The 49,712-nt window shown below is 66.9% G+C and carries 49 protein-coding genes and 2 pseudogenes (1 of these 51 running past the window's edge); 22 read left to right on the forward strand and 29 right to left on the reverse strand.

What is annotated here, in order from left to right:
- Positions 1 to 688, forward strand: the 3' portion of a protein-coding gene (locus tag ABIB25_RS02985) for an FAD-binding oxidoreductase (RefSeq protein ID WP_354526905.1). 20 nt of this gene lie to the left of the window's left edge; 688 of the gene's 708 nt are visible here — the last part of the coding sequence; its start codon lies off the left edge, out of view; it ends in the stop codon at positions 686 to 688.
- Positions 689 to 769: 81 nt separating this feature from the next.
- Here ABIB25_RS02985 and ABIB25_RS02990 read toward each other — a convergent pair whose 3' ends face one another.
- Entirely contained in the window at positions 770 to 1,603 is an 834-nt protein-coding gene (locus ABIB25_RS02990; RefSeq protein WP_354526907.1) for an SDR family NAD(P)-dependent oxidoreductase, read from the reverse strand.
- 94 nt (positions 1,604 to 1,697) lie between these two features.
- Between ABIB25_RS02990 and ABIB25_RS02995 the strand changes: the two genes are divergently transcribed.
- Both ABIB25_RS02995 and ABIB25_RS03000 read left to right on the forward strand, forming a co-directional pair.
- Positions 1,698 to 2,369 carry a TetR/AcrR family transcriptional regulator gene (locus ABIB25_RS02995; RefSeq protein ID WP_354526908.1) on the forward strand — a complete coding sequence of 224 codons (672 nt, stop codon included), beginning with the start codon at positions 1,698 to 1,700 and terminating at the stop codon, positions 2,367 to 2,369.
- Positions 2,370 to 2,419: 50 nt separating this feature from the next.
- Positions 2,420 to 3,175 (forward strand): SDR family NAD(P)-dependent oxidoreductase, encoded by a 756-nt coding sequence (locus ABIB25_RS03000; protein ID WP_354526909.1) that lies wholly within the window; start codon positions 2,420 to 2,422, stop codon positions 3,173 to 3,175.
- Positions 3,176 to 3,232: 57 nt separating this feature from the next.
- Here ABIB25_RS03000 and ABIB25_RS03005 read toward each other — a convergent pair whose 3' ends face one another.
- Both ABIB25_RS03005 and pgi read right to left on the reverse strand, forming a co-directional pair.
- Complete coding sequence (locus ABIB25_RS03005) at positions 3,233 to 4,660, reverse strand: DUF2252 domain-containing protein (RefSeq protein WP_354526910.1); 1,428 nt, start codon at positions 4,658 to 4,660, stop codon at positions 3,233 to 3,235.
- A gap of 14 nt (positions 4,661 to 4,674) precedes the next feature.
- On the reverse strand, positions 4,675 to 6,366 hold the full coding sequence (gene pgi, locus ABIB25_RS03010; RefSeq protein WP_502919726.1) for a glucose-6-phosphate isomerase: 1,692 nt from the start codon (positions 6,364 to 6,366) through the stop codon (positions 4,675 to 4,677).
- Positions 6,367 to 6,534: 168 nt separating this feature from the next.
- Here pgi and ABIB25_RS03015 point away from each other — a divergent pair, with 168 nt between their 5' ends.
- Entirely contained in the window at positions 6,535 to 7,467 is a 933-nt protein-coding gene (locus ABIB25_RS03015) for an alpha/beta fold hydrolase (RefSeq protein ID WP_354526911.1), read from the forward strand.
- Positions 7,468 to 7,479: 12 nt separating this feature from the next.
- Here ABIB25_RS03015 and ABIB25_RS03020 read toward each other — a convergent pair whose 3' ends face one another.
- Positions 7,480 to 8,091 (reverse strand): HutD family protein, encoded by a 612-nt coding sequence (locus ABIB25_RS03020; RefSeq protein WP_354526912.1) that lies wholly within the window; start codon positions 8,089 to 8,091, stop codon positions 7,480 to 7,482.
- A gap of 149 nt (positions 8,092 to 8,240) precedes the next feature.
- Between ABIB25_RS03020 and ABIB25_RS03025 the strand changes: the two genes are divergently transcribed.
- Positions 8,241 to 9,680 carry a purine-cytosine permease family protein gene (locus tag ABIB25_RS03025; protein WP_354526913.1) on the forward strand — a complete coding sequence of 480 codons (1,440 nt, stop codon included), beginning with the start codon at positions 8,241 to 8,243 and terminating at the stop codon, positions 9,678 to 9,680.
- Positions 9,681 to 9,771: 91 nt separating this feature from the next.
- On the opposite strand, the gene ABIB25_RS03030 is transcribed toward ABIB25_RS03025, so the two are convergent.
- The gene (locus ABIB25_RS03030; protein WP_354526914.1) at positions 9,772 to 10,272 is read right to left on the reverse strand and encodes a TIGR04338 family metallohydrolase; all 501 of its coding nucleotides are present in this window, start codon (positions 10,270 to 10,272) and stop codon (positions 9,772 to 9,774) included.
- Positions 10,269 to 11,108 carry a DUF2786 domain-containing protein gene (locus tag ABIB25_RS03035; protein ID WP_354526915.1) on the reverse strand — a complete coding sequence of 280 codons (840 nt, stop codon included), beginning with the start codon at positions 11,106 to 11,108 and terminating at the stop codon, positions 10,269 to 10,271. The genes ABIB25_RS03030 and ABIB25_RS03035 overlap by 4 nt, the downstream gene beginning before the upstream one ends.
- 116 nt (positions 11,109 to 11,224) lie before the next feature.
- On the opposite strand from ABIB25_RS03035, the gene ABIB25_RS03040 reads away from it, so the two are divergent.
- Positions 11,225 to 11,548 carry a hypothetical protein gene (locus ABIB25_RS03040; RefSeq protein WP_354526916.1) on the forward strand — a complete coding sequence of 108 codons (324 nt, stop codon included), beginning with the start codon at positions 11,225 to 11,227 and terminating at the stop codon, positions 11,546 to 11,548.
- Positions 11,549 to 11,611: 63 nt separating this feature from the next.
- On the opposite strand, the gene ABIB25_RS03045 is transcribed toward ABIB25_RS03040, so the two are convergent.
- Complete coding sequence (locus ABIB25_RS03045) at positions 11,612 to 13,303, reverse strand: APC family permease (protein ID WP_354526917.1); 1,692 nt, start codon at positions 13,301 to 13,303, stop codon at positions 11,612 to 11,614.
- Positions 13,304 to 13,825: 522 nt separating this feature from the next.
- On the opposite strand from ABIB25_RS03045, the gene ABIB25_RS03050 reads away from it, so the two are divergent.
- The 4 genes from ABIB25_RS03050 (at position 13,826) to ABIB25_RS03065 (ending at position 17,537) form a co-directional block, all read left to right on the forward strand.
- A complete protein-coding gene (locus ABIB25_RS03050; protein ID WP_354526918.1) occupies positions 13,826 to 15,295 on the forward strand; it encodes a carboxylesterase/lipase family protein in 1,470 nt (489 codons plus the stop codon).
- Positions 15,296 to 15,499: 204 nt separating this feature from the next.
- Entirely contained in the window at positions 15,500 to 16,108 is a 609-nt protein-coding gene (locus ABIB25_RS03055) for an SRPBCC family protein (RefSeq protein ID WP_354526919.1), read from the forward strand.
- Positions 16,105 to 16,773: a DUF4166 domain-containing protein gene (locus ABIB25_RS03060; RefSeq protein WP_354526920.1), complete on the forward strand. Its 669-nt coding sequence runs from the start codon at positions 16,105 to 16,107 to the stop codon at positions 16,771 to 16,773. The genes ABIB25_RS03055 and ABIB25_RS03060 overlap by 4 nt, the downstream gene beginning before the upstream one ends.
- 11 nt (positions 16,774 to 16,784) lie before the next feature.
- On the forward strand, positions 16,785 to 17,537 hold the full coding sequence (locus ABIB25_RS03065; RefSeq protein ID WP_354526921.1) for an SDR family oxidoreductase: 753 nt from the start codon (positions 16,785 to 16,787) through the stop codon (positions 17,535 to 17,537).
- Between the two features lie 9 nt (positions 17,538 to 17,546).
- Here ABIB25_RS03065 and ABIB25_RS03070 read toward each other — a convergent pair whose 3' ends face one another.
- On the reverse strand, positions 17,547 to 18,812 hold the full coding sequence (locus tag ABIB25_RS03070; protein WP_354526922.1) for a multidrug effflux MFS transporter: 1,266 nt from the start codon (positions 18,810 to 18,812) through the stop codon (positions 17,547 to 17,549).
- Positions 18,813 to 19,191: 379 nt separating this feature from the next.
- On the opposite strand from ABIB25_RS03070, the gene ABIB25_RS03075 reads away from it, so the two are divergent.
- The 3 genes from ABIB25_RS03075 to guaD are packed head-to-tail and all read left to right on the forward strand — an operon-like array spanning position 19,192 to position 24,112.
- On the forward strand, positions 19,192 to 19,995 hold the full coding sequence (locus ABIB25_RS03075; RefSeq protein ID WP_354526923.1) for an FAD binding domain-containing protein: 804 nt from the start codon (positions 19,192 to 19,194) through the stop codon (positions 19,993 to 19,995).
- Complete coding sequence (locus ABIB25_RS03080; protein ID WP_354526924.1) at positions 19,992 to 22,823, forward strand: molybdopterin-dependent oxidoreductase; 2,832 nt, start codon at positions 19,992 to 19,994, stop codon at positions 22,821 to 22,823. The genes ABIB25_RS03075 and ABIB25_RS03080 overlap by 4 nt, the downstream gene beginning before the upstream one ends.
- The gene (gene guaD / locus ABIB25_RS03085) at positions 22,820 to 24,112 is read left to right on the forward strand and encodes a guanine deaminase (protein WP_354526925.1); all 1,293 of its coding nucleotides are present in this window, start codon (positions 22,820 to 22,822) and stop codon (positions 24,110 to 24,112) included. The genes ABIB25_RS03080 and guaD overlap by 4 nt, the downstream gene beginning before the upstream one ends.
- 49 nt (positions 24,113 to 24,161) lie before the next feature.
- Here guaD and ABIB25_RS03090 read toward each other — a convergent pair whose 3' ends face one another.
- The 10 genes and pseudogenes from ABIB25_RS03090 to ABIB25_RS03135 all read right to left on the reverse strand — a co-directional run bounded on the left by ABIB25_RS03090 (position 24,162) and on the right by ABIB25_RS03135 (position 34,280).
- Positions 24,162 to 25,313, reverse strand: a complete 1,152-nt coding sequence (locus ABIB25_RS03090) for an SPFH domain-containing protein (protein ID WP_354526926.1) — start codon at positions 25,311 to 25,313, stop codon at positions 24,162 to 24,164.
- Positions 25,314 to 25,422: 109 nt separating this feature from the next.
- Complete coding sequence (locus tag ABIB25_RS03095) at positions 25,423 to 25,647, reverse strand: NfeD C-terminal domain-containing protein (protein WP_354526927.1); 225 nt, start codon at positions 25,645 to 25,647, stop codon at positions 25,423 to 25,425.
- 141 nt (positions 25,648 to 25,788) lie between these two features.
- Entirely contained in the window at positions 25,789 to 26,790 is a 1,002-nt protein-coding gene (locus ABIB25_RS03100) for a G1 family glutamic endopeptidase (RefSeq protein WP_354526928.1), read from the reverse strand.
- A 114-nt stretch (positions 26,791 to 26,904) separates the two neighbouring features.
- Complete coding sequence (locus ABIB25_RS03105) at positions 26,905 to 28,116, reverse strand: MFS transporter (protein WP_354526929.1); 1,212 nt, start codon at positions 28,114 to 28,116, stop codon at positions 26,905 to 26,907.
- 86 nt (positions 28,117 to 28,202) lie between these two features.
- Positions 28,203 to 28,958, reverse strand: a complete 756-nt coding sequence (locus ABIB25_RS03110) for a sulfite exporter TauE/SafE family protein (protein ID WP_354526930.1) — start codon at positions 28,956 to 28,958, stop codon at positions 28,203 to 28,205.
- A 444-nt stretch (positions 28,959 to 29,402) separates the two neighbouring features.
- Complete coding sequence (locus ABIB25_RS03115; protein WP_354526931.1) at positions 29,403 to 29,768, reverse strand: DUF6262 family protein; 366 nt, start codon at positions 29,766 to 29,768, stop codon at positions 29,403 to 29,405.
- Positions 29,755 to 30,987: a tyrosine-type recombinase/integrase gene (locus tag ABIB25_RS03120; protein ID WP_354526932.1), complete on the reverse strand. Its 1,233-nt coding sequence runs from the start codon at positions 30,985 to 30,987 to the stop codon at positions 29,755 to 29,757. The genes ABIB25_RS03115 and ABIB25_RS03120 overlap by 14 nt, the downstream gene beginning before the upstream one ends.
- 228 nt (positions 30,988 to 31,215) lie before the next feature.
- Positions 31,216 to 31,698 carry a hypothetical protein gene (locus ABIB25_RS03125; RefSeq protein ID WP_354526933.1) on the reverse strand — a complete coding sequence of 161 codons (483 nt, stop codon included), beginning with the start codon at positions 31,696 to 31,698 and terminating at the stop codon, positions 31,216 to 31,218.
- Positions 31,695 to 32,753, reverse strand: a pseudogene (locus ABIB25_RS03130) (tyrosine-type recombinase/integrase). Before ABIB25_RS03130 ends, ABIB25_RS03125 begins: the two are co-directional and overlap by 4 nt.
- Before the next feature lie 129 nt (positions 32,754 to 32,882).
- Positions 32,883 to 34,280: an IS1380 family transposase gene (locus ABIB25_RS03135; RefSeq protein WP_354526934.1), complete on the reverse strand. Its 1,398-nt coding sequence runs from the start codon at positions 34,278 to 34,280 to the stop codon at positions 32,883 to 32,885.
- Positions 34,281 to 35,095: 815 nt separating this feature from the next.
- On the opposite strand from ABIB25_RS03135, the gene ABIB25_RS03140 reads away from it, so the two are divergent.
- Together ABIB25_RS03140 and ABIB25_RS03145 are read left to right on the forward strand one after the other, a co-directional pair.
- On the forward strand, positions 35,096 to 36,034 hold the full coding sequence (locus ABIB25_RS03140; protein ID WP_354526935.1) for an RNA polymerase subunit sigma-70: 939 nt from the start codon (positions 35,096 to 35,098) through the stop codon (positions 36,032 to 36,034).
- Positions 36,035 to 36,133: 99 nt separating this feature from the next.
- Positions 36,134 to 36,688 (forward strand): dihydrofolate reductase family protein, encoded by a 555-nt coding sequence (locus tag ABIB25_RS03145; RefSeq protein ID WP_354526936.1) that lies wholly within the window; start codon positions 36,134 to 36,136, stop codon positions 36,686 to 36,688.
- Positions 36,689 to 36,985: 297 nt separating this feature from the next.
- Here ABIB25_RS03145 and ABIB25_RS03150 read toward each other — a convergent pair whose 3' ends face one another.
- From ABIB25_RS03150 to ABIB25_RS03165, 4 genes and pseudogenes are all read right to left on the reverse strand, one after another.
- Positions 36,986 to 37,456: a hypothetical protein gene (locus tag ABIB25_RS03150; RefSeq protein WP_354526937.1), complete on the reverse strand. Its 471-nt coding sequence runs from the start codon at positions 37,454 to 37,456 to the stop codon at positions 36,986 to 36,988.
- Between the two features lie 261 nt (positions 37,457 to 37,717).
- A pseudogene (locus ABIB25_RS03155) lies at positions 37,718 to 37,969 on the reverse strand (integrase core domain-containing protein); the annotation flags it as partial.
- A gap of 66 nt (positions 37,970 to 38,035) precedes the next feature.
- Entirely contained in the window at positions 38,036 to 38,848 is an 813-nt protein-coding gene (locus tag ABIB25_RS03160; protein ID WP_354526938.1) for an SDR family NAD(P)-dependent oxidoreductase, read from the reverse strand.
- Between the two features lie 86 nt (positions 38,849 to 38,934).
- Entirely contained in the window at positions 38,935 to 39,780 is an 846-nt protein-coding gene (locus ABIB25_RS03165) for a helix-turn-helix transcriptional regulator (protein ID WP_354526939.1), read from the reverse strand.
- 369 nt (positions 39,781 to 40,149) lie between these two features.
- On the opposite strand from ABIB25_RS03165, the gene ABIB25_RS03170 reads away from it, so the two are divergent.
- Positions 40,150 to 40,548 carry a DUF6228 family protein gene (locus tag ABIB25_RS03170; protein WP_354526940.1) on the forward strand — a complete coding sequence of 133 codons (399 nt, stop codon included), beginning with the start codon at positions 40,150 to 40,152 and terminating at the stop codon, positions 40,546 to 40,548.
- Positions 40,549 to 40,871: 323 nt separating this feature from the next.
- Positions 40,872 to 41,498 carry a hypothetical protein gene (locus ABIB25_RS03175; protein ID WP_354526941.1) on the forward strand — a complete coding sequence of 209 codons (627 nt, stop codon included), beginning with the start codon at positions 40,872 to 40,874 and terminating at the stop codon, positions 41,496 to 41,498.
- Positions 41,499 to 41,645: 147 nt separating this feature from the next.
- Here the strand turns inward: ABIB25_RS03175 and ABIB25_RS03180 are convergent, their stop codons facing one another.
- Positions 41,646 to 42,215 (reverse strand): GNAT family N-acetyltransferase, encoded by a 570-nt coding sequence (locus ABIB25_RS03180; protein ID WP_354526942.1) that lies wholly within the window; start codon positions 42,213 to 42,215, stop codon positions 41,646 to 41,648.
- Between the two features lie 718 nt (positions 42,216 to 42,933).
- Positions 42,934 to 43,161, reverse strand: coding sequence for a DUF6199 family natural product biosynthesis protein (locus ABIB25_RS03185; protein ID WP_354526943.1), 228 nt, complete (start codon positions 43,159 to 43,161; stop codon positions 42,934 to 42,936).
- A gap of 285 nt (positions 43,162 to 43,446) precedes the next feature.
- Between ABIB25_RS03185 and ABIB25_RS03190 the strand changes: the two genes are divergently transcribed.
- The gene (locus ABIB25_RS03190; protein WP_354526944.1) at positions 43,447 to 43,842 is read left to right on the forward strand and encodes a VOC family protein; all 396 of its coding nucleotides are present in this window, start codon (positions 43,447 to 43,449) and stop codon (positions 43,840 to 43,842) included.
- A gap of 76 nt (positions 43,843 to 43,918) precedes the next feature.
- Here ABIB25_RS03190 and ABIB25_RS03195 read toward each other — a convergent pair whose 3' ends face one another.
- Positions 43,919 to 44,398, reverse strand: a complete 480-nt coding sequence (locus tag ABIB25_RS03195) for a hypothetical protein (protein ID WP_354526945.1) — start codon at positions 44,396 to 44,398, stop codon at positions 43,919 to 43,921.
- Between the two features lie 357 nt (positions 44,399 to 44,755).
- Between ABIB25_RS03195 and ABIB25_RS03200 the strand changes: the two genes are divergently transcribed.
- Entirely contained in the window at positions 44,756 to 45,463 is a 708-nt protein-coding gene (locus tag ABIB25_RS03200; RefSeq protein WP_354526946.1) for a hypothetical protein, read from the forward strand.
- Between the two features lie 183 nt (positions 45,464 to 45,646).
- Here ABIB25_RS03200 and ABIB25_RS03205 read toward each other — a convergent pair whose 3' ends face one another.
- The gene (locus ABIB25_RS03205; protein WP_354526947.1) at positions 45,647 to 45,787 is read right to left on the reverse strand and encodes a hypothetical protein; all 141 of its coding nucleotides are present in this window, start codon (positions 45,785 to 45,787) and stop codon (positions 45,647 to 45,649) included.
- A 530-nt stretch (positions 45,788 to 46,317) separates the two neighbouring features.
- The gene (locus ABIB25_RS03210; RefSeq protein WP_354526949.1) at positions 46,318 to 46,527 is read right to left on the reverse strand and encodes a hypothetical protein; all 210 of its coding nucleotides are present in this window, start codon (positions 46,525 to 46,527) and stop codon (positions 46,318 to 46,320) included.
- A gap of 54 nt (positions 46,528 to 46,581) precedes the next feature.
- On the opposite strand from ABIB25_RS03210, the gene ABIB25_RS03215 reads away from it, so the two are divergent.
- On the forward strand, positions 46,582 to 47,508 hold the full coding sequence (locus tag ABIB25_RS03215) for a septum formation family protein (protein ID WP_354526950.1): 927 nt from the start codon (positions 46,582 to 46,584) through the stop codon (positions 47,506 to 47,508).
- A 599-nt stretch (positions 47,509 to 48,107) separates the two neighbouring features.
- Here ABIB25_RS03215 and ABIB25_RS03220 read toward each other — a convergent pair.
- Together ABIB25_RS03220 and ABIB25_RS03225 are read right to left on the reverse strand one after the other, a co-directional pair.
- The gene (locus tag ABIB25_RS03220) at positions 48,108 to 48,368 is read right to left on the reverse strand and encodes an acyl-CoA thioester hydrolase/BAAT C-terminal domain-containing protein (protein WP_354526951.1); all 261 of its coding nucleotides are present in this window, start codon (positions 48,366 to 48,368) and stop codon (positions 48,108 to 48,110) included.
- Positions 48,369 to 48,388: 20 nt separating this feature from the next.
- Positions 48,389 to 49,207: an acyl-CoA thioesterase/bile acid-CoA:amino acid N-acyltransferase family protein gene (locus tag ABIB25_RS03225; RefSeq protein ID WP_354526952.1), complete on the reverse strand. Its 819-nt coding sequence runs from the start codon at positions 49,205 to 49,207 to the stop codon at positions 48,389 to 48,391.
- On the opposite strand from ABIB25_RS03225, the gene ABIB25_RS03230 reads away from it, so the two are divergent.
- Both ABIB25_RS03230 and ABIB25_RS03235 read left to right on the forward strand, forming a co-directional pair.
- Positions 49,182 to 49,460 carry a hypothetical protein gene (locus ABIB25_RS03230; protein ID WP_354526953.1) on the forward strand — a complete coding sequence of 93 codons (279 nt, stop codon included), beginning with the start codon at positions 49,182 to 49,184 and terminating at the stop codon, positions 49,458 to 49,460. The genes ABIB25_RS03225 and ABIB25_RS03230 overlap by 26 nt on opposite strands.
- Before the next feature lie 99 nt (positions 49,461 to 49,559).
- A complete protein-coding gene (locus tag ABIB25_RS03235; protein WP_354526954.1) occupies positions 49,560 to 49,694 on the forward strand; it encodes a hypothetical protein in 135 nt (44 codons plus the stop codon).
- Positions 49,695 to 49,712 lie beyond the last annotated feature (18 nt).

The raw sequence follows: 49,712 nt of genomic DNA on the forward strand, positions 1-49,712 counted from the left end.
CGCCTGGCGGACGGCCACCGTCCGCCAGGTCGACCATCCCCATCCGGATGCGGTCCGGCTGCGGCTCGACGTGCCCGATCGCATCGATCACCTGCCGGGACAGCACTACGTCGTCCGACTGCGGGCCGAGGACGGGTACACCGCGCAGCGCTCGTACTCGGTGGCCTCCGCCCCGCACGAAAGTGCGATCGAACTCTTCGTCGAACGGCTCGAGGACGGCGAGGTCTCCGGTTTCCTCGCGGACGTGGTGGTCGTCGGGGACCAGCTGGAGGTGCGCGGCCCGATCGGCGGATGGTTCGTCTGGCGGGGTGACTCGCCGGCTGTCGCAGTCGCAGGCGGATCTGGTGTGGTGCCCCTGATCTCGATGCTCCGGCACGCCCGGCACGTCGGCCGGACCGAGCTCCTTCGGCTGGCGGTCTCTTCACGGACCCTCGAGTCGCTGCCCTATGCATCAGAACTGTTGGCGGCCGGGGCGACCGTCGCGCTCACCAGATCGGCGGACCCGCAGGTCCTCCGTCCGGTCGGACGGCTGGGGAGTGCGGACATCGCGGCTCTCCTGACCGAAGCGCAGACTGCGTTCGTCTGCGGTTCGTCCGGGTTCGCCGATGCGGTGAGCACGCTGCTGGTGGACGCGGGGGTCGCCTCGGATGACGTACGCGTCGAGCGCTTCGGCCCGACCGGCAGCTGACCGGTCCGTTCACCACCCGTTGGTCCGGCCGAGAAGGGGTGCGGTACCCACTGCGTGCTCTGACCACCGTGGGACGGGCAGTCAACGCCGGATCGCGAGCAGGTTCTCGTTTCTGTCCCACAGCTGCCGGGCGAGTTGCGCGTCCGTGGACTGCGGGTTGACCCGGGTCGCGATCTTTCGCTTCTCGTAGTAGTTACCTGGCTGCCACGTCCGGCCGGGACTGTTCTCGGACAGCCAGACAAGTTGGTCGGCTCCCTGGTGGGTGGAGCCGAGGAACGGTCTGGCCAGCGGATTGCCGTAGGTCAATCGCATGGCGAGGCTGGTGGTCTCGGAGGCAAAACTCGAGCCGATGATGCCGGGATGGAACGCAACGGCGTTGATGCCCTGCGAGCGGTATCGGGCATCGAGCTCCTTGGTGAACAGGATGTTTTCAAGTTTCGAGTCGCCGTAGGCCTTGTTGGCCGAGTAGCGGCGATCGTTGTCGAGGTCGTCGATGTCGAGCTTGCCGTAGAGGCGCGCGGCGATGCTGGCGGTCTGGATGACAGTCGCATTGCCCCTGAGAAGGGCGGGCAGCAGCAGGTTGGTCAGCAGGAACGGGGCGAGGTGATTGACCTGAAAGGTCTTCTCGAACCCGTCGACGGTCTTGGCGCGCGCACCGAAGACACCACCGGCGTTGTTGGCCAGCACGTCGATCCTCGGGTGACGCTGCTCGAGAACGGCTGCGAGTTCACGCACGGTCCCGAGATCGGTGAAGTCGGCCAGAAAGTGCTCGGCTCCGATCGATTCAGCGACGTGGCGGGTCTTCTCGGGTGATCGGCCGACGACGACGACGGTGTGGCCGTTGGCCTGCAGCTGCCGCGCGCCGGCGGCGCCGATCCCGTCGCTGGCGCCGGTCACGATGATGATCTTGGACATGGGGTACCTCTCCTCGGCTTGAGCTAACGGTTGTAAGTCCACGCTAGCACGACAGTGCTAACGATTGTTAGGCGAAGCCGCTTAGAGTGGTCCCATGACTCCTGATGCCACCCCAAGACGGATCGGCAACAGGCGTGGATTCGGGAGCGATCTACGCGAGGAGATCCTCGCCGGAGCCGAGCGCCTGCTTGCACTGTCCGGGCCACGGAATGCCGTCACCCTGCGTGCGATCGCCCGGGAGGCCGGCATCGCCGCACCCTCGATCTACCCGCACTTCCGCGATCGGGACGCGATCCTGGATGCCGTGGTCGCCCGCACCTTCGTAGCACTTGCCGACACCTGCCGCAGGGCCGCGGTGACCGCACCTCGGGGCGTCGAACGGATCGCGGCGATCAGCCTGGCCTATCTCGCCTTCGCTCGGCACAATCCCGGGCAGTACCACATCCTGTTCGAGCGCTCGACGGCGAACATCGCATCACCGCCGCACCAATACGTCGAAGGCATCGACGCGTTCGGCTTGCTGACCAGCGCGTTCGAGGACATCGCAGCCGAGGGCGCGCCCCGGGACCTCGATTCGACGCTTGCAGCGCAATCGCTGTTCGTCGCGCTGCACGGCATCGCCACCTTGACGCCGGCCCTGCCCGGATTTCCGTGGCTCGCCGAGAGCGAGCTGGTTCGAAACGTGATCGCGAAGATGGTCGGCCCGGCCCAGGAAGTGGGACGTCAGCCAAATTTCCTACGGGACGATCCGGTCGAGGCCGGGTAGGCGTCACGGCAAGATCCTGTTCAACAAGTTTCCGTCATGAAGGAGCGCCCATGTCCTGTGTCCTGGTCACCGGTGGCTCGCGGGGGATCGGCGCGGGCATCAGCCGCGCGCTGGCCGCCCGCGGCGACCGCATCGCCGTCCACTGCCGGTCGAACGTCGCGGCAGCCGAGGCCCTGGTGGCGGAGTTGCCGGGTGAGGGTCACGTGGTGGTGGCCGCCGATCTGGCCGACGAGCACGCGGTGGCAGAGATGGTGCACGCCGCGGTGGAGGCGTTGGGCACCATCGACATCCTGGTCAACAACGCCGGCATCTACCTCGACCAGCCGATCCAGCAGACCGGCTACGAGGAGTGGAACGCCGGCTGGCGGGAGGTGCTCGGCGTCAATCTGCTCGGAGCCGCGGCGGTGACGTGGCAGGTCGTCGATCATCTCCGCCGACGCGAACGGGGCCCGGCGGGCGGCCGGATCGTCATGGTGGGTAGCCGTGGCGCCTACCGGGGCGAGCCGACCGCGCCGTCCTACGGTGCGAGCAAGGCCGGCCTTCATGCCCTGACCCAATCCCTCGCCGTCTCGCTCGGACCGGAGGGCATCGTCGTCAACGGGGTGGCGCCCGGATTCGTCGCCACCGACATGACCGAGCAGCTGCTGGCCGGACCCGCCGGTGACGGGCTGCGCGCGCAGAGCCCGTTCGGTCGGGTCGGCGAGGTGGCCGACATCGCCGCGGCCGTCGCCTGGCTCAGCTCCCCGGAGGCGCAATGGACCAGTGGTGCCATCCTCGACGCGAACGGCGCGTCCTATTTGAGATGAGCACGGTGTCCGGGCGGCGCTGACCGGCGGCGCCCGGCGAAGAAGGGGCGGTGCCCCTCAGACGCCGTACTCCACCGGCAGCACGCCGTGGGCGACGGCCCTGACGAGGGCGTGGTGGTCGGCCTCGGTCTGGTCGGCGTAGAGCCGGGCGAACCGGGCCAGGGCGACGTCGAGCTTGTCCGACGAGCCGACATATCCGGAGATCATCGAGGCCCCGCTGGTCCGGGCGTGGCCTTTGGCCAGCAGCTGGCCGACGATCCCGGCGTAGTCGGCGAGGGCCTGCGAGTCGATGGCGTCCAGGGCGATGGTGCCCTTCATGTTCCGGAACTGCCGGACGTAGTACTGGCGGTTGTTGACGGTCGTCCACCCCAGCAGCGGGTCGCTGACCGTCTGGAGGGCCTGCTGGTACTCGACCACCCGCTGCCCCTGGTGGGCGTGCCAGGCGGACCCACCGTGCACGAACTTGGCCAGGACGGAGCGACGGGCCTGCTTGAGCTGCAGGAAGACGACGTCATCGGGACTGCTGCCCTCGAGCAGCGCCACGTAGGCACGCAGGCCGACACTGCCGACACCGACCACCTTGTGGGCGATGTCGACCAGCGTGTAGCCGGCGAGCGCCCGGCGCCAGTGCGGGGCGAGCGTCATCAGGTATTCGTCCAGGGCCGCCCCGACGTTCTGGGTCTCCTCCCGGCTGACGTGCGTGATCAGTGGCGGTTCCTCGACGATCCGGCGGCTGCCGTGACGCTCCTCGGTGAACCGGGGGAGCGCACGGTCACTGGTCCGGGATCTGGCACGTCTTGCAGCACGGTCGATCTCGCTCTTGAGCGACGGGTGCGCCGTGTCGGCGATCAGCTTGTCGACGTCCAGCCGCTGGTAGGAGCGGGACAGCAGCGGCTGCTCGGCGAGCTCCCTGACCTCGTGACGGTAGGCGGCCACGCAGGCGACAGCCGCTGCCTCGCAGGTCTTCTCGCTGTGGTCGTTCTGCCGCCCTGCCACCCAGATGCTGGCCACCAGACGGCGGAGGTCCCACTCCCAGCCACCGGGATGGGCCTCGTCGAAATCGTTGAGATCCAGCACCAGATCCCGTTCCGGCGACGCGTAGAAGCCGAAGTTCCCGAAATGCGCGTCACCGCAGATCACCGGCGTGATCCCGGTCGCCGGCAGCCCGGCCACGTCCTGCGCCATCACGATCGCCGTCCCGCGGAGGAATCCATAGGGCGACGCGACCATCCGGCCGACCCGGATGGGGATCAACCAGTCCAGCCGCCCCTCGTGCGACTCCATCACCTGGGCGACCGGGTCGGGCCGTCCGACCGGCGGCACCCACTCGCCCAACTCGGCTCTCGGCACCTTCGCCCGCAGTGCGCGGCCGAGCTGGTAGCGCTCGGCCCTCGACGTCGGTCGCCGGCGCAACGAACCGTAGGACTCGCCCTCGACGTCCGCGAGGACCACGTGACCGGCCGGCGGCCGGGTCGGATCGGTCATCTGATCCGGAACGATCAGACCGTACGGCCGCGTTGGCCGCGATACCGGCGAACCAGCGCATCGGTGGACGAATCATGTTGCGGCGCAGGTGCTGCGTCTTCGATCAGCACCGGGAGCAGCTCGACGGCCTGGGTCTTGCCGAGTTCGACACCCCACTGATCGAACGAGTCGATACCCCAGATGACGCCCTCGACGAACACCGCGTGCTCGTAGAGCGCGACCAGCTGCCCGACCACTGACGGTGTCAGCTTCTGGGCGAGGATGCTGGTGGACGGCCGGTTCCCGGGCATCACCTTGTGCGGGACCACGTCCGCCGGAGTGCCCTCGGTGGCGATCTCCTCGGCGGTCTTGCCGAACGCCAGCACCGAGGTCTGCGCGAAGTAGTTGCTCATCAGCAGGTCGTGCATGCTGCCGGTGCCGTCGATGGTCGGGAGGTCGTCGAGCGGCTCGGACAGCCCGATGAAGTCGGCCGGCACCAGCCGGGTGCCCTGGTGCAGCAACTGGTAGAACGCATGCTGCCCGTTGGTTCCCGGCTCACCCCAGTAGATCTCGCCGGTGGACGTGCTGACCGGCGTGCCGTCGGCCCGCACCGACTTGCCGTTGCTCTCCATCGTCAGCTGCTGCAGGTAGGCCGCGAAGCGGTTCAGGTCGTTGCAGTACGGCAGTACCGCCCGTGATTCGGCCCCGAAGAAGTTCGAATACCAGACACCGAGCAGACCCATCAGAACGGGTGCATTCTCGGCCAGTGGTGCGGTGGCGAAATGGGTGTCCATCTGATGGAATCCGGCCAGCAGGTCGGCGAAGTTCTCCCTGCCGACGGCGCACATGACGGACAGCCCGATCGCCGAGTCGACCGAATAGCGACCGCCCACCCAGTCCCAGAACCCGAACATGTTGGCCGTGTCGATCCCGAACTTCGAGACACGCTCGGCGTTCGTCGAGACGGCGACGAAGTGCTTGGCCACGGCAGCGGTGCCCTCCTCGCCGTCCAGGCCGAGTCCCTCGAGCAGCCACCGTCGGGCGGCAGTCGCATTGGTCAGGGTCTCGAGGGTGGAGAAGGTCTTGGACGCGATGATGAACAGCGTCGTCTCCGGGTCGAGACCGTCGGTCTTGCCGACCAGATCGGAGGGGTCGACGTTGGACACGAACCGGCAGCTGATCCCGGCGTCGGCGTAGGCGCGCAGGGCCTGGTAGATCATCACCGGCCCGAGGTCGGATCCGCCGATGCCGATGTTGACGACGGTCTCGATCTTCTTGCCGGTGGCGCCGACCCACTCGCCCGACCGCAGGCGATCGGTGAAGTCGCCCATCCGGTCCAACACCTCGTGGACGTCGGCGACGACATCCTGGCCGTCGACGCCCAGCACCGCGTCGGCCGGTAGCCGCAGAGCGGTGTGCAGTACGGCGCGGTCCTCGCTGGTGTTGATGTGGTCGCCGCGCATCATCGCGTCCCGACGCGCCTCGACCCCGGCTTCGGACGCGAGCCTGACGAGCAGCCGCAAGGTCTCCCGGGTGACGCGGTGCTTGGAGTAGTCGATGTAGAGGTCGCCGGCCTGCACGGTGAGCTCTCGCCCACGCTCCGGATCGTCGGCGAAGATCTGGCGCAGGTGCAGGGGCTCGACGACCGGCTGGTGCGCGCTCAGCGCGATCCACGCGGTCGTCATGGTGATGTCGGTGATGGCAATGGCCTCGATGGGCTCTGTCATATCTCTTCGCTTCCCCGCAGTCACGGATGGTGTGTCGGTCCATATTGGCCCAACCGACCGACCGATCGCCCACTGGGACCCGGGTGGCGGGGTCCGTTCGCGTAGAGTTTCTTATTACCGGCCGGTAACAACCGCTGTGACAGGCATGGTGACCCCCTGGAGCACGCCTTGACCGACACCACCTCCGATCTGTGCTCGTCCGCCGGGCTGGCATTCACCGACGCCGGGAGCGGTCCACCGGTGCTGATGATCCATGGCCTGATCAGTGATCGCAGCACCTGGGACGGAGAGATCGAGGGTCTCCGGCGCACCCACCGGATCATCGCCCCCGATCTGTTCGGACACGGGCAGTCCGTCGGGTCGGACTCGGTCGGACTCGACGATGTCGGGACCGCGAAACCCGGTCCCGAACTGCCGGGCGATTACTCCCTCGGCGGGCACGCGGCATCCCTGCGCGACCTCCTCGACGAACTCGGTCTGCGCGAGGTCACCGTCGTCGGGCACTCGCTGGGCGGCGGCGTCGCCATGGAACTTGCCTACCTGTTCCCGGAGCGCGTGCGGGCGCTGGTGCTGGTCAGCAGCGGCGGGTTGGGGGTCGAGCTGAGCCCGGCCCTGCGTGCGGCCACCCTGCCGGGTAGTGAGTGGGTGCTTCCGCTGATCGGCTCGGACTGGGCGCGGTACGCGGGCAACACTGCGCTGTCGCTGATGTCCCGGGTCGGTCTGCCCTGGGTGAGCGCGAGCACGACGGCGGCATGGGCCGGCATGGCCACCTTCGCGGACACGTTGAAGCGCAACGCCTTCCTGGCCACCACCCGCGCCGTGATCGGCCTCCGGGGCCAGACCATCAGCGCTATCCCGCGGCTGCGGCAGATGGCCGACCGCCCGATCCTGGTGATCTGGGGTGGTCGTGACCGGCTGATCCCCGCCGCCCACGCCGCCGCGGTCAAGGAACTGCTGCCGGACAGCACCATCGAGATCTTCACCAGGGCAGGGCATTTCCCACATCTCGATGAGCCGGACCGGTTCCACCGCGTACTTGCCGACTTTCTCGCAGCCCTGCCGAAATCGAACGCCCGGTCCCGGGCATCGCGACGGGGCTGATCACAAGTCCGCTCACCGCTCCGGCGGATCCACGGTCCCGATGGAGACCACGGCCACCCGGCCGATGCCGGACAGCGGAAACGTGTGCGGAGGGCCCCAGAACGGCCGATCCTGCCGGACGGCATCTCCCGATTGGAGATCACCGGCACCGGGCCAGGTCGGCGAGCCGTCGATCTTGACGACCACGATGCAAGCCGCCTGTCCGATCGGGAAGAGCATCGGCTTGGTCAGGGTGATCAACTCGAGGTTGCCCCACGTTCGTCCGCGGCGCTCCAGGAGATTCAGTGCCCGCGCCGGCCCGGACGATCGGCAAGGCGGCGCCATCTCGCCGGCGAACAGCACCGTTTCCAGTGGTCGGACCCGCTGGGTGCGACCCAGATCGAGCGAGAGCTTGACGTCGTCGAGCAACATGAACTGCCGGTCGATCCCGACCAGTTCGGAGAATTCGCAATCGCCGGGGATCTCGGCCAGGTTGAAGCGCCACAGGATCTCGCCGTCCAGCTCGTCAGGTTGGTGGGACGTGATGGACTCGCTGAAACCCTGCCCGTTGGCCCAGGGTTCGCGGATGCGCTGTGATCGGGGCAGATGGATCGGTGGGATCGGCGGCGGCTCCGGTTCGGTCATCCGCTCACTCTGATCGGTGCGGACCGGACGGGCAACCCGCTCCGGCGCTGCGGCCCAGACGTCGTGACAGGGTCCGTGACGTGCTGGAAACACGACCTTGACACAAAGGTTCTTGCCCTAGGCGGTGACCCGGTCGGATGATTCCTCCCATGTCAGCCTCCCTTGCCGAACCGACCACCGATCGTCATTACGGAGCCCAGGTCGGCGCGGTGGAACCGGGCGGGGCGGAAGGCATCCCGCTCGCCGAACGCCACGGCAAGCCCATCCAGCTGCTGTGGACGTGGACGTCGCCCAACATGGAGTTCGCGACGATCTTCGTCGGGGTCATCAGCGTGCTGTTCTTCGGCCTGACGTTCTGGCAGGCCTTCGCAGCAATCGTCATCGGCACCGGCCTGGGCAGTATCTCCCATGCGGTCCTGTCCAGCTGGGGGCCGAGTTCCGGCTTCTGCCAGATGGTGTTGTCGCGCAGAGCTTTCGGCTTCCTGGGCAACATCCTGCCGGCCGGTCTCAACTCCCTCACCGCGGGCATCGGCTGGTTCGCCGTCAACAGCGTGAGCGGGGCGCTGGCCCTGAGCGCCCTGACGAAGATCACCGGCTGGGTCTGCCTGGTCATCGTCGTCGTCCTGATGCTGGCGATCGCGTACTTCGGGCACAACCTGATCCAGGCCTTCGAGCGGTACGCGTTCCCGGTGCTGACCGTGATCTTCCTGATCGGCGCCGTCGTCATCCTGTCCAAGTCGCACCCGGGACTGGCGGCCATCGTGGCCACGCCCGGCGCATCCCCGACACCGGGCGGGTTCTGGATCGCCTTGGGCGCGACCTTCGGCTATGCCGCCGGATGGAACCCCTACGCGTCGGACTACACCAGGTACCTCGAGCCAGGGACCGGCCGGGCAGCCGGCATCTTCGCCGGTATCGGTGTTTTCCTCTCCTGCACCCTGCTCGAGGTGGTGGGCGCGGCGGCGGTGACCGCCGTCGGTGGCGCCGGCTGGAACTACGTCAACCCGGTCGCCTCCTACACGGGCCTGCTGCCGACCTGGCTGGAGAAGCTCACCCTGCTCGGCATCTGCCTCGGTGCCATTGCCGCCAACGCCTTGAACATCTATTCCAGCGCGCTTTCCTTCACCGCAATGGGGATCAAGCTACCCACGCCCCGGTCACGTGCTGTTGTCGCCGTCGTGATGGGCACGGCCGGCTTCGTCATCGCCCTGATAGGTCTCGACAACATCAACTCCTACGAGAACTTCCTCCTGGTGATCGCCTACTGGATCGGTCCGTGGCTGGGGGTCGTCTTCGCCGACCGCCTGCTGCGTCGGGTCAAGGACCACGAGATGGTCTACATCGACGAGAAGTACCAGAACTGGGCCGGCCCCATCGCCATGCTGGTCGCAGCGGTGGTGTCGATCTGGCTGTTCTCGAACCAGACCCGGTACCTGGGGATCGTCCCGACCCACGTTCCCGATATCGGTGACCTGACCTTCGAGGTCGGCTTCGTGCTGTCGTTCGCCCTGTACGCGTTGCTCTACCGCCCGTTGGCGGGTCCGATCACCCAGGGCGCGGCGGGTACCTCGTACGCCAAGGCGCGCTGATGGCCGGGCACTCCTGGCCCCTTTGCTCGTTGCGTCCTGCAGAGTGCTCGCTATAGCGATCGTTTTGCAGGACGTTGCGTGAAGTGGGGGTTCAGCGGACCCGGACGCCGAGGTCCAGCAGTGTCACCCGGAGCAGGAATCCGGCCTCCTCGCCGACGATCCCGCTGACGAGGTCGATCATTCGGCCGGTGAACTCGGGCCCGTGGGCGACCTCGTCGTCAGGGCCGAGGTGGTGCGAGATCTCGTGCAGCACCACGAGTTCCCGCAGAGCCCAGGCGTCAACGCCCCGGTGCAGCGGTACGGCGATGACGGGTGGCCGACGTTCGTAGTGCGCCCGGCTCTGGCCGGCCCGAGCCCGGACGGCCACGTGTTCACCGGCGCGCGGCCACGCCGTGCGCACCCAGTCCAACGCCAGTACGGCATCGACGTAGATCCGGACCGAGTCCAACGAGGCGAACTTCCGTTCCACCGGGATGGTGAGGTGGGAGCCGACGACCTCGACGATCGGGTAGTCGACGGCACGATCGAAGATTCGCCGGACGAGGGCCTCCGCCTCGTAGACGCGGGCGCGTTGCTGGTCAGGGCCGCTCATCCATTGATGGCCGGCCGGGAACCGCCGATCGCCTGTTCACCGCCGAGCCGTGCTGTGCGACCCGCCCGATCACCGGCCCGGCTGGCGAGCTCGGAGTAGCCCGCGTTCGCCGAGCTGCCGCGCCAGCTCCCGCGCGCAGTCGAGTTGGCCTTGTAGTGATCCTGCAGTTCGACCTCTTTGGCGCGCAGGACGATCTCGACCCCCGTAGCGCCCGATGCGGCTGACGTATCCGCCTCGACCGCCTGCTGCTGGGCCTGCTGCCTGGCCTGCCTGAGCCGAGCGCCGATCCGCGCGGCGAACGACTGCTGGAAGTTGACCCTTGCGGTGGTCGCGTGGACCGGTCGCTCCTGCCACTCCTGCGAGGGGCCTCGCCAGCCCGGCCGCGGACCGTCGACCCGCACCCAGCGCCCGATCGTCTCCTGGGCGTACCGCTTCGACTTGATGTACTCGTCCGACGCCCGCACCATCTGGACCACCAACGAGGAGTACAGGGCCTCCGCTGCGTCGATGTCATTATCGAACCCGTACGCGTAGACCCTCGTCGAGTCGCGGGCGATGTCGCAGGTGACGCTGTTCGCCCGCCCGATCTCCAGGAACAGCTGCACGAAGGTGCGCAACCCACGTCTGCCCTGCTCGCCGATGGTGATGGTCCGCTGCGCCGGCACGGCCCGTTTCTCCTTCGCCGTGCTGTGCGCCCGAGCCATCGCCAGATCGACGGACGACAGGGTGGCCAGCCGCTGGGCCGCCTGGAGGTAGGCATCGGCTTCGTGCTCGTTGTCGGTCGTCTCGGCCTTGCGCAGCAGGCCGGCGATCCTCGTCAGGTACTTGTCGCTCATAGTCCGTCCAGTGTGAACGATGGCACCGACAGTGCCTCCGGACACGGGCCTCCAGACACGGGCCTCCAGACACGGGCTGACGGTCGGCAAGGCCGGCGGGGCCATACGATCGGTCGATGAGATCCCGTCTGTGGGCCGCCGGCACGGTGGCCTGGGTCGCCGCGTTCATCGGCCTCGCCTACATCATCTTCGACCCTGCCCCGTGGTTCGTGGCGATGGTCGCCGTGGCCGGGCTGCTCGCGCTGTTCGCGGCGGTGAAGGGCACGGAAGGGCCGGGACGAATGGCGCTGCTCGTCGCGCTCATCATCCTGGTCGTGTCGGCGCTGCTGGCCGGGTGGAAGGGCGGCCCCGTGATGCTGCCCGCGATCATCAGCTGCATCCTGTCCATCAAGTCGTCGGCCGCGAACCTCGCCTCGCCGACACCGCCCAGGACACGCTGAACTACCGCGGCCGAGGGCCGGTGCGGAGGCACTCCGCACCGGCCCTCGGCCATCGCTCTCAGCTCACTGCATGCCGGAGGGGACCGCCGGTTCGGCCTCCAACACCGCCTTCTCCGCTTCCTCCTCGACGCCGACCGCCTGCTTGACCTCGGCTGTGCTCATCGCGCAGGACACCGCCCAGTAGAAGATCACAAGGGCGAAGGCGATGACCAGCACCAGATCCCACTGGGTGTTGGGGAAGAGGTCGTTCTTGTGGCCATCGCCGTCGGAGCCGTAGTTGCCCCACAGACTGATCAGGGTCAGCCCGAGCATCCACGGACCGATCCAGACGGCCGACCGCAGCTTCAGACGCCCGGCGGTCTCCTTCAGAGCGACCCCGTATCCGTAGAGCATCAGCCCGACCAGCACGGCGATGTCGAGTTTCCAGGTGGTGCCCCAACCGCCCCAGTAGATGAGCAGACTCGAGAATGCGAACGACACCGGCAGGAACACCTTGGGGAACGGCATCTTGTACGGGCGGGTCCGGTTCGGGTCCCGTTTCTTCAATGCAGCAAGGGAGACCGGCGCGAGGGCGTACATGATCGCGGTCGCCCCGGTGACGGCGTTGACCAGGCTCGCCCAACTGCCGAAGCCGACGAAGGAGATGCAGCCGACGATCGCGGCGACCAGGATCGACACCCACGGCACCTTCCTCTTGTCGGTTCTGGACAGGTGGGACGGCAGTTCCTCCTCCTCGCCGAGGGCGTAGGAGATGCGCGCCGTGGTACCGAGGTAGACGATGCCGGTCCCGGCCGGCGAGATGATGGCGTCGATCAGCAACAGCGTGCCGAGCCAACCGGCGCCGACGGCCAGGGCGAGGCTGTACCAGGCGCCCACGCTGCTGGTCCCCCCGGCCGAGCCGAGCGGGTTGTCCCAGTTCTTGGACACGTCGGCCGGGTTCACGCCCAGCAGGAAGGCCAGCTGGAGAGCGATGTACAGGACCGCGCCGATGGCCATCGCCGTGATGATGGCGCGCGAGATGTCCTTGCTGGGATTGCGGGCCTCGCCGGCGAGTTGAACCGCTTGTTCGAACCCTTGCAACGCGAAGACGACGCCGGCCGGAAGTGCTGCGAGTACGCCATGGAATCCGTGCGGCATGAATCCACCGCCGGCGGTCAGGTTGCCCGGATGGAACGACAAAGAGCACACCACCAGGATGGCCAGCAGCGGGATCGCCGTCTTCCAGATCACCACGATCGAGTTGGACTCGGACATGAACTGGGCTCCGGCGAGATTCATCCCGGTGAACAGCGCCATGCCGGCGAAAGCGACCAACTTGCCGAGCCCGTTCAGGTTGCCGGTCGCGTCGAGCATGTTGAAGTGGGCCTGCGTCCACTGCGTGGTGTTGGCGTACTCGATCGCGGCCAGGATCTCGATCGGGGCAATGGCCACCGCCTGCAGCCAGGAGGACCACCCCGCGAAGAATCCCGTGACCGGTCCGTGCGAGAAGTAGGGGAACCGCCCGGTTCCACCTGCGACCGGGTAGGTGGCACCGAGCTCGGCGAAGACCAGGGCGAGAATGGTCAGCATGGCTGCGGCCAGCACCCAGGAGAGAATGGCCGCTGGGCCGGCCGTCTGTGCAGCCGTCAGCGCGCTCAGCAACCAACCGGACCCGATGATCGACCCGAGTGAAACGAACATCAAACCGTAGAACCCGACGTTCCGCTCCAGCTTATCGTTCGAATTATTGTACACCTTGTCGTCGATGCTCGCCACGGTTCCTCCTGGGTGTGAGTTCCTGCAGGTGTGTGCTGCGGTCGGCTGCGGATCGGCGTTGATCTGCGGAGTAGCGACGGGGCCTGGATGGAGATAGTGCATGTCCTGAACAGGTGAGTCAAGGACGCCCGATATTTCATAGGTCCGTGGCGCAACCGGCGTCCCGTTGGTCCGCCCTGTCCATTTGCCCGATCCCGGGCACGGCCAGCTGAGATCGTGATGGCTATTCGTGAACACCCTGCGGCACAACATCTATCGAGCCCGAGTCAAGGGTTTACCATTTCTTGAAGAATGGTCGCCCTGGAACCGGCCCAGATCGGGCTGTCTCGTTTTGCCCCACATGACCAGTTTGGACTTGATTGTGTCGGGAATGTTTCTGACGGGCCGTTCGTGGATCCTGCGGTGATGTGGGTCGGGCCGGGTGCCGGAACGGGCGGGCCTATGGTGAACGGTCCGACCGGCGATCCGTGGACGGCGAACCGAGCAGCGCAGCATGGACAAGGAGAACGGATGGACCCGTTGGTGACAATCACGCAGGGGCAGTTGCGTGGACGCGAGAAGAATGGCGTCAGATCCTTCCTCGGCGTGCCATACGCCGAACCGCCATTCGGTGCGCTCCGGTTCGCCGCACCGCAGCCAGCGTCAGGCTGGGAAGGCGTCCGGGAGGCTCTGGAGTACGGACCCACCGCGCCCAAACCCGGCTATCTACCCCCGACGGACGCCCTCCTGCCGGAGGTGTTCGTCGACGGTCAGGACTGCCTGAACCTCAACGTCTGGACGCCCGAGGGCGCCGACGGACTACCGGTGCTGGTCTGGATCCACGGCGGCGCCTTCGTCAACGGCAGCGGAGCCATCTCCATCTACGACGGCTCGGCCTTCGCCCGCGACGGTGTGGTGTGCGTGACGATCAACTACCGCCTCGGCGTCGACGGTTTCGGATTGATACCGGGAGCACCGCCCAACCGTGGCTCGCTGGATCAGATAGCCGCCCTGACCTGGGTGCGCGACAACGTCGCTGGCTTCGGCGGGGATCCGGCCCAGGTGACGATTGCCGGCGAGTCCGCCGGGGCGATGAGCGTCGCGACCCTGCTGGCTCTGCCACCGGCCAACGGGCTGTTCAGTCGTGCAGTGCTGCAGAGCGGCGCCGGGCACCATGTGCTGACGCCGACGACCGCGGCCGAGGTGATCAACGAAGTCGCGTCGCGGCTCGGCGTGGACGCCACCGTCGAGGCCCTGGGCTCGGTGCCCGTCGACGACCTGATCCGAGTCCAGGCCGACCTCGGCGCCGAGATCGCGGCCCGACCCGATCCCACGCGCTGGCGCGAGATCACCGTGAACGGGATGGCGTTCGAGCCCGTCGTCGACGGACAACTGTTGACCGCACGCCCGATCGACCTGATCGCCGCCGGCGCCTCACGTGATGTAGAGGTGCTCGTCGGGACCAACTCCGACGAGCACGCATTCTTCCTGGTGCCGAGCGGGGTGTCGTCGATGGTGGACGCCTCGTTGCTGCGTGGGGCGCTGTCCCTGCTCGGGACCGACGTCGAGCAGATCGTCGGCACCTACGCGACCGAGCTGCCGGGTGCCACGCCGGGGGAGTTGATGATTGCAGCATTGAGCGACTGGTTCTTCCGGATCCCCGCCATGCGGTTGGCCGAGACGCGCTCTGCTCTCGGCGCTGACACCTACGTCTACGAGTTCGCCTGGGACAGCCCACGATTCGATGGTCGGCTCGGGGCCTGCCACGCATTGGAGATCGCGTTCACCTTCGACAACCTGGACGACCCCAACAGCATCCCGATGGCCGGCGACCACGCACCGCAGGCGCTGGCCGACGGGATGCACCGGGCCTGGGTCGATTTCGTCCGGACCGGCCGTCCCGGCTGGCCCGCTTACGGCGCCGACCGGACCGTCATGCGATTCGATGTGGAGAGCGGGCCGGTACCGGATCCGGGCCGACCGGCGCGCGAACTCTGGTCCGGAGTTCGCTAGGGCGGGCACCGCCAGAATAGCCATTGAACGGTCGTCGGACCGCGCTGCGGTCTAGGCTTCGTGCCGGGCGAGGGTGAGCCGGACGAGGGTGAGCCGGACGAGTTGTCAGCACACGATCGGGCGATGTTGACAAGTCCGCGAGAGTTGGGGGGTTTGACGATGCATGTGGCAGAACCAGCAAGAAGTCCGGTGCGCGGTGGGTGGATGTCGCGTCGACCGATCTACGTCGAGACGGTGATCATGTCCGACCTCGACCGCCTGTGGGAATTGACCCAGAACACCGACCTCCATCCACGATGGGACCTCCGCTTCAGCAGGATCACACCGACCGGCATCACAGAGGACGGTTCTCAAAGGTTTCGCTACGAGTTGCGTGTGCCGCTGCACCGCATCGCAGGCACCGGCATCTCCCTCGGCGAACGCCGTCGTCCGGATGACACACGCACCTCTGCTCTGCGTTTCACCACCCGGGACCGTCTCTCACCGCTGGGTGACGGCCGCGGATACTGGCGCTATGTCCCGACGCCCGACGGTGTCCGGTTCATCACCGGTTACGACTACCGCCCCGGGTGGGGCAGCGCTGCCGACGCGATCGGCATCCGCCGCTTCGTCGGATGGATGACGGCGTGGAGTTTCGATCGGTTGCGGATCTGGGCCGAGACGGGGGAGCCGCCCGAAACCTGGCCCCTCTACTCAGTGCTGGCGTTCTGGCGTCAGGGGCGTCCCCGTGCTTCGCGCTGCCGGCGGGAACCTCTGCGTGGGCAGGCCATGGACGACGCGCCGGCGACGCTCGACAGACTCGAGGCACCATGACCTCCATCTTCGCGCAGGCAATGGGCGCCGATTTCGACCGACTTCACCCCATGCTCCAGCGTCGATTCGGGGTCGGCCTCGAATCCGGCTATGCCTGCGTCGGGACCGGAGTGATGACGTCCGTCCGACGCGGTCCGTGGTGGACCTTGCCGTTTCTCCGTCTCGGAAAGATGCGCAACATCCTGATCGCGGACGTCGGCCGCAACGTACCGTTCGTCATCAAGAACTATCCCTACCGAGATCCGTACGGTAGGGAAACCATCACGTTCACGCGTGAGTACCGCATTCGCAAGAAGCCGAGTCGGTTCGATGCCACGATGATCCTTCACGACGGAGCCTTGGTCGACTATCTCGGTACCCATCAGCATCTCGCCGTCGATCTTGCACTGCAGGTGACAGCCGAGGGTTCGCTGGTGTTGACTTCCCATGGTCATCGCTTCCACGAAGGACCGGTCGGTTTCCGGTTCCCGTTGCTGTTCAGTGGCGAGGCCACCCTACGAGAGAGCTACGACGACGCCGCCGAGGTCTTCCGGGTCTCACTCGAGGTGAGGAATCGCGTCTTCGGCTTTCTCTTCGGATACGACGGCGAATTCCGTTGCGAATTCCCACCGGCCACCGACGCACCGCCCGAACTCAAGCCCGTGCGTCACGAACGCCGCACCTGAGAAGGAGATCCATGCCTGCCGAGCTCGATCAGAAGGTCGCCGTCATCACCGGCGCCGGTAGCGGGATCGGCGCCGCCACCGCACGGCAACTTGCCGCAGCGGGATTCCACGTCGTGGCGGCCGGTCGCCGGCTGGATCGCATCACCGAGGTCGCGAACGAGACCGGCGGCACCGCTTGCCAACTGGACGTCACCGACCGGGACGCCGTGCAGGCGTTCGCCGCCACCCTGGCGCGGGTGGACGTGCTGTTCAACAACGCGGGCGGGGCGTTCGGGGCCGATCCGATTGCGACCGGCAATCCGGACGACTGGGAAGCGATGTTCCAGGTCAACGTGATGGGCACGTTGCACGTCACCCAGGCACTGCTCCCCAAGCTGATCGCCAGCGGCGCAGGGACTGTCGTGGTCATGTCCTCGACCGCCGGTTTCGTGGCCTACGAGGGCGGGGGCGGTTACGTGGCGGCCAAGCACGGCACCCACGCCATTGCCGCGACCTTGCGGCTCGAGCTGTTCGACAAGCCCGTCCGGGTGATCGAGATCGCCCCGGGCATGGTGCGCACCGACGAGTTCACCGTCAACCGGATGCGTGGGGACACCAAGAAGGCCGCCGCCGTCTACCAGGGCGTCGCCGAGCCCCTGACGGCCGACGACGTCGCCGACACCGTCTGCTGGGCAGTGACCCGGCCGCCCCACGTCAACGTCGATCTGCTGGTGCTCCGGCCGCGGGCGCAGGCTGCCCAGCACAAGGTCGACCGGTCCGGCTGAGGCGAGCGGTCAGTGCAGCGCGACAAGACCTTCGGCGTCGGCTGAATTCGTCGCGATGGATCGCGGCCGGACGACGAAGACCAGGACGAGGACCCCGAGGACGGCGGCGCCGAAGATCACCACAGCCATCGTCGCCGCGGTCACCGTGCCGTTGAAGCCGACCAGGGGCGACAGCATCGCGCCGATGCCGAACTGGCACGCACCGAGTAGGGCAGCGGCTGTGCCGGCGCGGGCTCCGTGCGGGGCCAGCGCCAGGGCAGGAACATTCGGCAGGGCAAGGCCGGCCATCGCGAGGGCCACGAACAGCGGGATCAGCAGTCCCCACAGGCCCAGCGCACCGGTGGCGGTGAGCACGACCATGGCCGCCGAGGCGATGGCGCAGACGATCATCGCACCGGCCAGGATCTGCGACGCGGTGAATCTGCGCAACAGTGTGGGGTTCACCTGGCTCGCGCTGATCAGGCCCACCGAGTTGGCCGCGAAGACGAGGCCGAACACGGCAGTGGACATCCCGTACTGCTGTTGCAGGACGAACGACGAGCCGCTGACGTAGCCCAGGATGACGGTCATGGCCAGACCGGCGGCCAGGCAGAGGCCGATGAACTGACGCTCGCCGATCAACGAACCGTAGGACCGGAACGTCCGGGCGATCCCGGCCCGCTGCCGACGCTCCGGCGGGTTGGTCTCCGGCAGGGCGAAGGCGGCCAGCGAGGCCAGGAGGCCGCCGGCGACGGCGAGCACCACGAACAAGCCGTTCCACGACGTGGCCCGGAGCATGAAGCTGCCGATGGTGGGGGCCAGTACCGGCGCCACGCCGGTCACCAGCATCAAGCGCGACATCAGTTTGGCCGCAGGCATTCCCGTGTACAGGTCGCGGATGATGGCCAACGCGACGACGGCGCCGGCGGACGCGCCGATGCCCTGCAGAGTGCGGGCCACGGTCAGCACTTCGATGTCGGGGGCGAACGCGCACAGCACGGACGCCAGCAGGTGCAGGACCAATCCGGCGATCAGCGGCCGACGGCGACCGAAGGCATCGGCCAGCGGACCGACGAGCAGTTGTCCGCCGGCCAGGCCGAGCAGCGAGCCGGTGAGGGTGGCCTGCGCTGCGGCGTCGGTGACGGCGAAGTGACGCGCGATGGTCGGCAGCGCCGGCAGGTACATGTCGATGGTCAGCGGCCCGATGGCCGTCATCGCTCCGAGGATCGCGGCGAGGCGGCCCGGGCGCAGCATGCGCGGCGACGAGATGACGTCGTCCCGAACGGTAGAGGGCACAGCAGAGCTGGTCAGAACGTGGTTCACAGGGGTCCAAGCGGGGAGTGGGTCGTGCCGGGTGGTGGTCGAGGATGTGGCGGGTCGAACGAGGTGGCCCCACGCAGCTCCGGGCGCGGCCACCGTCGCCGCAGCGACTTCTTCTACATCGTTGCAGAACCCCAGATGTTCCGTGATCGCGGCCCAAACCTGCGCGGCAGGTGTGATCTAGAACTCGGGCGGCTTCGGTCGTCCGTGACAGCCGCGTGGAGCGCCTCGTCACGAGACCGACACGTGGGTGCGGTTTGCTGGCGGATGATCATGCCGGCGGGTGATCATGGAGGAGCAGGGGGCGCCGTCCAAGTCGGGCAGGGGTCCTGGGAAGCAAGCGAGGAGCGCCGCATTGGATCTGAACACCGTCACCAGCCTCCGGCGGGCCACGTCGCGTCCGGAGCTGACGCTGCAGCCCGGTGAGCGGATCCTCGGTGGCGGCACCTGGCTGTTCTCCGAACCACAGGTCGGAACCACCGGCCTGGTCGATCTGACGAGCATGGGCTGGCCGACGATCGAGTACGTCGACGACGGGCTCCGCATCGGGGCCACCTGCACGATCGCCGAGCTGGCCGAGTTGCCCGAGCACAACGGCTGGCTCGCCCACCCGCTCTTCTTCCAGTGCGCGAGTGCGCTGCTCGCATCGTTCAAGATCTGGAACATCGCGACCGTCGGTGGCAACGTGTGCCAGTCGTTCGCGGCTGCCGGCATGGTGTCGCTGTGCGCGGCACTGGACGGAACCGCCCTGATCTGGCGGCCGGACGGTGACGACTACGAGATTCCCGTCGAGAAGCTGATCACCGGCAACGGGCAGAACTCGCTGGCCCACGGCGACGTGCTGCGCTGGATCGATCTTCCCGGCCACGCGCTGCGGGCCCGCACCGGGTACCGCAAGATCGCCCTCCACGATCTCGGGCGTTCGGGGGCCGTCCTCACCGGCCGGGTGGATCACGATGGCAGCGCGGTGTTCTCGATGACCGCCGCCACGCTGTGGCCGACGGTGCTGCGGTATCCGGCCCTGCCCGATGCGCCCACCTTGGCGGTTGATGTGTCGGCTGCCGACGGCTACTACACGGACCCGCTGGGGGTCGCGGACTGGCGTCGTCAGGTGAGTATCGTTCTGCTGGAAGAGATCCGAGCGGACCTCGCCGGATGAAGTTCACGGTGAATGGTGAGATCACCCAGGGCGAGCCAGGTGCCGGTCAATGCCTGCGCACCTTCCTGCGGGATCAGGGACACACCGAGCTGAAGAAGGGGTGCGATGCCGGCGACTGCGGCGCCTGCTCGGTGATCGTCGACGGCCGTCCGGTGCACTCGTGCATCTATCCCGCGCAGCGGATCGAGGGCAGCGAGGTCACCACCGTCTCCGGTCTGGCCTGCGGCGACGAGTTGCATCCCATGCAGCAGGCTTTCGTGGACAACTTTGGCTTCCAGTGCGGGTTCTGCACCGCCGGGATGATCGTGACCGCATCCACCCTGGTGCCTGAGCAGCTCCCCGACCTGCCCCGTATCATGAAGGGGAACCTCTGTCGCTGCACCGGCTATCGGAGCATCAGGCAGGCCATCAGCCAGGGTCTCGGTACCTCGACCGCTGTGCCACCGGGACCGACCAGCGGCACCTTGGTCGGCCGATCGGTGCAACCGCCCGCCGCCCGGCGGGTGGTCACCGGGACCGAGCCGTACACCTTCGACACCGTGCTGGACGGGGCGCTGCACGTGCGGGTCCTCGGTTCGCCGCACCCGCACGCCCGGATCCTGTCGATCGACACCTCGGCCGCCTCGGCGATGATCGGCGTCGAACTGGTGTTGACCCATGAAAACGTTCCCCAGCAGCGGTTCTCGACGGCCCGTCACGAGAACCGGACCGACGATCCGGACGACACCCGGGTTCTCGACGACGTCGTACGATTTGTCGGGCAGCGGGTGGCTGCCGTGGTGGCGACCACCGTCGCGATCGCCGAGGAGGCGTGCCGCCGGATCCACGTGGAGTACGAGATCCTGCCCGCCGTCTTCGATCCCGAGGTCGCCCGCTCGCCGGGCGCTGCGGTGCTGCACCCTGATCTGACCCCGGTCGACCGGGTGGCCGAGGCGCACCGCAACGTCATCGCGTCCATCCATGACGGCATCGGCGGCGACGCGGACGAAGCGCTGGCCGCCTCGGCCGTCACCGTGTCGGGAAGCTGGCAGACGCAACGGATATCGCACGCCCAACTCGAGACACATGGCACTCTCGGCTGGCTCGACCCCACGGGGCGGCTGGTGCTGCGGACCAGTTCCCAGGTGCCCTTCCTGGTCCGGGACGAGCTGGCCCTGCTGCTCGACCTGCCGACGGATCGGATCCGGGTGCTGACCAAGCGGGTCGGTGGTGGCTTCGGCGGGAAGCAGGAGATCCTCACCGAGGACCTGGTGGCTCTTGGGGTGCTTCGCACCGGGCGCCCCGTTGTCTACGAGATGAGCCGGACCGAGGAGTTCACCCGCACCACCGTGCGTCACCCGATGCGGGTCGGCGTACAGCTGGGAGCAGACGCCGACGGCCACCTGACGGTGATGAAGATCGACGTACTCAGCGACACCGGCGCCTACGGAAACCATTCCATCGGCGTACTTTTCCACGGCTGCGCCGAGTCGATCAGCCTGTACCGGTCGCCGGTGAAGCGGCTGGACGCCGAGGTGGACTACACCAACAACTGCCCGTCTGGCGCCTTCCGCGGGTACGGGCTCGGCCAGGTCATCCTCGGGGTCGAGTCGGCGATGGACGAACTCGCCGTGCGGCTGGACATCGATCCCTTCGAGCTCCGTCGGATCAACGCGGTGAGGGACGGTGACCCGCTGCTCGTGGTGCATCCGGAGCCCGAGACGGACCTGATCTACGGCAGCTACGGCCTCGATCAATGCCTGGATCTTGCGCAGGCGGCGCTGCGTCGGGGCAACGGCGTGCGGACCCCCGACGGCGATCACTGGCGGGTGGGCGAGGGAATGGCGGTCGCGATGATCGCGACGATGGCTCCACGGGGCCACATCTCGAAGACGACCGTGACCCTGCGCCCGGACGGCCACTACGTCCTCGGGGTGGGCACCAGCGAATTCGGCAACGGCACCACCACCGTGCACACGCAGATCGTGGCGACCGTGATGGCGACCGGGGTCGAACGGATCGAACTGACCAATTCCGACACCGACGGCGCCGCCTACGACACCGGTGCCTTCGCCTCGGCGGGGACCACCGTGGCGGGGAAGGCACTGCACGGAGCTGCGGTGACGCTGCGGGCAATCCTATTGGCAGCCGCGGCTTCTGCGGCCGGGGTCGACCTCATGGACTGCATACTGGAGGCGGACGGGGTGCGGGCCGGCTGCCGATTGCTCGGCTTCGCGGAGCTGATCGCCGCAGCTCCGGACGAGTGCCGATCCGGGGACGGACTGGTCGCGGCCGGTGACGAATTCGGCGAGGCGCGTTCGCTCGCCTTCAACGTGCAGGCATTCCGGGTCGCGGTGGATGTCCGGACGGGTGAGGTCCGGATCCTCCAGTCCATCCAGTCGGCGGACGCCGGCACTGTGATGAACCCGGAACAGTGCCGCGGACAGATCGAGGGTGGCACCGCGCAGGCAATCGGCAGTTCGCTCTACGAGGAGATGCTCATCGACGAAGGTGGAGCGGTGGTGAATCCGGTGTTCCGGACGTACCGGGTGCCGCAGATGGCTGACATCCCGGTGACCGAGGTCTATTTCGCGGAGACCAGCGACGATCTCGGGCCGTTCGGCGCGAAGTCGATGAGCGAGAGTCCCTACAACCCGGTCGCTCCGGCGCTCGGTAACGCCATCCGCCGGGCGGTCGGCGTCCGGCCGTTCGAAACCCCGTTCTCCCGGGACCGGGTGTGGCGCATGCTGGCGAGCGCCGACGCCGCCAACGCTGCGGACGTCGCCGTGGCACCGGAGGCCGCTCCCACGGACTCGACAATCCATGCACTGCAACGGGGGTCCGGATGACGCTCTACCGTGCCACCGTCGTCGACACACCGGTCGACCCCTTCGGTCCGGCGGGCACCGGCGCGCTGGTCGGCGACCAGGATGGTGCACTGGTGGTCCGCGACGGCACGATCGTGGCCCGCGGAGCATTTGCGACGGTGTCCGCGGCCTACCCGGACGAATCAGTGGAGGAGCTGGGCGGCATCCTGCTGCCCGGTTTCGTCGACACCCATGTGCACTACCCGCAGATCCGTGCGATCGGCGGCCTCGGCATGCCGCTGCTGGACTGGCTCGAGCGGTGCGCATTGCCGGAGGAGAGCCGACTGGCCGATCCGACCTACGCGGCGGCGGTGGCTGACGAGTTCCTGGATGGTCTGGTGTCCTGCGGCACGACATCCGCCCTGGTGTTCGGCGCGCACTTCGCCCCGGCCATGGACCTCTTGTTCGCGGGCGCCGAGCAGCGCGGCTTGAACGTCACCTCCGGCCTGGTGCTCTCGGACCGGATCCTCCGGGAAGACCTGTTGACCACGCCGGAGCGTGGGCGCGCCGAGAGCGAGGCGCTGATCGCGCGGTGGCACGGCCGGGGGCGGCTGAAATATGCAGTGACACCGAGATTCTCGCTGTCGACCACCGACGAGATGCTGGAGATGTGCGGCGAGCTGCTCCGGGATGACATCGCGTTCACGTCGCACATCAACGAGAACCTCGCCGAGGTGGAGACGGTCGCCTCGCTGTTCCCGGACTCCCGCGACTACCTGGACACCTACCACCGGCACGGGCTGGTGACCCCGCGCAGCGTGCTCGCCCACAACGTCCACGCCACCGACGCCGAGCTCGCGGTGATGGGGCAGACCGGGGCCTGGGCGTCGCACTGCCCCAGCAGCAACTCCTCGCTCGGCAGCGGATTGTTCCCCCTGCGTCGTCATCTGGAGCACGGTGTTGGGGTGTCGCTCGGATCCGACGTCGGCGCCGGGACGGGTCTGTTCCTGCTCAAGGAAGGGCTCCAGGCCTACTTCATGCAGCAGCTCCTCGGCGCGGACGGGCTCCCGCTGACGCCGGCCCACCTGCTCTACCTGGCGACGAGAGCTGGCGCCCGTGCGCTCGGGATCGACCACCGCGTAGGGGATTTCGCAATCGGCAGGGAATTCGACGCCGTGCTGATCACGCCGGCGCCGCGCAGCCAGCTGGCGGTCAACGTGGCCAATGCGGCCGACCTCGTCGATGCGCTGGCCCGCGTGTTCGCCCTCGCCACCCCCGCCGATGTCGCGCGGGTATGGGTCCACGGGGATCAAATTCTCCCGCAGGGGTGAACGAGGGCGTTCATGTGATCGGCCGGTCAGGGTCCCGGTGGAGCACCGGTCAGGAACTGAGCTCCGGGGTGATCTTGACCGGCTTCGGGGCCGACCCGTTGCTGTTGCCGGAACTACTAGGAGCGCCACCCTGGAAGCCCTTGCGCACGGCTTCGAAGATCGCCGAACCCTGACCGACGAGTGACGCCGCGATGTCGCCCAGACCATCGGCGCCGTTCAGCACGGTGACGTTCGCGCCGTTGAGCCCTTGCGCCGCGGACTTGACGATCTCCGGCAACTGCTCGATGAGCATCCGGTCCAGAGCGACTCTGTTGTTCGAAGCTGCTGCGGCAGCGAGGATCTGGATCTTCTCGGCTTCGGCAGCGGCCAGGATCTTCGTCTTCTGGGCTTCTGCCTGGGCCGGCTTGACCACCTCGGCCACCAGCTGCTGCTCGCGCAGTTCGGCGTTGCGTTCGGCGACGTCCTTCTGCGCCTGCAGCACCTCGAGCTGGGCCTGGGCCTGCGACAGTGGGCCTGCCTGAGCTGCCGAGGCCTGGGCCTTGTCGACCTCCGCCTTGTACTGCGCCTGGACGATCGTCGTCTGCCGCTGGTACTCGGCCTGCTTGCGCAGCGAATCCTGCTCGGCCTGGGCGGCCATCTGGTTGGCATTGGACTGCGCGATGGCCGCCGCCTGCTGGATGGCCGCGTTGTGCGGTGCCGACATGGCGGAGATGTAGCCCAGCTGGCCGTCGTCGATCGACTGGATCTGGAGTGCGTCGACCGTGAGGCCGATCTTGGCCATTTCCTGCTTGGAGCCGTCCAGGACCTCGGTGGCCAGCTTCTGACGTTCGGTGACGATCTCCTCGACCGTCATCGATCCGATGATGGACCGGAGGTGACCGGCGAAGATCCGGCCGGTCAGGATCGACATCTGGTCCTGGTCGGACAGGAATCGCTGTCCGGCCGCGACGATCGACTCGACGTCGCCGCCGACCTTGAACGCGATGACGGCCTTCACGTTGAGTGCGATGCCCTGTCGGGTGACGCAGGTCTCCTGGACCTCGGCCTCCGTCATGGCCAGGGACAGCAGATTGGCCCGACGGAAGATCGGTGGGACGAAGGCGCCGTGCCCGATGACGACCCGGAACGGTGCGCCGCTGGAGGACTGACCGCCCGAGATCAGCAGTGCTTCATCAGGATCGGGAACTCGGTAGCCGAACATGTGGTGCCTTCTTTCGATGTGCGAATGAACTCAGGATGAGCGTAGATCCGGCGGCACCGTCCGGCAGCGGTTCGGTCCGGGTTTCTCCCGCCGCCGTTGGTCGCCCGCGTCACGACGGAACGGGGAAGTCCGCCCACGGGACGACAACCACATGACGATGGGGCGCGACGTCGACGACCAGCACCATTTCCCCCTCGGCGATCGGTTCGTCGCTGTTGGCGAAGTAGCACTCCTTGACCCCGCCCACGGTCAACATGACCTCGCCGGGCCCGCCGGCACCACGCGTCGCGGTGCTGACTTTCCCCACCACACCGATTGCCCCGACATCCGTCATCTTCGAGCCCTTCTGACCACTACTGAAATCTTACGTCGATTCGATCACCAGTGCGTTCGAACGCCGTGATGCCCCAGCTCGAGGGCTCGAGCTGGGGCATCGGACGGGTCGGTCTCAGCGGGCCGACGTCAGGAAGCGTTCTCAGGACTGCCAGAAGCTGTTGCCGGACCTGTCGGTTCCGTCGCCGGTGGCGTAGCCCCAACCGCCGTAGCCGTAGCCGCCCGAGCCGAAGCCGTAGCCGTAGCCGCCCGAGCTGTAGCCGTAGCCGCCCGAGCCGAAGCCGTAGCCGAAGCCGTAGCCGCCGAACCCGCCTGCGCCACTGCCGAAACCGGAACCGCCACCGCCGGTGGTGGAACTCTGCGGGAACGAGGTTTCGTCGCCGCTCGACACCCACGTCACGGTGAACCTGTCAGCGGTCCCGGTGCCGGTGAGGGCTGACACGGTCGCCATCGGATCACCGGAGCTGTCGACCATCGCGATCTTCTGAGCGCCGTCGAGCTCCGCGAGTCCCGTTCCGTTCACCTTGATGTCCGAGAACGTAGTGCTCTTGAAGTTCGCCAACGGGAGCACGCTGTCGGATCGTTCGGAGCCCGACGGTGCCTCGGCGATGATCTCGGCGGACGCCCCAGTGCCCGATGGCGAGGCCCCGGTTTCCGTCTTCGTCCACTTCTGGGTGGCGTCCGTCAGGACCAGGGTGAACTTGTCCGACCCCTTCACGGAGACGACCGACGCCGATATTTTGTCACCTGGTTTGACGGTGTTGGGGAGGGTGACCGAGACGGACGGATAGAACTCGTACCAGGACGAGTAGGTCGGCGCGCCGGAGTCGCAGTCCGAGGACGTGCCGATCTGCTCGACCGAATTGCTGCCGTCCCCATCGAGTCCGACCCAGTCGGCGGAGTAGCTGCTCTCGCCGGTGGTGCAGGTGACGGCCGGGACCGTCCACGACGCGGATACCGAGGTGTATGTCCCGCCGGTGACGTCCCATCCGGACCAGTCGGTGCTGTTGGCCGCCCCGCCGGACGTCGTGGCGTTGGACGTGGGTGCGAAGGTGACGCCGATGGCGGCCTGGGCGGCCGGGGCCGCCATCGCCAGCACCAGCGCCGCGGCCGATGAGACGGCGAGTGATTTGAGACCGAACACGGTTGCCTCCTGCGACTGACACCGCCCGGTGGTATTCGGCGGCACTGGATCCAGAAGTACCGATCGAAGATGTGGGAAAGCAGGGTGTCAGCGGTTTGGTTTCTGTGAGTCGTGCTAAGTGTTCGGCCCCTTCGTGCCACCCGCGCTCGCGATCGATGTCCGATATTCCGCGATGGATCTCCGGGTGGCAAACGGCGAGTGTTTCGGAACCCAGATTCCGAGTGCGAGAGCGGCAAGCAGTCCCACCGACCCGATGCTCACGATTCCGACGGCGAGGGTGAAGGCGGAGGCCACCAGCGACATCACCACCGGGCCCGCCGCACTGCCGGAATCGCTGAGCACACGCCAGATCCCGAGGAACTGGATCCGGCCCGAGACCGGGGCGGCATCCGCGCCGAGCGTCATCATGATGCCAGAGCCGATGCCGTTGCCGAAGCTCATCACCATGGCGACCAGCGTCAGCGTCACGGCGCCGGAGGTGAGGGGCAGTGCCATCATCGCGAGACCGAGAATGGTCATCGACGGAATCGCGATCGCCAAACGGCCGTATTTGTCCATGATCTTTCCGGACGGATAGAACAGGGCCATGTCCACCGCGCTGGCGATGCCGAAGATGACGCTCGTCTCGGCAGCACTGAGGCCGAGGTGCTCCGCCCACAACGGGAGCACGGTCTGCCGCGCCGCCCGGACCGCACCGACCGCCAGGATGGCCAGCCCCAGGGTGGCGAAGAGCCGCCGATGCCCGGCCAGCATTTCGCGCGAGGTCACCCCGCCGCGCACCGTCGGAGGCTGACCAGCGGGGAGGGCCACATCCGGTACGACGATCAGCAGTGTGCCGGCCGCAACGGCGGTCACCATCGCCACGACGTACGCGGCGCGGAGGTCGAAGAGACCGATCGCCAACGCGCCCACGAACGGTCCGATGAACAACCCGATCCGGTGGGATCCGCCCAGGGTGGACATAGCCCTGGCCCGCAGACCGATCGGAACGACCTCGGTCAGGTACGACTGCCGGGCCAGGTAGAAGGTCGCGTTCGCCATCCCGATCAGGACCAGCGAGATGCCCAGCATGAGCAGGGACGGTGCGACGAAACAGCCGACCAGACCGATGGTCGCCAACCCGGCGGCCAGGATCATGGACCGACGATCGCCGATCCGGTCGGCCAGCGCTGAGGCCGGCACGTCCCCGATGACCTGTCCGATGCCGAGCAGGGCCAGCATGAACCCGGCCTTGCTCGGGGAGGCACCCAACTGCAGCGCAGTGAGCGCGATGACGGGAGCGGTTGCCCCGTTACCGATCTCGTAGACCATTGCAGGGACGAACACCGATGGTGCGATGGAGCGCAGCGTCAGTGGCGGTTGGTCTTCGGTCGATTGTTGGTCTTCGGTCCGTGACCGGTCGCCGGCAGCCACTACACGCCCTTGATCAGCAGGTAGACCGCGATCGCGATGCCGAGACCGACCACGCTCCAGCGCAGTGCTGTTTCGTTCACATGTCGGGCGATCCGGGCGCCTAAGTACCCACCGACCAGGGCCGCCGGTGCGGCGATCAGCACGGCGGTCCAGTTCACCGGGCCGAACACCCCGAAAATCAGGGCACTGACGGTCCCGCCGACGAACGACACCACGCCCTTGAGGGCGTTGAGCCGACGCAGGGTGTCCGGCACCGTCACCGCCAGGACGCCGAGCACGATGACGCCGAGGGCTGCTCCGAAGTAGCCGCCGTAGATGGCGGCGGCCGTCGTCGCGGGGAACTGCACGGTCCAGATGCGGCCGCCTTCCCGGGGTTCACCGACAAACTTCTTGATGGTGGGCTGGAAAGCGAGAAGGGCTGCGGCCAGCAGGATGAGGGGCGGTACGACCCATTTGAACGCGGCCGCGGGGGTGACCAGGAGCAGGATGCAGCCGATCGTCGATCCGAGGATGGCCGCCAGCATCAGGGGACGGAGCCGGTTGCGTTGATCGGCAAGTTCTGACCGGAATCCGAGTACGCCGCCCGCGTATCCGGGCCAGGTTGCCATCGAGTTGGTGACGTTCGCGGTCAGCGGCGACATGCCGGTTGCCAGCATCGCCGGGAACAAGATGAGCGACCCGCCACCGGCGATCGAGTTGACCGCACCACCCAGGATGCCGGCTACCGCGATCAGGAGGACGTAGCCAGGACTCACCCGGCCACCCTATGCAATGACGGGGGAGTGGCCTCGTCGTTCGGGTCCCGGCGCTGGGCAGTCCGGTCGTTGTACATCGACATCGGCAGAACAGCCTGTTCGGCTCGGACCGGCATGCTTGCGTGTGCTCTGCTCGCACTCTGACACCAGGTAACGCGTCCGGTTCGCTGCGCGCGTTTGGCTCGGCCTGGACGGTGACGCCTGCTCTGCTCGCACCCTGACACCAGGTAACGCGGCCGGTTCGCTGCGCGCTGCCGCATGAGTCTGCGAGGACCACCGGCGTTCAGTTCTGTAGTGACCATCCGGGACATTCTGCCCCAAGCAGAATGCTTCTCTTAGACCAGTTCATAGTGCTATACCCGAACTAATGTTCTCATTGGCTCGGGGCGGCGCTGGCGCTGCTGACCTGCCTGTTTGCGACCAGGACGGTGTCGTTGACGTAGCTCACAGGCCTTGGTCGGTGCGGCGTTGCCCGTGGGCCGCGGCGAGCTGGCGGCGGAGTTTGTCGTTCTCTGTGGTCAAGTCCCGGATGCGGATCTGGGCGGCGTTGAGGCGGCTTTGCCAGGATTTGTCGGTACTTGATGTCGGCCGCCGGTCCCCGGAAGACCCTTGCCGGATTCGCTGGAGTAGATCGGGTTGGGTGTAGACCCAGGAGCGGGCGACACCGGCCGCGGCCGCCAGCGCGCTGACCGTGATGGCCTCATCCTGTCGCTCGAGCTGGGTGAGCGCGGCGACGGCTCTGCGGCGGGTGTCGGCTTGTCGGGCTTGAACGGCGCGGGCGAGATGGGCGGTGTTGTCAGCGCGCATCATTGAGCTCGGATTTGCATGTGGTGTCTTCGGTTTCCAGGGTGGCGATGATGGTGGTCAGGTTGGCCGCGACTCGCTCGTTCATTTCGATGAGTCGCAGACGGCCGTTCTTCCGGGCGCCGGCGAGCACGAGTTGGGTGTGGGCCAGTTGTTCCCGGTGCTGGCCCAGGAATTCGGGTGTGGTGATGAAGACGGGGCAGGTCAGGCAGGCGTTCGCGTGGGGGCAGCTCTGCTGCAACGGCAGCCCGCAGTAGCCGTTGGGCAGACTGGTGGTCGCTTTGGCCAGGTGGTGCTTCATCCAGACACCGTCGGCCAGTGGGCTGTCCTGACTGATCAGGACAGGTTGGCCGTCGATGGTGACCTTGCGGGCGCGTTCCCAATGCCGACGGACGGTGCTGTCATGCAGCCGGGCGTAGTGAGCGGTCATCTGGGTGGAACTGTGGTCAAGGATCTTGCGGACCACTTCCTGAGGAACGTCTTTGTTGATGAGCCGGGTGGCCAGGGTGTGCCGGAACTGATGAGCGGTCAGGTGCACCAGTTGGCCTTGCTCATCATGAAAGGCGCAGTCCACCAGCCAGTTCCGCAACCACATCGCGGCCATGCCGTTAGTGACAGCGGCACCGGGGTCCTGGGATCTTTCGCTGCGGGGGAACAGTACTTTGCCGCCGTTTCGGGTCATCGTGTTTGCGTGTGCGTTGATCGCGGCGGCCAGTTCGACACCGATCGGGACCAGTGCGTCGCGTTTCATCTTGTAGTTGTGATATCGCAGGTAGGGGGCTTGCTGCTGGTCGTTGACGACGCAGTCCAAGCCCAGTCTGGCCGCATCGCCCAGGCGTAGGCCGGTTTGGATCAGCACGGTGATCAGCAACCGGTGGCCGGGATCACTGACTTTGGCGAGGTTGTCGGGATTCTCGATCTGGCCCATGACGAACTCGGGGACGGCCCGTCCGGCGACGAGCTGCCGCCGGGGGAAGTCGTCGGGGTAGACCGCTGTCTGGGTCGGCAGGGTAGGCAGCCAGTCGTGCTGACGGACGACGTTGAAGAACACCGATGCCGAGCTCAGAGCGATTCCCCGCCCGTTGTCGCTCAGTCCGCACTGCCCCAGTAGCAACATGAATCGCTCGACGACAGCTCGACTGAGTTGTTCCACCGCGGCATCGGGCCCGGCCGCGGCGGTGAGGGCTGAGCTCAGGCGCGTGAGGGTCAGCACGTCCCTGGACATGCCAGAGGGACTGTGTCCGGTCGCGATCCGCCATCGGATGAACCTTTTCACCGTGTCTTTGAGCCAAGGCTGGGCGATGTCGGTGAAGTTGAACGTCCAGCCGGCCACGTCCGCCGCGAATCCCCCGAGCCGTCGCACTCGCCAGGCATCGCGGGTGAACTCATACTCGGGCCCGGTGCGGCCGGTCAGCTGGTCGAGCCGGTCGATGGTGAAGACCAGGAAAGGGACCTATAAGGCGCCGGTGGTGCGGCCGTCCCGGTAGGCCCCAGGCCAGCTCTGCTCGTCCGGTTCGAGCAACGAGGCAACACCAGCCTCGGCGAGCCCAGTGACAAGTCGCCGCAGCCGGTGCAACGCGATCGTCGGCGGGTGCGGATCCGCTCTGGCGCACAGGATCCCGAAAGTGAGTTCCAGTCGCACGGTCTCTGGCAGGCCGCCGAGATCGACCGTCGCAGGTCCCAAGGGTCGACCGCCGGCCCAGCCGGCCAGGACTGGTCGACCGGCGGCCAGCCACCGGTCGCGGTGCGTAGTGCACAGCTGGTTTCCTTGGATGGGTCGGGGGCACTGGCCGATCGCGCAGGGCAGGCCACCGCCGATTGGATCGCTGAGGCTGACGACCAGCGAACTGCCAGCCAGCTGCCCGGCGGTAAGGACCCGCAGCTGCGACAGCAGCTCATCCCGACCGTCCAGAATCCGCAGGGACGGGGCGGTCATTGGGTCAGCGCTGCGTTGAGGGTGGGCAGCCATCGCACCTGTTCCAGAGAGCGGCGGACGTCTTCAACCTGCAGTTGGGCGTAGACGTTCATCGTGGTGGTGATCGATGCGTGACCGAGCAGCTTCTGCACCACCTCGGCCGGCAGCCCCCGGTGGAGCAGATCGGTGGCGTAGGTGTGCCGCAGCATGTGCGGGGTGAAAGCCACGCCGCTGCGCCTCTGCAGCCGCTCGACCAGGTCGGTGACGTTCCCATACTGCCAGGACCGACCTCGCTCGCCGCGCCAGAGATTGACGAAACCTAGTCACAGTCCAGATTTCCGTACTCGAAGGCCATGTAGTCGGCGGAGAGACGGATGAGTTCGGCGGCGACCGGGATGTCCCGGGCGCCGCTCTTGGCGCGGGCACCGTTCACGGATCCGGACCAGCCGACCGGCGGCGTCGATGTCTTCGTGGCGCAGGCCCAACGCCTCCCCGATCCGCATACCGGTGCCGGCCAACATGCCGATCAACAACCGATCGCGTCGGTGCTCACAGACACCCAGCATCAGGATTACCTGCACTGGTGGCAGGTCACGAGGTATGCGCCGCGGCGCTTGCAGTTTGATCGTGCGGTGGCGTAGCGGCCCGGCCAGGTGGGCCAGGAACGGCCGCCATGAGCCGGTCCGGCCGCCGCGCGGTTTCAGGGTCGACAGCAGTTTGCCGCAGTCCACGCCGTGGCGGAGGTGGAACTCGTAGAACGCTGTCACCGCAGACGGTTTCCGGTTGATCGTGCCGCTCGAGCACTGATCGCCGGCGTTGGGAAGCGCCGACACCCCGCTGGTCCGGGCGGCGACCGGCAGGCGCAACCACACCACGAAGCGACCGAAGTCCTCCAATGTCACGCTCTGCCAGGCCAGGTGCCGGCTGGTCAGGAAGGTGAAGAAGTCCCGCAGGTCAAAAGCGTAGGACCGGACGGTCTGCGGGGAGCGTTCAACCGCTGTCAGGTGAGCCAGAAACCGGTCGACCGGATCTAGCCTCGATCTTTCTTGAGATGCTTGGCCTTCCCTCTGCGCGATAGATCTGGTGTTGTGACGGCCACCGCGGGGTCTGCGGGTTCGTCAGAGCGACCCAAGGTCACCTGGGCGGGTGCCGGATTCCACGTTCCGGTGGGTTTTCTTGGCGCTGGTTGGGGTGGGGTCTTTCGGTCAAGTGGCTTGTGGCAGGGCGTGCAGTCGGGTCAGGCCGGTGGTGAACAGGTGCCGGTGAAGTGCGTGCCCGGACAGCCGCAGGTAGGTGCGGCGGGATCGGCGGGCGATGGTCCCGGCGACGGAGAACAGCTGCAAACGCAGCCGTTTCGGCTCCCACCGGCGAGCTCCGGTGCCGGTCAGGGCCAGCATCTGCAACCAGGCGGTCAGCTCGGTCGCCAGCTGGACGACGGCGACCCAGATCTGGTTCTGCGCAAAAGCAGTCAAAGGCAGGTTGCGTAGGCCGGTGTCCTTGGCGTTGCGGATCCGGTCCTCGCAGCGGGCCCGGTGGCGGTGCCGCAATTCCAGGTCGGCCAGTTGCCCGCGGACGGTGTTGGTGACGAAGGCGGTCAGCCGGTTCCCGTCGATGTCGGTGAACCGCAACTGGGCGCCGGGGTGCGGCCGTTCGGCGCGGACGATGACCCGCATCCCGGGCGGCCAGGTGGAGAGCTCGAGCTTGCCGGTCAACTCGGTGACCCACGCCCCGTCACGGACCTTCCCGTCGCCGTCGTAGGCCGGGGTCCAGCCCTGGTCGGGGATCTGGTTGATCTTGTCCACGATGTCCTGCGACAACCCGAACCCCACCGAATACGACAACCCCTGCGCATGCAGCCAGGACAGGAACCCGTGGGTGCCGCCGCCCCCGTCGGCACGAATCAACACCTTCCGCCCTATCCGGCCGCCACGGCGCCCGAACGGCAACTGCCGCAACGCATCCTTGGTGACAGCGATGTGGTCGGCGGCGGTGTTGGACCCAGCCCTTCCTTCGCGGAGCATCATTGACAGTGGCTCACCGGTCCCGTCCGGGCCATGATCCACCCACGAGCCGAGGGGATGAAAGCCGAAGCCGCGCTTGTAGGTCGGCGCCGCCAGCTCCTTTTCGGAGTGGGCGGTGATCAACGTGGCGTCCAGGTCGACGATCAGGGGCCGATCCCGGGTCACCTCGAAATCGGGTGCGTCCTTCCCGGCCAGCTTCCACACCCGTTCGCGGACAACGCTTCGGGCTTGGTTGATCGCCGCCAACGCCCCTTGCGGGGTCGCCGCCAACGAGTTGATCAACCGGGACACCGTCGGGTCCGACGCGACCCTGCAGAACACCGCCGGCTCAGACCGCAGCACCGAGATGTCAGCCAGGCTATCCCCGCCGACGGCAACGCTGATCGCCAGATCCAGCAGGACCTTCCCCGGATCCAGCACCGCCCACTGCTTACGCCACGGCGCCAGGGCCGCCGACAACTCCCGGTCCAAACCGATCTTCCCGGCGGCGGCGACCAGCAGCACCGCACCGGCGTGGGACACCACCCGCTTCGCGGTCGTGTCCACTGTCAACGGCGGGTAGAAACCGGTAGGGTTCGGCATCAGAAAGGTGCTCCAGTTTGCTGCCGATGTGGACCTCGAAGACCCTCATTATCGCAGGTAGGAGTACCTTTCCCTCACTTCGAAACACCCACCTCAGCACCGGCGTGAAAGCGCGAGGCTAGACCGACCAGTGGATCGTGTCGACCACGGTCCAGGACTCCACCGCGGTCCCCGGCATGATGACTCGTTGCACCTGCATCCTGACACCGCCTCCGAACCGGGAACGTCGATGCCGGGACCATAACGAGCCACCCCGACAGCCACGTCAGGCCAACGCGGAAGCGTGGAAATCTCAGAGGCCGGCCGCCTCTTCGGGCGTGGCGGTTCGACGTCGCAGTCACACGCCAGACTGGCGGCATCAGCGCCCTGTTCACCGATGTCGCAGCAGTCGAGTCTGCGACGGCCAGTCCAACGCGGTGAATTGTGTGGGGGCCGCGGTTGGTCGACCCCGGCAACGGTGCCTCCGGAGCGGGCACAGGATTGGGTGCCCGGATAGTCCGTTTGAGGTACCCCAGCGGGACTCGTCACCGGACAGGTGTTACGGGAATCGGCTGGTCACGGTGCTGATCGGTCCTGGTGTGGTGTCACCGGGTCCAGCCACCGTTCCCCGACCGGGACGGTGATGGTCTTGGTCCTCGGCCACCACCGAGTGCCGTTTCGGTCGCCGTAGGAGGTTCCCCGCGGCAGCCGGTTCGGCGTGAACCGGGAGGTTCGCTGGTCGGTCGGCGCTGTACTTTCCGCGGCCGAGTCGTGCGGCTGGTGCACGGCGGCGGCCCGTAGAACGGCCGCGTGATCTTCCAGATTACGATCCAGCAGTGACCGTGGCCGCAGAGGATCTCTCCGCGATGCGAGGGAGCTTGCTGGCGTTTTGTTATCAGTTGCTCGGCTCACCTTTTGACGCCGAGGACGTGGTTCAGGACACGATGGAGCGGGCCTGGCGGTCGCGGGAAGTGTTCGACCCAGCGGTGGCGTCGCTGTCCACCTGGGTGTTCCGTATCGCCCGCAACGTCTGCTTCGACCGGCTTCGGCAGGCCCCCCATCGAGCATTGCCACGCGACCTACGCGGCCCCGGTATCGATGTGGGAGCGCCTCTGGTGGCCGCTTTGGACACGCCGTGGCTGATGCCCGCGCCGACAAGTTGGTGGGCGGACTCCGAGCCGGAGCGGGCCGCGGCGGCGGCGGAGGGTATGCGGCTTGCCGTCACTGCCGTGCTGCAGGCTCTACCCCCACGCCAGCGTGGGGTCTTCATCCTCCGTGACACGCTCGGCCATTCCGCCGCCGAGACCGCCGCCATCTTCGAGCTGAGCGTGGCAGCGGTGAACTCCGCGCTGCAGCGGGCCCGCGCGGCGGTACGAGCCGGCACATCTCGACCGCAGCCACTCAGACGCGAGATGGTCGAGCGGTATGCCCGCGCCATCGAGCAGGCCGATGTCCAAACGTTAGCCGCGCTGGTCGCCTCCGACGTGGTGTTCGAGATGCCGCCGGTACCGCAGTGGTCCATCGGACGGGACACCTACGCCGCGTTCATGGCGCGCCTGTTCGCACACCGGGGCACCCGGTGGGCGACGCGACCCATCTCCGGGAACGGGCAACTCGGCATTCTGCTTTTCCTGGTGACCGAGGCCGGGCCCCAGCCGCACACCGTTCAGCTTTTCGAAGCAAACGCGGTGGGCACCGGGATCGGGCATGTGATCGTCTACCAGGACCGGAGACTGTTCGCCCTGTTCGAGAACAACATCGCCGAAAACCGATGAGTTGCGTGCCGCTCAGCCGTAGACACAGGTGAAGCACTTAGCTGGCAGGCGATGCGCACGATGTGCGCACCCCGGCCCGACCGGACACAGGAGCACACCATGGCACGGATCATTGTTGCGCAGTTCATCACCCTGGACGGCGTTGTGGAGGACCCCGATGGGTCCGGTGGGACCGCGTTCGGCGGGTGGGCGTTCCGGCACGGCCGCGACGCGGTCGCCGGGGACAAGTTCGGGTACGGTCCGGTCCTGCAGACCGGCGTCTTCTTGTTCGGGCGAAAGACTTGGGAGCACTTTTCGACGCTGTGGCCCGGTCGCAACGACCCGTTCGCGCGGGCACTCAACGCCGCTGACAAGGCTGTGGTTACCCGATCAGGGGTAGAGCTGGACCGGTGGCAGAACTCGCGGGTGGTCAGCGGCGAGGTCCTGGATTGGGCGCAAAGGGAATCGGTTGACCGCGATGTCATCATCATCGGCAGCAGCTCACTCGTCGACCTATTCACCGGTGCCGGAGCGGTCAACGAGTACCGCCTCCGCGTCTTTCCGACCGCGGCCGGGGACGGCCGACGGCTGTTCCCCAACGGGGGCCGCCTGGATCTCGTGAGCATCGAACGCATGGGGCCGACCACGCTCACCATCTACACGCCGGGAACCTGAGCCCTCGCCTCCTTGCCTCTTTCGACCGCTGCTGCACGATCGATCCGCACCCAGCGTCGCGAGACCCAGGACGCATTCGGCAATGTCGGAGATGCCATGCCAGCACCACAAACGCACTGCCGGCGACGGGGTAGCGCCCGGTCAGGGATCGGCTTGCGGAATGGGCGGGGAGTGACGCCGGCATGGGCCGGACAGAGTTCGAACCACTCGCCCAGCCCGCCGTTCCGGCAACCAGTGTTGCGACAGCGTATCGGCGGTTGCCGCCGATCGCAGGACGACGACTCCGGACGCGCTAACCTAGGCGAGACTCCAGTACCGGCGTGCCTCCGCTAGGGTCTGCTGTCGCCGTGGCCAGGAGACGTGCTGCTTGATCAGGATGGCCTGGCCAAACCGATCGCGGTCGTCGGGCTCGATGTCCATGGCGCTCAGATATTCCAGGAGCAGCGGTCGTGGGAAGCGATCTCTGACGAGACGTGCTCGATAGCGACCGAGATCCTCGAACGGTCGTGGTTCGCCTGATTCGTACCACTGCCACCGTCCATCGCCAGCATGCGCACTAATCGTGCGCATGTAGTTCAACGGCGGCTCGCCGCCCGGCCCGATCAGTTCGAACTGCGTTGCTGCGTGTCCAACTTGGGTCCGTGGCTGATGGGTGGACACGACGACAAGGCAGCCGAGCTCGCGTGACATGTGGCCAAGGGCCGAGGCCGGGTCGCCGCCGTCGATGGCGTTGTTCAAATAGCAGGTCCAACCGTCACCGTGGCTCACGATCAACTCCGTCGTCCACGGAGCCTCAAGCGGGAGCAGTAACTCTAGGCACCACGGCCAAGGCGCCCCGACGTCCTGGACCGTCACACCTCCTCTCGCAAGGTTCTCTCGCCATCGCGCCAAGCGAGACGTCACCTCGGTAAGTGGCGCTTCGATCCAGCCGACCGACCACCCAATCGGAGACCATGTGCCTCCGAGAATGTCCTCATGCGCGCCATCGTCAGACATGACCCGAGCGTAGAGGCAGGACCCACTGTTCCATCATCGGGGAAAGCAGACGGCCGCATAAGGAGCTGGGGTCTGATATCCGAGCGAGCTGTGTTGCCTGCGATGGTTGTAGTCGTCCTTCCGGTCGCTGATCACGACCCTGTCTTGGGCGAGCGACCAGAACAGAATGATGCCCAGGTATTCATCGCAGACGCGGCCGTTGAACGACTCTACGTAGCCGTCGTGCCAGGATTCACCGGGTGGGATGAACGGCAGCCCGACCCGTTCACCGGCCCAGTCGGCCATCGGTGACCGGGCATAGATCAGTGTGCGGGACGCCGACGTTCTCGGGTCAGATCTGTGTTGTCGCGGTCAGGCGTTGTTGGTGCGGTAGCGGGATGCGAGGGTCTTGCTCTGGCCGGCGAAGGCGGCCAGGTCGGCGGTGAAGACGGCGTCCAGAAGGGTGGTGTCCTCCAGGCCCGGGGCGGTGACGACCTCGCCGAGGTCGATACCGGCTAGGGCTGCGGTGACGACGTCGGCGGCGGACATCCGAGGGGCCGCGGACAGGTCCATGCCCTGCACCTCGTGGAATTCGGTGGCGACGATTCCGGGGCACACGACGTGGGCGCTCACCCCGGTGCCGGCGAGCTCGGAGTGCAAAGTCTGGGTCATGGCCACGGTTGCGGCCAAGGTTCCCACGTAGGTAGCGCGCTGTCCCTGCGGGGGTGCGGCGGGGGCGGGTCCGGCGAAGGCGAGCATGCCGGCGACGTTGATGATAGCGCCGCGGCCGCGGCTGAGCATCCCGGCCAGGGCGGCGCGGGTCAACATCGCCGGCGCGAGGACTTTGACGTGAAGCAGCTCGCGGGCCTTAGCCGCCGGAAGGTCGGCCATCGGCATGTAGTGGGCGACGCCGGCGTTGTTGACCAGCATCCTTAGCGATCGGGTCGCGCATACCTCGGCGACGGTGTCGATCCCGGTGTCAGTGGCCAGGTCGGCGACCAGGACCTCGGTGGTGACGCCGGTCAGCGACTCCGCGAGGGCGGTGAGGCGGCCGGTGCGGCGGCCGACGACGATCAGGTCGTAGCCGTCCGCGGCGAGGCGCTGTGCGAAGGCGGCGCCGATACCCGACGAGGCGCCGGTGACGAGGGCGAGTGGTGCTGCAGTGGGCTGTGCGGTGGAGGTCATGGGTCCAGTCTTGGTCGGTTGGCTCGTCACGACCAGTCGTCGGGTTGTCCTAGGACCCACAGACCCAGGACGCCCCCCGAGGGTGCTCAGCGCACGAGGTCCTGGATGCCAAGAACCACCGCGAGGGCGAGCCGGTCGGCGTCCTCATCCGCCGGATCGGCGGAGTAGATCATGAGCCGAACGTCGTCGGCGGCGACCAGGAGGATGTCGCAGTCCACGGTGATGAGGCCGACCGACGGGTGGTCGATGACTTTGCGCTTGGAGAGCTGCCGGTCGGTGGCGGCGGTGTCGGTGACCCACAGCCGGGCGAAGCGAGGACTGGCAGCGGTGAGCGTCCCGATGAGCCGGCGCAAGCAGGGGTCGGCGGGATAGCGGGCGGCGGTGCGACGCAGGTCCGCGACCAGACCCACCTCGAGGGCCGCCCGCTGGGTCGCGGTGAGCACGGCGCGGGTGCCGGGGCCGACGAGGTGTCGCCACACCGAGTTCCGCTCCACCCCCTGCCACCGCGTGGTGTCGCCCATGAGAGCGTCGTAGGGCGGGTTCGCGGCGAGCAGCGTCCACGCCGCGTCGTAGACCGCCACCGGGGTGCCGACCAGCCGGTCCAGCAATCGTTGGACGCTCGGGGTGATCCGCGAGGGAACCTGTCCGGGCCCGGGAACGGTGTAGCCGGCGAGTTCGTGCAGCAGTGCCCGGTCCGGGTCCGGCAGGCGAAGGGCACGCGCCAGGGACTCCACGACCTGCGCCGACGGCGACGTCGCCCGCCCCTGCTCGAGCCGCGTCAGGTAGTCCGCCGAGATGCCCGCCAGAGCGGCGAGCTCCTCACGCCGCAACCCGGCGGTGCGACGGCGGGTGCCCGCGGGCAACCCCACCACGTCGGGGGTGACGCGGGCACGCCACCGGCGCACCGTCCCGCCCAGCTCACCCACGTCCACCACTCCAGTATTCGGTGCACCGACTGCGGTTGTCCTGGCCCCACCGGTCCCCCCCACGCCACAGCACGACCGGAACGAGAACCCTGGCCAGGGATCTGACCTCGCCGGCCAGGGTGACGACCAAGACCCTTATCGTCCCGATCGCCGGATCCCCAAACGACGATCGAGCAGTGTTGGCCACCGCCGCCACGCAGGGTGTCAGCGGTCACCGGTAGACGTTCGGCTTACGGCGAGGCTCTGCCGAACAATCCTGTGGTTCTCCAACAGGGTCTTCATCTAGATCGTCGGCGTTGACGAGGCATCGCCGAGCCGCCGTCCTAGATGACCCGCTGTGGCAGCATATTGGGCGGAACTGCCAAGATCGGAAATATGGTCGAGGTCAATATCGGGTCGGGCGGGCAGGGATTGCACCTGGAAATCGAGACTCCGGACCACCTGCTGGCTACGTTGCGCAGCGACGGTCTCACAGCATCCTGCTGGGTGTTCTACGGCTACACCAACGGCCTGCAGGAACTCGTTAGATTCTTCGAACAGCTTGCTCAGGACTGGTCAGGGTGGCCAGGGACTCGCGTTTGGGAGTCCCTCGAGGAGGAATTGCGCATCGAGGCCAAACACGAACTTGGCCATGTCCAACTCCTCGTGACGCTAACGAAGACCCGCACCGGGTGGAGACCTGAGGGCTGGAAGGTGACAGTCCACCTGACCATCGATCCCGGTCAAGAGCTCGCCCAGATTGCGCCCGACTTGGCACAGTTGACCGACGGATAGCCCTTTTATCCGCCCCCATTGGCCCTGGACCACCCTTCGATGGGCCTGGGCCCGCGGAGGCGGGTGCCGATGCATCTCACTTGACGAACGTCCTACGGCACAGGCAGCGCGCCGGTTCGCGCATCAACGGACGGTGGTGGTCGTGTCGGAAGCCGATCGGCCTACAGCAGCCGGGCTGGCCGGTCTAGATCGAACCCGAGCCGTCCGATACCGGGTCGGTCTGGGACCGCGCCGTGGATAGACAAGCCGGGCAACCCAACGCCAGCAGTACGACTGCCGCGGTGCGAGCCCGTTCACGCAGCCGAGGAACATACCCTTCGTCTATGAGCGAAGAACTGCGGGGGCCAATTAGCGCGACTGACTTGATTGCCGAACGCAATCGACGTTTGCGCGACGACCCGCACTACCGTGCCCAGATTGAGAAACGCGACGCCGAGCGTGCCGAAAGGACACGCAGGGCTCGGGAGGCAGAGCAACCGATCCTGCAGGAACTGGCCGGTATCGGCGTCAGTGTCGACTCCGTGTGGGAGCTCCGCAAAGATCCCGATGCCGCAGCAAGGGCTGTTCCGGTGTTGCTGAGCCATCTCGACCACGACTACCCCGGTTCGGTCATCGACGGCATCTCATCGTCGATGAGCGGTCAATCCGCGCGAGCGCACTGGACCGCGATAAGGGCGCTCTACACGCGAACTGACAACGCCCATGTCAGAGACCGGCTCGCCGCGGTGATGAGTGGCTGCGCGATCAGGGTCCATTACCAAGACCTACTGTCCTTCGTCGGAGACGAATCCCTAGGCGAGTCGCGCATCTATTTCCTGCGACCGATCAATCGGATCGGGAACAGGATCAGCCCCGGCGCCGGTCGAAGCATCGTTAACTCGCTCGCAACCGACCCCATGATGGGCAAGGAAGCACGAGCGATCCTCGCCGGACGTGGCCCGAACGAGTAATCCCGCAGGGGTACCCGACTGGTCCCCGGGCCGCTTCAGACAGGCGAATCGGCCCTCGAGCCGCTAAGGTCGGCCCCTGCTCGGTGGCGGCGATGGCCGGAATCCGCCGCCGCTGAACGGGCCCAGTCACGCTCCGGTTGCCGATCGTTAACCGGCCCGTTCGAGGAGGTGGCGCATCACAGGACGCGAGGGGTAGGTACGTCCGATTTCGTGGAAGCCGGCAGCCGTGAACATCGACATGGTTCCTGTGAATACGGCTGCGGGCGACGGGCGTGCGCTCAGTCGGTCGACATCGACCGGATGCCCGTCGAGAACAGCGGCGCCCTGCCTGTTGGCGAACTGCGTCGCAGCGCGTAGCAACGACACACCGACGCCACCGCCGCGATGTGCGCGCCGTACGGCAAAGCAGCTGATCCACCACGCGGGGTCAGCGTTGTCCTGGGCGTAGAGCCGCTGCAAGGCCCGGTTCTCCGCGATCCCGAGTAGCGACGTGCGCATGACAACTCGGCTCCAGCCCGCGGGCTCGTCACCGACGTAGGCGATTAGACCGACGGGTGCATCGGCGCGCTCGATCTCGTCGCGCAGCGCGGTCGACCTGTCCGTTCCGCCCGGCCGGCGAAATCGCTGACACCAGCACGTCGAGCCACCCCGACCTGCGAAGACCGCGACTATGTCGTCCCAACGCTGCGCGGTCGCGGGGTGCACCGTGATTCTCACCAGCTCATTCTCTGACGAATAGCCCACAGCCTCCAAGAGGCGTCGGTGTTCCGGTACGCCACGCCCATCCCGGACGACCACGCCGACGATCTCGACGTACCGCAAGCCGAACGCTGACCGGTCAGCGATCGGCCTACTGAGTGTGGAGACCATTCGGGATGGCACCGTTGTGCCCCTCAGCTTCGGCGGCTCGAAGGGTGGCGGTGCAACCACACCGCGTTGCGGAGGCATTGTGCGAGGGCTGCAATCCCAAGGCTGGCAGCTGGGACGTAGAACCAGGCACCTGCTGATCCGCTTGCGAGGTGCTGGACGGCCTTGATTGTGAAATAAATCGCCAAAATGAGCATGATGATGGCCAGTTGCCAGGCTCGGCCGTAGCTCCGAGTCGTCACGTACCTGGGGATGTCCTGGTTGCTCACGCACTTGAGCATGACAGTTCAATACGAACGGGCCGATTCGATGCGTTGGCGCTTGGTCGGCTGCCTTCGTTTCCGCCCCGAATCCCAAACAGCAGCACGAGCGCCACGGTCGTTGAGATACTAATCGCGCCCCCCCCTCTCCACGATGGAGTCGTTGTGGGATGACCGGCTCGGCGGCGCGTACCAGGAACGTCCCGCTTGCCGATCGGTTACCGGTTCGGCTCTGCGGGTGGTGGCAGCCTTCCCGGCGCGGATGCACGAGTACAGCAGGGCCAAGGGCTCGCTAGCGGCTCTCCCTTCTACAAACTGCGGATGCCGGAAACCAGCATGCCTACCGATACGACCAGAAAGAAGCACCCGATGCCTCGGACGAACAGCAGTCCCGCCCGGCTTCTCTCCGGACCGTCGTCGGTGGCGTACTGCCACTGGTTTGCCTGCCGGAAGAAGCCCCCTCGACGCTGCCCGAACATCTGGGTGTTGGGCCTGAGTATGGCCACCAAGCCCACGACGAAGAGCACCACGGCCATGAAAATGAAGAACCACCCGGGACCGGAGTGAGCGTGTGGCAAAGACGCGAGGCTTGAGGTGCTGATTGAGGTCACACCGCAGAATAAGCGGCGGTAGCGACCCCAGTCAGCACAGGCAAGTCCACCTGGGGGTCGAGTAGGAGGCACAGTTTCGTGCTGCGCGGGTTGAAGCACGCCGACTCTCGGTGTGCCGTCCACCGATCGTGGACCGGTCATTCCAGATTTGGCGCTCGCCGCCCTCGAACCTGCTGGACGCTGGGCCCAGCGCGGGCCACGCTGGCCGTCATGACAGCTTTGATATCGCACACGTCCTTCGACAGCGTCGACGCCTACGCCTCATCTGTTTTCTGGGGGAAGGTGCTCGGGTTCGTTGAAGATCCGGACGACCCGAACCAACCTGGCGACCAGGAGTGCATGATCGCCTCCATCGACGGCACCCATCGTCTGCTGTTCATCGAGGTGCCCGACCACAAAGTGGCCAAGAACCGTGTGCACTTGGATCTGAAGCCGGCCGACGGCGCCACCCGGGAGTCCGAACTTGCCAGACTGTTAGCGCTGGGCGCTCGAGAGGTTGCCGACAGACGTCTGCCAGACGGATCGGGCTGGGTCGTGCTGGCAGATGTTGAATGCAACGAGTTCTGCATTCTGCGTAGTGACACCGAACGCGCAGCGGCACACTGACTGCGAGCGCCGGCCGGCAGCCGCCCTCCAACCCGCAGGCGGATCGGCCCGCGGGACTGCGGCAGGTGGCACCCGGCTATACGGGGCCGCCGTACGTGATAGCCACGACGCGCCCCAAGCCGTATCGCGCTTCGAAGAGCCGGTTCAGTGGATCAACGAAAGCGGCAGGAACGCCTGGAACAGCGACATAGCCTTCGATCGGATGCAGGCCGGCCCCTGTCCAGCCCTCTGTCATCACCCCTAGGTGTTCCAGGCCGAGCTCGTCACCTACCTTCGCCCAGTAGCGATTTTCCCTCTGGAGCTGCGTGTGGATGGCCTGCAATTCCGAACTCGACCTGGGCACGACTTGGAACCGGCACGACGGATACCGGCGTTTCGCTTCACTCCTGAAGCGAGCGACCTCGCTGTCACCGGCGGCCTTGTGAAGGAAGACCAACTCCCCGGCGACTGACTGTGCGCCGGCGCAAATTTGGGGCTCGTCGCGGATGCACCAATGACTAGCGGGTCCGATCACGTTGATATCAACCTTCAGTTCCCGCGACTCCGCTTCGCTCATGGGAACCAGTGTGTCAGCCGCCCTGTCTGCGAACGCTTCCGGGATGTTGGATACCGCCGCGGGACTCGGCCGGGGGTACCCAAATGGGTTGGAGTGGGAATAGCCGTGTTCCTACTCCGTCCGGCAGGGGGTCCCGTTACGGAGACGGGCCGCGGCCGGTGTCGTGGGGGAGGGTCAGATCGTCGCCGGGGGAGGTTCCTCCACCGGGCGGGATCCCTCTGCGATCGCCGGCCCGGCCGGACCGTCACCGGTCGGGTTCGGCTATTGAAGGTGTGCTCCTTCTACGGGTACTGCACGGCGCGTCGGCGCAGACGTCTTGCTCATCCCGTGGTCGTGGTGATTTACGCTTTGATAGTGGTGGACGACGACCTGATCGACCTCGAGGGGATGGAGGTTCCCCGGCGTCTTCTCGAGTTGCCCGGTGGCCCGCTGCCGGCGACCTGGGCTGGGCTTCCTTTGCATATCGAGGTGGGTTTTGAGTTCTCGTCGGGCGAGACGGCCCTGCCCGACAGGGGTTGGCGCCAGCTGGCCGGAACCGGTGATGGACTCGAGAACGACCCCAAGTGGGGCACTGTCATCGCTGCTCCGACCGGTGATGGCACGGGCAAGTGGCTGCTGATGCACCTCAGCCAGACGGACGTCGGGTGGAAGGGGTGGCTCCCGTGGGCGACCACGCCCCGTCCCGGACAGTCAATCCGCAAGCGTGGTCTTCGCCTCTCGTGGCCCAGCAGCCAGCTCGAAGTGACACCGTCAGAATTGCTCGGGCTGACGGTCACATTGCGCCGTGACGGTGGCGCACTGGCCTGGGACGCGGCTGACCGTCTCGACGTTGTCGGATGGGTGCAAGACGCGACCACGGGCGAGTCGCTCCCCTTCAACCCTTGGCATGTGTTCAGCGGCACGGGCGACGCGCTCCCGGCGGAAGTCACCAGCATCGACCTTCCGATCACATGGCTCACGACTGGCGTCGAACGGCTCGCCCCGGGCGAGTACCGGGTTATTGCGACCATCGCCTCGCTCAACGTAAAGGCTGATCCCTGCGGGCTTTCGTTGCGCTCGGCTTAGGACGGCAGCCATGGCGGGCCGAGGTTCATACCCGGAGCCTGACCGGAGCAGGATGCCGTTCCGGTCACCGACCCCGCACCGGTCACCGTTCGGCTTCCGGACGGGTTCTCCGCCGCGACGGGCAGCGGATACCAGAAGGGTGTTAGTTACCGGGTACTCGAGCGGGGACCCGATGCGGTTTGGTCAGATCTTGCTGTGGCGGCGTCGTGCGCCGGCGTAGGCGTAGGCGTAGGCGAGGGCAATCCCGATCAGCAGGACCAGACCCAGAGCTGCTGTCCACCAGTCGCGACTGATGATGCCGATCGCCGATGCGGCGACCGCCAAGACGAAAGCGATGATCAGTAGGACGCTGGGCCTGTATCGAGCAGCTGGGCGGTCCGTCGTTGGATTATCGCTTACCGGTCAGCGATCGTCCTAGGCAGCCGGGCTGGCCGGTCCAAATCGAGCCCGAGCCGTCCGATACGGCGTAGGTCTGCACCCCCTCAACACCATCGGGATCGGTACCTGCGGTGTCGCCCATCGAAGTGAGCTCATCGCCACCGCCGGCACAGACACGCCGATCAGCAGGAGCACACTGGAGAACAGTTGTCGTGAGCAGGTGCAACGCACCACAAAGATTCCTAGCGGCACACCTGGTGTGACCGCGAAGATGCAAGCCGTTGACCGTGACGGGCACCGGGTGGACGGCGCACAGATACCAGCGAACAGCTCGCTGTCGTGCGGGATCGTCGTCACCAGCGCTCAACGCCACCTCACCGGCAGCCTTCTCGCGTGGGGGACCGAGCCGCTGCCGTGGAACTGAGCCATGGTGGTCCGCTGAACCCTTGGGCCGGCCGCCAGGAACTGTCCCGCCCTTAGCGGGGGACGAAAAAGTCAGGTTGGCTGCCCGGCGCGACGCCCATCGCGGCGAGATCTTCGGCGTCCAGATCCACCAGGTCTTTCGGTAGAGCTCTGGAGAGCCCATCTGGACACACGACCACGTCGCCAACCTTCGGGACACCCGGTGAGCGACGCATCGACCACCAAGCCAGCACCGCGTGCAAGTGGACTCGTGGGGCCTTCATCCCAGCAGAGTAACCACTCCTTTGAAGGCCAGCAGATTGAGGGAAGATCGCGGCATGAGCAGACGAATGATCGGTGTGGCGGTCATCATCCTGGTGCTCCTGGGCGCCCTCGCGATCGGCTCCGCCCGCAGCATGCCCGTGGCCGGTCAACCGGAAGCGGTGCCGGTGCCCGGCGCGCCAGCTGTTGGCACCTGTCTGCGGCAGCCGGTGACGGGCGTCAACACCGTCACGTCTCAAGGCAATCAGCCCATCTTTAACAGCGTCGCCATCGGCGATTGCACCGGCGTGCACTACGGCGAGATCGTCGCCGTCGTCAATCACCGACTCCCCATTCCCGCTGACTCCCCGACCGTGCTGGACCCCTACCAGAAGTGGTGCAGCCCCGCCCTGGATGCCTGGACCGGCCCCAGAACCGATCCGTTAGAACAGAACTGGGTGCTGGAGTTCAAGTTCATTCGGCAGGTGTCGATCGTCTTCGCCGGTCCCGATCAGCGACAACTGGCCTCCGGGCAACTGTGGGTGGCCTGCATCGCGGTGCCGCAGGTGACGGGCTCGACAGGGGGGACCAGCACCCCGTACGAGAAGTCCATCCGCAACGGGTTCACCCGCTTACCGGCACCGCCGGGGCTGTCCACGTGCTCGGAACAACAGTCGGACACCTATGCCACGACGCAGACCATCGACTGCACAGGTCCACACCGCGCAGAAGTGCTGGGCCACAGAGCTCTCAACACCGATTCAGGTGCGCCCCTGACCGCGGGGGAACAGCGTTCCTGCACCCAATTCGCCGCGAGCGTCACCGGCATGGCCGACCCGACGGCGGGCGGCCGCCTGACGATCAAGATGCAGGTGGCCGAGCCGGCCGATGCCCAGCCAGGAATGTGGGCCGACGCCTGGTGCGTGATATCGCCCAGCAGCATCACCCAGTACCTATACGGTCCGCTGCTGGGACTGGGGAACGCACCGGTCCCTCTCCGATGACCACACTCACCTGCGTCAGGACCAGTCCTCAGCCACGCCGCCCCATAGACGACCTTGGGCGGTCGGCGTTTCGTACGCGGGATTGGCCAAGGGCGGCTGCCGGATGCTGACGGGCAACGCTGAGATCTTCCTGGACTTGGACGGCAAACGGGTCGAAGGTCATCCGGAGCTTCCATTCTCCCACCACTTGCCGTTCGGCGCTCTGACGCAGTTCGACGTATCTGTGTCGTAGAATCCGGGATGTCCGTTGCTGACATCGGTTTGCACGGTCACGTACATACCGTCGAAGGAGTCGGCCGCTTCGACGGCGATCACGCGTGCACGAGCTGCGGGCGTCGATCGCCAACCAGCGAGCGCTGCCTCCTCCGGACTGTCAAACAGTTCTACGCCAGGAGGCGCAGCTCCTTTACGGGTCATGAGCCCAACCGGAGTCCGCCGTGCCGGGACTACTTTGGTGGCACAGCCACACACGACGACCTGGACCACTACGGACTCCACAAGCCGATCCCGTTCCGGTGACCGGCCCGCACGGTCGTCGGTCCAGGTTCGAGCCTCGGCGCTGAACTGAGATCGTCTTACCGCCGCGTAGGTCACATTCGTCAGTTGGTTTGCGCGGTGAGGAAGGCCAAGATCTTGGGCCAGGCGTCGGCCCGCGCTGCTTGATCGGCCTGGTAGGTGCCTCCGGCCTGAAGTAGCTGTCCGTCGGCGATCGTGGCCGACGTGGACGTCGATGGCAGGTAGGGCAGGGAGAACCCGGCGAAGTGACCGGCGTCGGGATAGTCTAGCACCGTCGCCGGTGGCCGCCCGTGGGTAGTCAGTCGGGTGTTGATCGCGGCGCTGTTGGCGCATGATCTCCACACTTCATCCAGGCCACCGCAGATCAGCAAGATCGAGCCGCTGATCTTTCCACCGGTATCGCGGCCGGGCTGGTGGGCGACTGGAGGTCGAAATCCGAGGGCGGGCCCGTGGGGACTGGCGCGCCGTCCCTGGTCCAGGCGGCGACGGAGTTGTCCGGCAAGCCGACAACGGCCTCGGCGCTGGGTACCGCGCCGATGACGGCATGCACGAGGGTCGGGTAGTCAGCCGCGGTGAGCAGAGCGGCCTCGCTGCCACGGGAATCGCCGTAGAGCACGATGCGATGCGGATCCACGCCGGGTTGGGCGGCCAGCAGCTGCGCTGCCCGCTGGAAATACTCCAACGGAATTTTCTCCAGATTTTGCGGTAGGTCAGGTTCGTCGAAGTAGGCCACCGCCAGGGCCGGGAAGCCGTGGGCGGCCAGTAGCGCGGCGGTGATGGCCGAGTTGCCCAGGCCACCTTCGGATCCGCCAAAGACGAGCACCGCCGGCGCCGGACGCGTCGAAGTGCTGGCGGGCTGGAACATCTCGCCGTAGACGCCATCGGCAGATGGCCGCAGGTCCCGTTTGTGCAGCGCTGCTGCGCTCGGCAGCAGCCGAGTGATCGTGGTGGAGGCGACCGTCTTGCCGCCCACGGCGACCGATTCGACCATGGTCCACGGATCGGGTGTGGTGAAGTAAGCGCCTGGACGGCCCGGGGTGAGGGTCTGGGTCAGACCCATCGGATCGGCGATGAGATAGCTACCAGCATTGGGTGCCTGTGTGGTGGTGAAGGCGCCGTCGGCGTCGGTCTGGAACTGCGCCTGCGAGGACCAGACCGTGCCGTCCTTGGCGGTGCTGCTCAACTCCAGCGTCACCGCTGCGCGCGGCATCAACCCGGACACCGTGGTGACGAAGGGTGTGTCGTACAAGGCGCTGACCGGCCTGACCGAAAGGTTCACCTGCCCGGCAGGCTCCGAGACCGCCGTGGACGAAACAACGATTCCCGTCGCCGAGGTCGGCCCGGTGGGCTTCTGGCTCGAGGCGCCCCCCGCGGCGTGGCTGCACGCGCTGATCGTCATCACCATCACGGCCACCCACAACGCCGGCATGCGGTAACCCCTCCGGGGGCTGCTCGATCTCAGCACCACAGCAGTTTGCCACCATCACCTGCACTCTCATCGCTGAGGTTTGTCCCCGGACTGGGAGCGTCATCTGGTGACCACAGCGCGGTATGCCTCGGACGCACCTGAGGTCAACATCGTCACCGCAACGGGATCGTTGACCGGGCCGGTGGAGGATGTAGATGCCCATACAGTGCTGATGTGGATGCGACAGGTGTGGGAGTGCTGACCTGGCGGCTGCTGACCG

Origin of the sequence: Nakamurella sp. UYEF19, assembly GCF_040546275.1 — a bacterium.
In the GTDB taxonomy this organism is placed as follows: domain Bacteria; phylum Actinomycetota; class Actinomycetes; order Mycobacteriales; family Nakamurellaceae; genus Nakamurella.

What these genes read in the sequence shown, in the direction of transcription:
- ABIB25_RS02990 (WP_354526907.1), bottom strand. Translation starts at nt 1,603, where the DNA reads ATGTCCAAGATCATCATCGTGACCGGCGCCAGCGACGGGATCGGCGCC.
- ABIB25_RS02995 (WP_354526908.1), top strand. Translation starts at nt 1,698, where the DNA reads ATGACTCCTGATGCCACCCCAAGACGGATCGGCAACAGGCGTGGATTC.
- ABIB25_RS03000 (WP_354526909.1), top strand. Translation starts at nt 2,420, where the DNA reads ATGTCCTGTGTCCTGGTCACCGGTGGCTCGCGGGGGATCGGCGCGGGC.
- ABIB25_RS03005 (WP_354526910.1), bottom strand. Translation starts at nt 4,660, where the DNA reads ATGACCGATCCGACCCGGCCGCCGGCCGGTCACGTGGTCCTCGCGGAC.
- pgi (WP_502919726.1), bottom strand. Translation starts at nt 6,366, where the DNA reads ATGACAGAGCCCATCGAGGCCATTGCCATCACCGACATCACCATGACG.
- ABIB25_RS03020 (WP_354526912.1), bottom strand. Translation starts at nt 8,091, where the DNA reads ATGACCGAACCGGAGCCGCCGCCGATCCCACCGATCCATCTGCCCCGA.
- ABIB25_RS03025 (WP_354526913.1), top strand. Translation starts at nt 8,241, where the DNA reads ATGTCAGCCTCCCTTGCCGAACCGACCACCGATCGTCATTACGGAGCC.
- ABIB25_RS03030 (WP_354526914.1), bottom strand. Translation starts at nt 10,272, where the DNA reads ATGAGCGGCCCTGACCAGCAACGCGCCCGCGTCTACGAGGCGGAGGCC.
- ABIB25_RS03035 (WP_354526915.1), bottom strand. Translation starts at nt 11,108, where the DNA reads ATGAGCGACAAGTACCTGACGAGGATCGCCGGCCTGCTGCGCAAGGCC.
- ABIB25_RS03040 (WP_354526916.1), top strand. Translation starts at nt 11,225, where the DNA reads ATGAGATCCCGTCTGTGGGCCGCCGGCACGGTGGCCTGGGTCGCCGCG.
- ABIB25_RS03055 (WP_354526919.1), top strand. Translation starts at nt 15,500, where the DNA reads ATGTCGCGTCGACCGATCTACGTCGAGACGGTGATCATGTCCGACCTC.
- ABIB25_RS03060 (WP_354526920.1), top strand. Translation starts at nt 16,105, where the DNA reads ATGACCTCCATCTTCGCGCAGGCAATGGGCGCCGATTTCGACCGACTT.
- ABIB25_RS03065 (WP_354526921.1), top strand. Translation starts at nt 16,785, where the DNA reads ATGCCTGCCGAGCTCGATCAGAAGGTCGCCGTCATCACCGGCGCCGGT.
- ABIB25_RS03080 (WP_354526924.1), top strand. Translation starts at nt 19,992, where the DNA reads ATGAAGTTCACGGTGAATGGTGAGATCACCCAGGGCGAGCCAGGTGCC.
- guaD (WP_354526925.1), top strand. Translation starts at nt 22,820, where the DNA reads ATGACGCTCTACCGTGCCACCGTCGTCGACACACCGGTCGACCCCTTC.
- ABIB25_RS03090 (WP_354526926.1), bottom strand. Translation starts at nt 25,313, where the DNA reads ATGTTCGGCTACCGAGTTCCCGATCCTGATGAAGCACTGCTGATCTCG.
- ABIB25_RS03095 (WP_354526927.1), bottom strand. Translation starts at nt 25,647, where the DNA reads ATGACGGATGTCGGGGCAATCGGTGTGGTGGGGAAAGTCAGCACCGCG.
- ABIB25_RS03115 (WP_354526931.1), bottom strand. Translation starts at nt 29,768, where the DNA reads ATGATGCGCGCTGACAACACCGCCCATCTCGCCCGCGCCGTTCAAGCC.
- ABIB25_RS03120 (WP_354526932.1), bottom strand. Translation starts at nt 30,987, where the DNA reads ATGTCCAGGGACGTGCTGACCCTCACGCGCCTGAGCTCAGCCCTCACC.
- ABIB25_RS03125 (WP_354526933.1), bottom strand. Translation starts at nt 31,698, where the DNA reads ATGACCGCCCCGTCCCTGCGGATTCTGGACGGTCGGGATGAGCTGCTG.
- ABIB25_RS03135 (WP_354526934.1), bottom strand. Translation starts at nt 34,280, where the DNA reads ATGCCGAACCCTACCGGTTTCTACCCGCCGTTGACAGTGGACACGACC.
- ABIB25_RS03145 (WP_354526936.1), top strand. Translation starts at nt 36,134, where the DNA reads ATGGCACGGATCATTGTTGCGCAGTTCATCACCCTGGACGGCGTTGTG.
- ABIB25_RS03160 (WP_354526938.1), bottom strand. Translation starts at nt 38,848, where the DNA reads ATGACCTCCACCGCACAGCCCACTGCAGCACCACTCGCCCTCGTCACC.
- ABIB25_RS03170 (WP_354526940.1), top strand. Translation starts at nt 40,150, where the DNA reads ATGGTCGAGGTCAATATCGGGTCGGGCGGGCAGGGATTGCACCTGGAA.
- ABIB25_RS03175 (WP_354526941.1), top strand. Translation starts at nt 40,872, where the DNA reads ATGAGCGAAGAACTGCGGGGGCCAATTAGCGCGACTGACTTGATTGCC.
- ABIB25_RS03185 (WP_354526943.1), bottom strand. Translation starts at nt 43,161, where the DNA reads ATGGCCGTGGTGCTCTTCGTCGTGGGCTTGGTGGCCATACTCAGGCCC.
- ABIB25_RS03190 (WP_354526944.1), top strand. Translation starts at nt 43,447, where the DNA reads ATGACAGCTTTGATATCGCACACGTCCTTCGACAGCGTCGACGCCTAC.
- ABIB25_RS03195 (WP_354526945.1), bottom strand. Translation starts at nt 44,398, where the DNA reads ATGAGCGAAGCGGAGTCGCGGGAACTGAAGGTTGATATCAACGTGATC.
- ABIB25_RS03210 (WP_354526949.1), bottom strand. Translation starts at nt 46,527, where the DNA reads ATGAAGGCCCCACGAGTCCACTTGCACGCGGTGCTGGCTTGGTGGTCG.
- ABIB25_RS03215 (WP_354526950.1), top strand. Translation starts at nt 46,582, where the DNA reads ATGAGCAGACGAATGATCGGTGTGGCGGTCATCATCCTGGTGCTCCTG.